Origin of the sequence: Jejuia pallidilutea (assembly GCF_002973595.1) — a bacterium.
Classification (GTDB): Bacteria; Bacteroidota; Bacteroidia; order Flavobacteriales; family Flavobacteriaceae; genus Jejuia; species Jejuia pallidilutea.
The window spans coordinates 1-57671 of sequence record NZ_PVEO01000006.1; the positions used below are offsets into that span (position 1 = coordinate 1).

48 protein-coding genes (1 of these 48 running past the window's edge) are annotated in these 57671 nt (G+C 31.3%); 18 read left to right on the forward strand and 30 right to left on the reverse strand.

Features of this window, described 5'->3' with window-relative positions:
- Positions 1–155: 155 nt before the first annotated feature.
- The 17 genes from CLV33_RS10735 to CLV33_RS10810 all read right to left on the reverse strand — a co-directional run bounded on the left by CLV33_RS10735 (position 156) and on the right by CLV33_RS10810 (position 20061).
- Complete coding sequence (locus CLV33_RS10735) at positions 156–2306, reverse strand: GNAT family N-acetyltransferase (protein WP_105473913.1); 2151 nt, start codon at positions 2304–2306, stop codon at positions 156–158.
- Between the two features lie 8 nt (positions 2307–2314).
- On the reverse strand, positions 2315–2503 hold the full coding sequence (locus tag CLV33_RS17535; protein ID WP_170064006.1) for a hypothetical protein: 189 nt from the start codon (positions 2501–2503) through the stop codon (positions 2315–2317).
- Positions 2504–2662: 159 nt separating this feature from the next.
- The gene (locus tag CLV33_RS10740) at positions 2663–3271 is read right to left on the reverse strand and encodes a formyltransferase family protein (RefSeq protein WP_042243408.1); all 609 of its coding nucleotides are present in this window, start codon (positions 3269–3271) and stop codon (positions 2663–2665) included.
- Entirely contained in the window at positions 3249–3863 is a 615-nt protein-coding gene (locus CLV33_RS10745; protein WP_105473914.1) for a sugar transferase, read from the reverse strand. Before CLV33_RS10745 ends, CLV33_RS10740 begins: the two co-directional genes overlap by 23 nt.
- 24 nt (positions 3864–3887) lie before the next feature.
- Positions 3888–4142 carry an acyl carrier protein gene (locus CLV33_RS10750; RefSeq protein WP_105473915.1) on the reverse strand — a complete coding sequence of 85 codons (255 nt, stop codon included), beginning with the start codon at positions 4140–4142 and terminating at the stop codon, positions 3888–3890.
- Positions 4139–5629: an AMP-binding protein gene (locus CLV33_RS10755; RefSeq protein WP_105473916.1), complete on the reverse strand. Its 1491-nt coding sequence runs from the start codon at positions 5627–5629 to the stop codon at positions 4139–4141. Before CLV33_RS10755 ends, CLV33_RS10750 begins: the two co-directional genes overlap by 4 nt.
- 65 nt (positions 5630–5694) lie before the next feature.
- Positions 5695–6792: a hypothetical protein gene (locus tag CLV33_RS10760; protein ID WP_105473917.1), complete on the reverse strand. Its 1098-nt coding sequence runs from the start codon at positions 6790–6792 to the stop codon at positions 5695–5697.
- Positions 6793–6868: 76 nt separating this feature from the next.
- Positions 6869–8023: a glycosyltransferase family 4 protein gene (locus CLV33_RS10765; RefSeq protein ID WP_105473918.1), complete on the reverse strand. Its 1155-nt coding sequence runs from the start codon at positions 8021–8023 to the stop codon at positions 6869–6871.
- Positions 8024–8025: 2 nt separating this feature from the next.
- The gene (gene asnB / locus CLV33_RS10770; RefSeq protein ID WP_105473919.1) at positions 8026–9936 is read right to left on the reverse strand and encodes an asparagine synthase (glutamine-hydrolyzing); all 1911 of its coding nucleotides are present in this window, start codon (positions 9934–9936) and stop codon (positions 8026–8028) included.
- Positions 9923–11086: a glycosyltransferase family 1 protein gene (locus tag CLV33_RS10775; protein WP_244906422.1), complete on the reverse strand. Its 1164-nt coding sequence runs from the start codon at positions 11084–11086 to the stop codon at positions 9923–9925. The genes asnB (CLV33_RS10770) and CLV33_RS10775 overlap by 14 nt, the downstream gene beginning before the upstream one ends.
- A 2-nt stretch (positions 11087–11088) precedes the next feature.
- Complete coding sequence (locus CLV33_RS10780) at positions 11089–12147, reverse strand: glycosyltransferase (protein WP_170064007.1); 1059 nt, start codon at positions 12145–12147, stop codon at positions 11089–11091.
- Positions 12134–13972, reverse strand: a complete 1839-nt coding sequence (gene asnB / locus CLV33_RS10785) for an asparagine synthase (glutamine-hydrolyzing) (protein WP_105473922.1) — start codon at positions 13970–13972, stop codon at positions 12134–12136. Before asnB (CLV33_RS10785) ends, CLV33_RS10780 begins: the two co-directional genes overlap by 14 nt.
- Before the next feature lie 8 nt (positions 13973–13980).
- Entirely contained in the window at positions 13981–15111 is a 1131-nt protein-coding gene (locus CLV33_RS10790; protein WP_105473923.1) for an O-antigen ligase family protein, read from the reverse strand.
- A gap of 4 nt (positions 15112–15115) precedes the next feature.
- Complete coding sequence (locus CLV33_RS10795) at positions 15116–16204, reverse strand: glycosyltransferase family 4 protein (protein ID WP_105473924.1); 1089 nt, start codon at positions 16202–16204, stop codon at positions 15116–15118.
- A 4-nt stretch (positions 16205–16208) separates the two neighbouring features.
- Positions 16209–17147: a glycosyltransferase gene (locus CLV33_RS10800; protein WP_105473925.1), complete on the reverse strand. Its 939-nt coding sequence runs from the start codon at positions 17145–17147 to the stop codon at positions 16209–16211.
- Between the two features lie 4 nt (positions 17148–17151).
- Positions 17152–18693, reverse strand: a complete 1542-nt coding sequence (locus CLV33_RS10805) for a lipopolysaccharide biosynthesis protein (protein WP_105473926.1) — start codon at positions 18691–18693, stop codon at positions 17152–17154.
- A 387-nt stretch (positions 18694–19080) separates the two neighbouring features.
- Positions 19081–20061: an acyltransferase family protein gene (locus tag CLV33_RS10810; protein ID WP_105473927.1), complete on the reverse strand. Its 981-nt coding sequence runs from the start codon at positions 20059–20061 to the stop codon at positions 19081–19083.
- A gap of 603 nt (positions 20062–20664) precedes the next feature.
- Here CLV33_RS10810 and CLV33_RS10815 point away from each other — a divergent pair.
- Positions 20665–22281 (forward strand): hypothetical protein, encoded by a 1617-nt coding sequence (locus CLV33_RS10815; RefSeq protein ID WP_146109734.1) that lies wholly within the window; start codon positions 20665–20667, stop codon positions 22279–22281.
- A gap of 179 nt (positions 22282–22460) precedes the next feature.
- Here CLV33_RS10815 and CLV33_RS10820 read toward each other — a convergent pair whose 3' ends face one another.
- The 4 genes from CLV33_RS10820 to CLV33_RS10835 all read right to left on the reverse strand — a co-directional run bounded on the left by CLV33_RS10820 (position 22461) and on the right by CLV33_RS10835 (position 27276).
- Positions 22461–23519 carry a hypothetical protein gene (locus tag CLV33_RS10820; RefSeq protein ID WP_105473929.1) on the reverse strand — a complete coding sequence of 353 codons (1059 nt, stop codon included), beginning with the start codon at positions 23517–23519 and terminating at the stop codon, positions 22461–22463.
- A gap of 92 nt (positions 23520–23611) precedes the next feature.
- Complete coding sequence (locus CLV33_RS10825) at positions 23612–24892, reverse strand: nucleotide sugar dehydrogenase (RefSeq protein ID WP_105473930.1); 1281 nt, start codon at positions 24890–24892, stop codon at positions 23612–23614.
- Between the two features lie 10 nt (positions 24893–24902).
- Entirely contained in the window at positions 24903–26282 is a 1380-nt protein-coding gene (locus CLV33_RS10830) for a nucleotide sugar dehydrogenase (protein ID WP_105474087.1), read from the reverse strand.
- A 10-nt stretch (positions 26283–26292) separates the two neighbouring features.
- On the reverse strand, positions 26293–27276 hold the full coding sequence (locus tag CLV33_RS10835; RefSeq protein ID WP_105473931.1) for an SDR family oxidoreductase: 984 nt from the start codon (positions 27274–27276) through the stop codon (positions 26293–26295).
- 227 nt (positions 27277–27503) lie between these two features.
- Here CLV33_RS10835 and CLV33_RS10840 point away from each other — a divergent pair, with 227 nt between their 5' ends.
- The 6 genes from CLV33_RS10840 to CLV33_RS10865 all read left to right on the forward strand — a co-directional run bounded on the left by CLV33_RS10840 (position 27504) and on the right by CLV33_RS10865 (position 36610).
- Complete coding sequence (locus CLV33_RS10840) at positions 27504–28904, forward strand: MBOAT family O-acyltransferase (RefSeq protein WP_105473932.1); 1401 nt, start codon at positions 27504–27506, stop codon at positions 28902–28904.
- Positions 28905–29828 (forward strand): hypothetical protein, encoded by a 924-nt coding sequence (locus tag CLV33_RS10845; RefSeq protein WP_105473933.1) that lies wholly within the window; start codon positions 28905–28907, stop codon positions 29826–29828.
- A 438-nt stretch (positions 29829–30266) separates the two neighbouring features.
- Positions 30267–31400, forward strand: coding sequence for an aminotransferase class I/II-fold pyridoxal phosphate-dependent enzyme (locus CLV33_RS10850; RefSeq protein ID WP_105473934.1), 1134 nt, complete (start codon positions 30267–30269; stop codon positions 31398–31400).
- A gap of 24 nt (positions 31401–31424) precedes the next feature.
- Positions 31425–33386 (forward strand): polysaccharide biosynthesis protein, encoded by a 1962-nt coding sequence (locus tag CLV33_RS10855; RefSeq protein WP_105473935.1) that lies wholly within the window; start codon positions 31425–31427, stop codon positions 33384–33386.
- A gap of 54 nt (positions 33387–33440) precedes the next feature.
- A complete protein-coding gene (locus CLV33_RS10860) occupies positions 33441–34223 on the forward strand; it encodes a polysaccharide biosynthesis/export family protein (RefSeq protein WP_105473936.1) in 783 nt (260 codons plus the stop codon).
- An 8-nt stretch (positions 34224–34231) separates the two neighbouring features.
- Complete coding sequence (locus tag CLV33_RS10865) at positions 34232–36610, forward strand: GumC family protein (RefSeq protein ID WP_105473937.1); 2379 nt, start codon at positions 34232–34234, stop codon at positions 36608–36610.
- Between the two features lie 58 nt (positions 36611–36668).
- Here CLV33_RS10865 and aroB read toward each other — a convergent pair whose 3' ends face one another.
- The gene (gene aroB / locus CLV33_RS10870; RefSeq protein WP_105473938.1) at positions 36669–37736 is read right to left on the reverse strand and encodes a 3-dehydroquinate synthase; all 1068 of its coding nucleotides are present in this window, start codon (positions 37734–37736) and stop codon (positions 36669–36671) included.
- A gap of 90 nt (positions 37737–37826) precedes the next feature.
- On the opposite strand from aroB, the gene CLV33_RS10875 reads away from it, so the two are divergent.
- Positions 37827–39002, forward strand: a complete 1176-nt coding sequence (locus tag CLV33_RS10875; RefSeq protein ID WP_105473939.1) for a proline dehydrogenase family protein — start codon at positions 37827–37829, stop codon at positions 39000–39002.
- Here the strand turns inward: CLV33_RS10875 and CLV33_RS10880 are convergent.
- From CLV33_RS10880 to CLV33_RS10895, 4 genes are all read right to left on the reverse strand, one after another.
- A complete protein-coding gene (locus CLV33_RS10880) occupies positions 38999–40066 on the reverse strand; it encodes a polysaccharide biosynthesis protein (protein WP_105473940.1) in 1068 nt (355 codons plus the stop codon). The genes CLV33_RS10875 and CLV33_RS10880 overlap by 4 nt on opposite strands.
- Positions 40067–40132: 66 nt before the next feature.
- Positions 40133–40726, reverse strand: coding sequence for a sugar transferase (locus tag CLV33_RS10885; protein WP_105473941.1), 594 nt, complete (start codon positions 40724–40726; stop codon positions 40133–40135).
- Positions 40723–41082 carry a hypothetical protein gene (locus tag CLV33_RS10890; protein WP_105473942.1) on the reverse strand — a complete coding sequence of 120 codons (360 nt, stop codon included), beginning with the start codon at positions 41080–41082 and terminating at the stop codon, positions 40723–40725. The genes CLV33_RS10885 and CLV33_RS10890 overlap by 4 nt, the downstream gene beginning before the upstream one ends.
- Before the next feature lie 28 nt (positions 41083–41110).
- Positions 41111–42310, reverse strand: a complete 1200-nt coding sequence (locus CLV33_RS10895; RefSeq protein ID WP_042243469.1) for an alanine dehydrogenase — start codon at positions 42308–42310, stop codon at positions 41111–41113.
- Positions 42311–42496: 186 nt separating this feature from the next.
- Between CLV33_RS10895 and CLV33_RS10900 the strand changes: the two genes are divergently transcribed.
- Positions 42497–44923: an outer membrane beta-barrel family protein gene (locus CLV33_RS10900; RefSeq protein ID WP_105473943.1), complete on the forward strand. Its 2427-nt coding sequence runs from the start codon at positions 42497–42499 to the stop codon at positions 44921–44923.
- Between the two features lie 28 nt (positions 44924–44951).
- Here CLV33_RS10900 and CLV33_RS10905 read toward each other — a convergent pair whose 3' ends face one another.
- The 4 genes from CLV33_RS10905 to porX all read right to left on the reverse strand — a co-directional run bounded on the left by CLV33_RS10905 (position 44952) and on the right by porX (position 47828).
- Complete coding sequence (locus CLV33_RS10905; protein ID WP_244906423.1) at positions 44952–45476, reverse strand: hypothetical protein; 525 nt, start codon at positions 45474–45476, stop codon at positions 44952–44954.
- On the reverse strand, positions 45439–45582 hold the full coding sequence (locus tag CLV33_RS17540; protein WP_170064008.1) for a hypothetical protein: 144 nt from the start codon (positions 45580–45582) through the stop codon (positions 45439–45441). The genes CLV33_RS10905 and CLV33_RS17540 overlap by 38 nt, the downstream gene beginning before the upstream one ends.
- A 197-nt stretch (positions 45583–45779) precedes the next feature.
- The gene (gene tsaE / locus CLV33_RS10910; protein WP_105473944.1) at positions 45780–46196 is read right to left on the reverse strand and encodes a tRNA (adenosine(37)-N6)-threonylcarbamoyltransferase complex ATPase subunit type 1 TsaE; all 417 of its coding nucleotides are present in this window, start codon (positions 46194–46196) and stop codon (positions 45780–45782) included.
- 84 nt (positions 46197–46280) lie between these two features.
- Positions 46281–47828, reverse strand: a complete 1548-nt coding sequence (gene porX, locus CLV33_RS10915; protein WP_105473945.1) for a T9SS response regulator signal transducer PorX — start codon at positions 47826–47828, stop codon at positions 46281–46283.
- 83 nt (positions 47829–47911) lie between these two features.
- On the opposite strand from porX, the gene CLV33_RS10920 reads away from it, so the two are divergent.
- From CLV33_RS10920 to CLV33_RS10960, 9 genes are all read left to right on the forward strand, one after another.
- Positions 47912–49123 carry an HD domain-containing protein gene (locus CLV33_RS10920; protein ID WP_170064009.1) on the forward strand — a complete coding sequence of 404 codons (1212 nt, stop codon included), beginning with the start codon at positions 47912–47914 and terminating at the stop codon, positions 49121–49123.
- A gap of 132 nt (positions 49124–49255) precedes the next feature.
- Positions 49256–50281 carry a UDP-3-O-(3-hydroxymyristoyl)glucosamine N-acyltransferase gene (gene lpxD / locus CLV33_RS10925; RefSeq protein WP_042243486.1) on the forward strand — a complete coding sequence of 342 codons (1026 nt, stop codon included), beginning with the start codon at positions 49256–49258 and terminating at the stop codon, positions 50279–50281.
- Positions 50268–51674 (forward strand): bifunctional UDP-3-O-[3-hydroxymyristoyl] N-acetylglucosamine deacetylase/3-hydroxyacyl-ACP dehydratase, encoded by a 1407-nt coding sequence (locus CLV33_RS10930; RefSeq protein ID WP_045372544.1) that lies wholly within the window; start codon positions 50268–50270, stop codon positions 51672–51674. The genes lpxD and CLV33_RS10930 overlap by 14 nt, the downstream gene beginning before the upstream one ends.
- Positions 51675–51688: 14 nt before the next feature.
- Positions 51689–52474 (forward strand): acyl-ACP--UDP-N-acetylglucosamine O-acyltransferase, encoded by a 786-nt coding sequence (gene lpxA, locus CLV33_RS10935; RefSeq protein WP_042248240.1) that lies wholly within the window; start codon positions 51689–51691, stop codon positions 52472–52474.
- Between the two features lie 4 nt (positions 52475–52478).
- The gene (gene efp / locus CLV33_RS10940; protein ID WP_045372547.1) at positions 52479–53045 is read left to right on the forward strand and encodes an elongation factor P; all 567 of its coding nucleotides are present in this window, start codon (positions 52479–52481) and stop codon (positions 53043–53045) included.
- A gap of 65 nt (positions 53046–53110) precedes the next feature.
- Positions 53111–54064, forward strand: a complete 954-nt coding sequence (locus CLV33_RS10945) for a UDP-3-O-(3-hydroxymyristoyl)glucosamine N-acyltransferase (RefSeq protein WP_105473946.1) — start codon at positions 53111–53113, stop codon at positions 54062–54064.
- 82 nt (positions 54065–54146) lie between these two features.
- Complete coding sequence (gene sucD, locus CLV33_RS10950) at positions 54147–55019, forward strand: succinate--CoA ligase subunit alpha (protein WP_105473947.1); 873 nt, start codon at positions 54147–54149, stop codon at positions 55017–55019.
- Positions 55020–55170: 151 nt separating this feature from the next.
- Complete coding sequence (gene fabG, locus CLV33_RS10955; protein ID WP_042243492.1) at positions 55171–55917, forward strand: 3-oxoacyl-[acyl-carrier-protein] reductase; 747 nt, start codon at positions 55171–55173, stop codon at positions 55915–55917.
- Positions 55918–55975: 58 nt separating this feature from the next.
- Positions 55976–57671: the 5' portion of a hypothetical protein gene (locus CLV33_RS10960; protein ID WP_105473948.1), read on the forward strand. The gene runs 335 nt beyond the window's last position; 1696 of the gene's 2031 nt are visible here — the first part of the coding sequence; the start codon lies at positions 55976–55978; the stop codon falls past the right edge of the window.

The window sequence follows — 57671 nt, forward strand, 5'->3', positions numbered from 1 at the left end:
AGCTCTAAAACTAAAAAAAACAAGACTTGGAAGTAACCAAATCTTGCTTTTTATATTTTGATGCTCGTAATCAAGCTATTTTCTGAATGTGCCTTAAGAGCCTTTAAATACAAAATTTTAAGCCTAAGGTGGTTTTGCAATTTTTTATTTGGTAGCTATTTCTGGGATATATTTAACAATCTATCGCATTTACTAAAGCTAATACCACTCTTATAGTTTATGTTTTTCAGAACTTCTTTTTCGTCAACCTTATTTAGCCAATCTATATAAACTTTTGCTATGTTAGCTCCTGCTTCATGAGAGAACGGATATCCGCCACCAAACCTAAGGTTTAATTCTAAAATATACAATGTATCGTTTACCAAAAAAGCATCTACATCCATATTGCCAATATGTTTTAGATGGCTTCCTAATATTTGTCCAACCTCATCAAAAGCAGGTTTAATAACAGATTCTGCTTTATCTGTCTCTCCAGATCTCATAGCTAGTTTTTCCCTAGCAAAGGTGCCAAAATAGTTACCTTCAAAATCATTCACTACATCTAAGCCAAATTCTACACCTTCAATTTTTTCTTGAATTAATATAGCATTATTAATATCTTTTTCACTGGCATTTTTAAGTATGGATCTTTTTAGTTTTAATTTTTGTAGTTTATAGCTTAGAAGCAGTTCATCTAAAGTTTCAGGTATTTCAATGCCTATGGATCCACTTCCCCAACGTGGTTTTAATACTAGAGGGAATTTTAAAATACCAGCTTCTATAGCTGCCATAGCTTTATCTAAATCTATGTAAGTTTTGGGGGAATTTAGTCCTATTTCTTCTAAGAATTTGAAGGTCTTCCACTTATCAAAACCAATAGAAATAACCTCTTCACTGGATACAATAACTTTAGTATTTTTATTTTCAAGTAAATTTTTGTGCTTTGCCAATATTGGTAGTTCTAAATCATTTAAAGAGATGATTGCAGTAACTTTGTAGGTATCAACTATTTCTTTAATTTTAGAGATGTAACCATCATCGTAAATACTGGGTACTTCTATAGCAATATCGGCATCTATTAGAGCAGGAGCATTTAATTCTTTATCTACAGCTATAATATGGCCATCACCATGTAATGCTTCTTTAAAATAATTAATTAAATAGTTGCGCCTTCCAGCACACGTAAATAGTATATTTTGTTTCATAGTATTTTTTTCGTCAATTGTTTTTTTTCTTTCTCCATAAAGAGGAAAAAATGTTTTAGAATCTTTAATATCATCCAAAGCATTAGTATATTCAACATTAATTTCGTTGATTAAACGGTTGTATATAGGTTGGTTAATTATTTTTCTCCCTGTGTAAAAAACGTCATCCTTATCTAAAGGGAAAAACGATTTTTTGTAATGATATAAACCGTCTCCATTTACTCTACCACCACCCAAAACATAATATTTTTTTTTGTGTTCTATGGCCCATTTCATAACTTCAATCTTTAAGAAGTCGTTAGGTCTCATGTTAAAGTATTCAGCATGAGTGCCTCCTAAATGCGAATACAACGTATCATTATCAATTAAAATAAGTTCAGCAGAAATAGCCACGTCATCTTTAAATATTAATACCAGTATTGTATCGTCTGGATTGTTATTTATTAAATTTTCAAAATAAAATTTCGTGTAATAATAATTGGTTGCGGCGTTATTTCTATTTAGCGATTTTATATAAATATCGTGAAACTTTTCAATGCTATCTGAATCAATATTTTCAGTATATATTTTGGCTTTTAAATTGTATTTTAGGGATTTACGATAGTTGTTTCTAACTTTTTGTTTAAAGTTTGTCCATAATGTTTCAAAATCTACTAATTCTCCTTTTACGTTATCTAACGTAGGTATTAAATGCCCAGTGTAGTGTTTGTAGTTTTCGCACAAGTTAAAACGAATGAATTCTGTGACCACATTATTACTTTTGTACCATTGATCTACCTTATTCCAAAAAAATAAGTTTTCTTCTTTGGAATTTAATGCACAGAAAAGCGGACCGCCATATCCGTAAGGCGATGAAGCATCAAAATAATCAGAATCGCTAGTGTTGCATGTGCCGTAATCATTTATTTTTTTTAAATAAATAGGCATAAAGGCAATTAAAGTATCTTCTCTTAAAAGTATAAAATAGATAAAGTTTTTTTGTGCAAGGGAACTTATATACTCATGAGAATAAAATATATTGGCATTTTTAATTTTGCTTAGATTCTGTTTGTAAATAGATATATCGGCTTCATTTTTAACCTTAATACACCCAAATTTATATTTGTCTTCTATTAATTGCATTGCTCTATTTATGTAGATTTTATTGTTCTTGTAAACACAGGCATATTAGTGCCTAAGCTGTTGTTTAGCCCAGTTGGGGTTATAGTTCGATTAATAGTTGGAAAAATAATTTCAAACAATTTTTCGTTTTTTTCAGGACGTTGCTGAAAGAAAAATGGCTTCTCATTATTAGTTGTCATTCCGCAAATAATTATCATAATAAAAATAGGTATAATAATAGGAAAACTATTATTGCCGACAGAAAATTAAATATTCGTTTAATGCTTTGATGCTTCATTAAAGTAAAGGTAAAGTAGGCTTTAATAATTGCCTATATTTTACGTTTAAACGTTATTATTTTTGATGAGCCACATTTTTTATTTATCTAATTTTTCAAGGTGTAGTTTTTCAATTTCTGAAATAGTTTTTAAAACTATTTTTTTTCCTTTTTTAGCAAATTTGGGGTAAAGTGTTTCAAAGTTATCATTTTTGCTCACTTTAATGGCACGTTGGCAAAGAATAATACCTTCATCTACCTTATCGTCAATTATATGGGTTGTAATTCCTGTTATTTTTACACCATAATCCAGGGCATCTTGTATAGCAGTTTTGGTGGCTAAAAAACTTGGGAATAACGACGGGTGAATGTTAATGATTTTATTGGGAAATGCTTTCAACATCGGTTCTTTTATGATGTATTTAAAATTTAGCATAAAAATATAATCGATGTTTCTTTTTTTTATTTCTAGGGTTAACTGTTCCTGATAGCTCAACAAGTTTGGGAAATTTCGCTTAATTAGCTGCAAAGTTTCTATACCATGTTTTTCGGCATAATCTTTAGCGCCACAAGGTTCTTCCTCATAAATAACCAAATTTATAGTGGAGTTGGCCAATTTTCCTTTGGTGTAAGCTTTAATAGTGTCTTTTGCGTTTCTTCCCCAACCGGTTACTAAAATAGCCCATTTAATGTTTTGATCTAATTGCATCTAAATCTTGAATAACTGAATTTGGATTTACCACTACATCTTTTGAAGTGATTACTTTTTGAATGGTTTTTATAAAAATTTTAAAATCTAAACTAAAACTTAAATGTTCAACATATTCAATATCTTTACTTAGTCTATCGTTCCAGTTTAATATATTTCTTCCAGAGATTTGAGCTAAACCTGTAATACCAGGCCTAATTGAATGTCTTTTTTTCTCTGTTTTAGAGTAGTAGGGTAGGTACCTAATTAAAAGTGGCCTAGGCCCTATAAAACTCATATCGCCTTTTATAATATTTATAAGTTGTGGCAGCTCATCTAATGATGTTTTTCTTACCAGTTTGCCAATAGCGGTTAAACGTTCACCATCCGGTAACAAATTTCCATTTTTGTCTGTCTTATCAGTCATCGTTTTAAATTTTACGATACTGAATATTTTTTCGTCCTTTCCTGGGCGTTTTTGTACAAAAAAGGGCGTGCCTTTATTTGCTACAGCTAATATGAATAGCAAAATTATAAAAATAGGCGACACCATAAACAACGCAAATATAGCTGCCAAAAGGTCTAGTAATCGCTTAAAAAAGGATTGATACATTATACAATATAAGGTTATTTATGTTTAGCTATGTATTGCATTTAGTTCTTTATCAATAGCTTTTATTAAATCTCCTACGGTATCCATATTCATTAAATCCATAAGTTTGAATTTGATATTAAAGGATTTTTCAATATCGCTAATAATCATCATGTGCGTTATAGATTCCCATCCATCTACATCATTAGCCGTAGTCGATTCAGTTAAAGTAAAATTATTGTGCTCTAAAACTCTGCTAAAAGATGTGGTAACCTTGTTTAAAATGTCTTGGTTTTTCATGAGTAAAATGTGTTTCGTAATTGTTTTCTATCTATTTTGCCATTAATGCTGTGAGGGATATTGTCAATAAATCGTATTTGTGTAGGCACCATATAATTGGGCAATTTTTCTTTTAAATAATTTATGATGTGTTCATACTTAAAAGTATCAGATTCTATGATTAAATATAATTCATTATTACCAGAACTATTATCAATATCCAATACTACAAAATTATGATTTGTAATTACCTTTTTAACATGGTATTCAACTTCACCTAGCTCAACCCTATACCCTCTAATTTTCACCTGGAAATCAGCTCTTCCCACATACAGATAGTCGCCATCTTCATCTTTTATACATAAATCGCCTGTTTTATAAAACCGTTCATTACTACCGTTTATGTCATAATAGAAGAAACTAGACTTATTTTTTTCTTCATTATTCCAATAACCGGGAGTTATTTGAGGACCTGCCAAACAAAGTTCTCCTGGTATGCCAATGGGTACTTCTTTGTTTTGTTTATCAACAACAAGATATAAGGTGTCTTTTTGTGGTGTACCAATAGATATAACACCATTGTATGCTTTAGTATGATTTTCTTTGTGGTAAGGATAAAAACCACTATACACAGTGAATTCTGTTGGGCCGTAGTAATTAAATATTTTACAATTAGGAAGACAATCGCTCCATGCTTTAGCAATATCTTCATGTAGGGCACCACCTCCAAAACTACAATATCTAACCGATGTAGCATTAATTTCTGGGAAGTATGGGCGTAAATAGTTAATAATGGAGGGCACCATTGTAAGTACTGTAAGGTGTTGTTCTTGAAGCAGTTTAAAAATATAAAAGTATTTTATCTTTCCTTTGGGAATAGTATAGATACAAGATCCTGCTAAAAAAGGAAATAGATATGTGACTACAGAAAAATCAAAAGTTAACTCAAACATCTGTAGGCATTTGTCTGTATTATTCAGATTAAATGTTGGTTCTGCATCAATAGCATTTACTAAAGCTTGCACATTATTAAAGGTAATGGGAACGCCTTTGGGTACACCCGTAGTTCCTGAGGTAAATAGTATATATGCTAATGCTTCACCATCTACACTTTTAGGGGTTAAATTTATGTTTGCATTTTGTTTTTCTCTCGTATTAATAACATTGAAGTTATCGTATACATTGGTAGTTGAAGAATTTAAAATATATTTGGTTTCGGTAAGTCTAAATATTTCTAAATTTCTTTCTAGAGGAAATTCTGGGTTAACAGGAACGTAAGCTTTACCTTCTAACCATAACGCTATAATTGATGCATAGGTTTCAATATCATCATTTGTAACTAAACCTATAAGCTTTTCTTCAAATGGAATTGTGTTTTCAATAGCGTGCCTTATGTTGCTTATACATAGGGCAAATGTTTTGTAAGAGTAGTACCGATTATTAATAAATAACGCATTGCAATCTTGGTTATGCAATATAGATTCAGTTATTTTTTTTATGTAATCCATTTGAAATTTAAATTTTAAATATCGACGCTTTTTTTAAAAATTCATTGCTTCTAAAGCAGCCAATACTAGGCAAAATTTCCATCCCTATCATTAATAACAGCATTTTCAAAATCAATATTCATAGCGTTATGTGCTAGGGCATAAAGTTTACGCTTATCTGTATACAGGTTAACAAATTTCTTTTTAATATACTTTCCAAGAGTTTCATTTTCAGTTTGCAGGTTTGTTGCTTTTGTTTGTATAACATTTTCCATTAAAGCATCTGCACATGCTTCTAAATACTCGTCTTTAACTATAAAGTAACGCACCATGGCTTCTTTTCCTCTTACTAAGAATGAAGTGAAACCAATTATATGCCCTTCTTTTTTTATAATGTAGCTTATGTTGTAAACCCTTTTGTAAATAGTACTTAGCAAACAATTATGAGGGTATTTATCTCGAATAGGTGCATTTGTATATTGGTTATTATCTATTTGCCAACTAATATATGCTTTAGATTTAGGTATGAGGTCTTTCTCGCAAAACGGACTTAAAAATTGCCAAAGATTTTCGTCTATACATGATACGTACTCGTAAGTAAGAGGTTTTGTGTTTTTCTTTGTTTTAAAAGCATTAAAAACCGATACAAAACTTAGCGAAACACTATCTATAGCTTTTACTACTCCTTTTATATGTTTAAGACTACTAATTTTACTTAAAAGAATATTAGCATCTAAATTAAAAATAATATAATAACGTGTTCTATGGGCAAACTCTGTAAAAGGTTGTTTTCTATAGTACGCTTCAATGTCTTTTCCAAGAAATTTCACCACTGCTTTGTTATTTACAGCATTCATAGCAATACTCATGGTATAGGTGGGTAGAATAGAATCTTTGTACTTATCTGAAATCCACCAACGTCTACTCCAAAATATTTTTTCGGTTCCAGATTTAGTTTTAATAAAATCTGGGACTAAAAAAATAAAAGAAATAACAGTTTGGTTTTCGGTACCTATAATAGCACAAACATCATTATTGTCTATCCTATCATTTCTAAGCACCCAACTCGCTTTACTTTTAGAAAAGGGGATGTTCTTGGTATCGGTACTCCAATATGTATTATTCGCAATAGCATCGCGCAATTCTTCTTTGGTTAAAGAAGTAATTTTAATATCCTCTCCCATTATTATTGTTATAGCAAACGCATTTTATAAATGCTTTGTAAAATTAAAATAATCTACGTTTCAAAAGCTATTTTTCCTACGAAAGGCTATTATATTCTTTAAGAAGGGCGTTCCAAACTTCTTTACGCTCATAGTTGGCAACAATTAGTTTTCTGGATGCCTTTCCCATGGCTATTGCTGTATCTTTATTCGAATAAATTTCTACCATTGCATCATACAATGCTTGTTGGTTTTTTACAGGGATAACAATACCGTTTTCCTTGTTTTGAATAATTTCATTGCAACCGTTAATATTAGAAACAATACTTACCAATTCCATAGCAGCAGCCTGCATTACAACATTAGGAAAGCCTTCTCGATAGCTGGGAAAGGTTAGTGCGTTTGCTATAGAGAAGTAGGGTCTAACATCATCAACCCAACCCGTAGTTATTATATTTTTATTAGAATTTATTGTAGCTTCAGTTTCAGGCAATAACGGGTCTAGTTCTTTTTCATATCCGCCTACTAATAAAAGTTTAATATCGTTATGGGTTTTATTAAGTTTAGAAAAAGCACTTATTAGCTCGTTAAGTCCTTTGTCTGTAACGAGTCTTCCTACAAAAATGAATACAAAATTATTGTTAGGGATATTTAATTTATTTCTTAGATCTTTTTTAAAATCATCAGTAAAAAGCGTAGGGTTGAAATGATTGGTATCTATTCCGTTAGAACTACCTTTACCTATAACCTTAAGTTTGTTTTTTGAAGTGAATTTTTGCTCTAAAATAATATCTACTAATCCATAGGAATTTGGATAAATTTTAGTTGCGCAACTATAAGTTATTTTTTCTACAGTGTTAAGTATAAGGCGTTTAAATCCTGTTGCTTCAACTAAAGGTAAACCTGCAATAGTATGTAATCTATGAGGTACCCTTGCTAATAAGGCTGCTAACATGCTTAATGTGCCTGCTTTGGGTGTATGGGAATGTACAATAAATGGTTGTTCTTTTTTAAAAATTTTATAGAGTTTCCAAACCGCTTTAAGATCTTTTATTGGTGTTATTTTTCTTGTCATTTCAACAGGAATAACCCTTACACCTTCGTCGTCATTAATTTTTTGTAAACTGCCTTTAATTCCTTTGGATGATATGCCAACAACCTCAAAATATTGAGACATGAATTTCAGTTGCCCTGTAAGTAGTCCACCTAAGGATTTAGGAACAGTTGTAACTCTAATTATTTTCTTTTTCATTTTTAGAGGCGCTTGTAAATATTGTGGTACCACTTTTGAAAACAATAGAATGTCCACACTTTAAACGTATTATCTTCTTTTCCTGAAATATGATTTTTAACTAAATTGATAATATTATCTACATGGAAAATGTTTTGATCTATTAATTCGTTTTCAGTAATGTAGCTTTCTAATTCAGCCCTAAGGCTAGATTTTAACCAATCGCCAACAGGAGCACCAAAACCACTTTTGCTTTTGTCTAGAAAATCTTTAGGAAACTGATCTCTAAATGCTTCCTTGAGAATATATTTCTTGTTCCAGCCCTTCATTAAAAAATCTTCTGGTAACGTATTGGTATAATTCCAAACCTTTTTATTTAGAAAAGGTGCCCTACATTCCAAGGAATTTAGCATACTGGTTCTATCTACTTTAACAAGCATGTCGCCTTCAAGACTGGTAACTTTATCAATTAACCTAAAATCGGTTAAGGTTTTAGGGTGGGTTATACCTGTATCCTTTTTGTAAACATCGAATAAATCATCATTCAAATATTTAGGCAAAAGAAATGCGCCAAGGGTATTTTTTTGAAAGCCCAAGGACAAAATATCCCAATAATAATCACCACCGTTATAATCAATAGAATTTAGTAATCTTTTAATTTTAAATCTTTTACCTCTTTTATCGCTAGATGTTTTTAATAGAGGAGAAGTAACATTTTTTACAAAACCGTGAAACCCTTTGGGCACTACATTAGTATATTTTGTATTTAATTTGCCAATATAGTATTTGTTGTACCCTCCAAAAACTTCGTCACCACCATCACCTGTTAATGCAACTTTAACATGATTCTTGGTTCTGTTTGAAACTAAATAGGTTGGGAGTGAAGAGGAATCAGAAAAGGGCTCATCAAAATTTAATAATATCTTATTTACATCCTCTGCAAGATCTTTTTCGTTAATGATAAATTCGTGGTGATTACTGTTGATGAGTTTTGCTACAACTCTAGATTTATCACTTTCATCATAAGATTTTTTTTCAAAACCTATTGAAAACGTATCTATAGGCGTGGAAGAAAATTGCGATAAACATAGGGAAACTACCGAGGAATCTACACCTCCAGAAAGAAAGGTGCCAATAGGGACATCAGACACAGCTCTACTGGTAACACTTTCATACATTAAATCTCTTACGTTTTTTTTAGCTTCATCAAACGAAACATCAATTTTTGGTGTGGCATTATTGGTTTCTTTTTCTATTTGATGGATTGAAAAGGTGTTGTTCTCTACATCATATGCTATGTAGTGATTTTGTTTAAGCTTGTGTATGTTTTCATAGATAGTATATGGTGCGGGAATGTAAGTAAGCCTAAAGTATAAATTTAAGCCCTTACTATTTAGTTGTGGTTTTTTATCTATTACATTAATTACGGACTTAAGCTCTGAAGCCCAAATAAATTGAGTGTCGCTCTTGTAATAATACAATGGTTTTTCACCAAAAAAGTCTCTAGCTATGTATACTTTGTTTTTGTTTTTATCGTAGATGCTAAAACCAAACATACCATCAAGCTCTTTAAATGCGTCTACCCCAAATTTTTCGTAGAGTTTTAAAATAACTTCGGTATCACTGGTGGTGTTAAACGTTACCCCTAGTTTTTTTAGTTTTTCTTTTAGCTCACGATAATTATATATTTCACCATTAAAAACAATAACGATGCTTTTATCATCAGAAAAAATGGGTTGTTTACCAGAACTTAAATCGATAATAGAGAGTCTTCTCATAGCCATACCCAAGGTTGAGGATGCTGTATTCTCGCAAAAAAAGCCATCTTCATCTGGCCCTCGGTGAAAGATTAAATCATTCATTTTTGAGAGAAGCCCTTTTACCTTTTGTTCGTTTTGGTTATGTAATGCTATATAGCCGTTAATTCCGCACATTGTTGTTTTCGTTTAAATAGAAGTTTTGTAGGTTTTTTGCATTTTCATGAATATCATATCCGCCTTCTTTTATATTATTAAGCGTATTTTTTCTATCGTAGTCCAGATTGCTAATTACGATATTTGCCCACTCCGTTTCTGGTGTGTCAAGATTTACATAGGTAACAAGGCCGGTTATGTTTACTTCTTTGGTAACCGTACTTGAGGTAACTATTTTTAAACCAGATGCTTGGGCTTCTACAACTGTTACAGGAAGACCTTCGTAAAGCGATGGAAATAAAAACAAGTCGAAACCTTGTAATAATTCGGGTATATTGTCTCTAAGCCCTAAAAAATGCACCTGTTTTTCTATTCCTAAATTGGCAACTTCCTTTTCTATTTTTGGTTTTAGGTTACCATCGCCAATTAAAACTAGTACACAGTTATTATCTTGTTTATAAACCTCATAAAAAATCTTAAGTAAGAAAAAATGATTTTTTTGTTCGTTAAAACGACCAACATGCCCAATAACTTTTTTACCATTTAAATTAAGCTCTTGCTTAATCTTTTTTGCTTTTTCTGGGTTGTAAGTAAACACAGAAGCATTTATGGCATTATTAATAACAGTAACGCTTTGTTTGTTTTTTTCTCCATAAAGCCAATCTCCAGCTTTTTGACCACATGCAAAGTAATGGGTGGCAACTTTTTTAACCCTTTGTCTTATAAGCGACTGTATGGTGTCTTTTAATGTTGCTTTTATATCGGTATTCTTCTTAAATATCTTTTGTAATACTGTAGCCTCAACGGCAAGATGGCTGTGGGCAATTCTAATTGGTATATTTTTGTTTTTAGCAATTCCTAATATAATGCTACTTAAAGCATTTAAATGAGAATGAACAATAGTATATTCTGGGTGTTCATTAAAAAAAACGTTTAGCCGCTTCTTATACTTAACATAGTTTTGTGGTGCTATTGCAGGCATTCTATAAATTTTACCACCAAGAGACTCTATTTCATCATCAAAAAAACCACGTTCTTCCCTATGTAATAAAAAATCAAATTGAATTTTAGTTCTGTCTACATGCCTATAATAATTCATTATCATAGTTTCTGCACCGCCAAGATTCATAATTGTTAAAACCTGTAAAATTCTAGTAGGTTGTTGCTCCATAATTAAGTAAATAGTGCTTCGTATTGTTTAATAATGGTTTCTTCGTTAAATTTTGTGGCAACAGATGCTCTTATATCTTTAGGTTTCAAAGATAATCTATTGTTTAAATAGTGAAGATATTCTTCTTCGTTTTCCACTAAATATCCGTTAACTTGATGCTGTAGTATTTCTTTAGTCCCTCCGGGTACGTTAAATGCTAAAACAGGTGTGCCTACAAAGCAACTTTCTAAAACTGTATTTGGAAAACCTTCAACATAGGACCCTTGAAGGAAGAGGTCGCTTTCAGAAATATACTTTGAGACGTCTTTAGTAAATGGTATTTGTGTTATACTATCCCTTAAGTTATAGCGTTCTATAGCGTCATTAATTTTTTCTTTATAAGGGCCATCACCAATTATAGTGTAATGAAAATTAAAATTTAGCTTAGCAAGTAGTTTTAAAACTCTTAGTTGCCCTTTTTCTTTGCTCAACCTGCCCACAGTAATAAACTTAACAACACCATCATTATTTTTAGTGCTGTTTTTTAAAGCAATAGACTGTGTTATGGGGTTGTTTATTATTGTAATTTTATGTTCTGGAATGTTAAACATATCTATAAAATCTTTTGCCATATCTTTGGATTGACACACTACCATATCAATCTGTTTGTAGGCTTTAAGGGCTAAAGTTGAATACATACTTTTATGTTCAGATTGATTGTGTATTTTACTCATTTGCGATACCACACTTGCTTCTCTTATAATAAATGTTGTTTTCTTAAAAACCGGTGCCATTAGCCCCATTACGGTATTTAAATGCCCTATGGAACTTAGCACATAATCTGGCTTATTTTTTAGTAAAAAAAAGAAAATACTGGGAACTGCTGTAAACACTCTGCTTTTTTCTAGGAATTTTACACGTATGCCTTTAATTGCATAGGCAGCATCTTTTTTGTAACCAGTAACTAGTAGGGTACTCTCAAATTTAGCATTGTTTATGTTTTGAGCAACAAAAGACATAACACGTTCTGCGCCACCAGCCGTTAGCGTAGGTAATACAAAGAGTACTTTAGTTTTTTTCATATTCATTTTTTGGGTAAAAACCAAACTCTTCATACCATTTTCGCAAAACATATAATTTCCAAACGTTAGTTTTAAAATCAGCTTTACCTGTCATATGATCACTTAAGCGCTGCTTAAATTTTTTAATATCTAAATTTGGTACAAAATTTAAAAAGTCATCATCTAAATTTAACATTATTTCTTCTTTTAGTTCATTTCTCATCCATTTGCCTAGTGGAATACTAAACCCTTTTTTGGGTTGATCAAAAACTTCTTCTGGTATGTACTCACTCAAAATATCTCTTAGTATTTTTTTTCTAACACCATTCCTAAACCTATAATTAACGGGTAAAGTTCTTGCTTTTTCTACTACTCTGTAGTCTAAAAATGGACTTCTAACCTCAACAGAATAAGCCATACTTGCTCTATCAACTTTAACATTACTATCATTTTCAAGCCATAATTTTATATTTAAATCTGCTGCCCGTTGTAAAAAATGCGTAGCAGTTTTCTTAAAATTAGTATAATGTTTAAGCCATTCAGTAAATCTATTTTTTTGGAAGCTATCGTATCCTGTAAAATGGCCTATGATGTATTGATTAATATCTTTTGTAACAAATAATTTTTCAGGTATAGCTTTTTGGGTCAATATTCTAATCAATGACAGGCCTTTAATCTTTATTATGAGTTTTCTTAAAGATATAGGCAATAGAAAAATTATTTTATTTTTTTTCAAAAAGGAGAAGTAGTTATAACCCAAGAAACTTTCGTCACCCCCATCACCAGAAAGCGCTACAGTTACATGTTGTTTGGTTACAGAGTTTAACAATAACGATGGTAAACCTGAACTGTCTGCAAAGGGTTCGTCATAAACTTCAATGTATTTAGGTATCATATTTAATACATCTTCAATTTTACACATAATTGTGGTGTGGTTTGTTTTTAAAAACCCTGCATATTGCTCTGCTACTTTGCTTTCGTCATACTTAGGATCTTCAAAGCCAATTGAGAAAGTATTTATTTTGTTTTTGGATATTTCTGCAGCAATTCCAGATACTAACGCCGAATCAATACCTCCTGACAAAAAGGATCCAATAGGTACATCTGATCTTAATCTTATTTTTACCGCATCTCTTAATAGGTCGTGGACTTGCTGTTTAGCTTCTTCATAAGAGGCTTTAGTTAATTTAACTTCTTTTAGGTCCCAAAATGCATGTGTAGTTAATTGATTTTTATTCAAATCAATCACCATGTAATTTCCTGGTGGAAGTTTGTAAACATGTTCTATGGCAGAGTATGGGCTAGGGATATAACCTGTGTCTAGATATATACTTATTGCTTTGTTATTTACAGTGCTTTTTTCATTAATTAACGGTCTTAATTGGCTGCAAATTTCAAATTTACCATCATTCCAATAATAATAAAATGGTTTTACACCCAATCTATCTCTTGAAGAAAAAATGGTGTTTTTTTCTTTGTCGTATATAGAGAAGGCAAACATACCATTCGTTTTGTCTAAAACATATTTGCCCCATTCATAATATCCTTTTAGTAATACTTCAGTGTCGCTTTCGGTCTCAAATTCATAACCCAGATTTACCAGTTCATCTTTTATATCTTCATAGTTATATATTTCTCCATTGTACGTAAGGGATAAGTTTTTATAGATCATAGGTTGATTCGATCTAATATTTAAATCAAGAATGGAAAGTCTTAAATGCCCTAAAGTAATATTATTAATTTTAGTTACTCCAATATTATCAGGACCTCTAAAATTAATTTCTCTTAATTTCTTTTTAATTCTATCTTCTTTATAATCTATATTGGTTATATATATGCCACACATAAGTTTTTTTAGGTTAATTGAGTTGTTAAGGTTACTTCTTCAGTTTTGAAATTATCTTTTAGTGCTTTAATTTGATATTGTATCCACATGGCTGTTATAGGAAAAACATGATGATAAAAGAAGCCATGATCTGCCATTAGGACAGCTACCAATCCAATGGTCATCATAAATAAATGCGGAGCTTTATCAAAATACCTATAAGAATAAATTAATAAATAAATAAAATAAAATGTGAAAATTAAAAATGCTATTATCCCTGCTTCACCCATTACCATTAAAAAAGAATTATGAACGCCAACACCAGCACTAGCAATATGACCACCTTGAAAGAAATGATACCCATTTCCAAAAAAAGGTTTGTCATAAATTTTATCATAATATAGGCTCCAAGTATCTGCCCTAGAATCTTGAGTTAATCCTTTTGCCGCAGTTTTGTCATTGTTTATTAGTGCTTCAAATTCATTTATTCTTTTTGTGTTTAGCTGTAACACTTCCTTCGTAGAAAAAATGAATATAACCACGGCTATCCCGTAAATAAATATCTTCACATTTTTTATACTAATCTTAACTGATAGTAAATTTAAAAGTACCCATAATACTACAAATGTCCTAGAAAAGGTCATTAAGCCACCAACACTAGAAACTAGTGTTTTACTAGTCTTTATCAAACCTTTCTGATAATAAAAAGTTAGAGCAAAAGATATTATTGCTATAAAACCAGCAGAGTTTGGGTTAAAATAAAAGCCGCTATACCTGCCATAGTCATTAGCAAAAAGTATAGGATGTAAAATGACGGTAAGAGATCCGATGGCAAAAAAATATGAAAACTCCCTTACTGAAGTGTTCTTCACTAGTTCATATCCCGTGATTACTATAATAAAAAATTTAATCGCTAAAAATGCAAACTCTTTAAGTGGCCACTGACTTTGAAAACTAGAAATCAAGTAATAGGAAACTGCAATTAATAGCATTGGTTTATTTAGTGCTCCTCTTTCTCTTAAAAATAAATAATAAATTATGAGCAATAAGAAGACAGCATAACTTGATATTGTACCCATGGCAGAACCTAAATTTCTAACGATTACTTCAGGAATGTTCAATACGATTAGTGCTAATATGATATATTTTAAAATTTTCATATCATCAAATTAAATCTTTTATTAAGAATTCCCATTTTTTGCTCACCTCGTCTACATGGTACTGTTTAGATTTTTCTTTAGCATATTTTGAAAAGTTATACCTTAATTTTTCATCGTTAATTAATAAATTTAATTTTTTGTGTAATAGGTCGAAGTCATCAACAGGTACTAAGTATCCATTTCTACCTTCATCAATCAATTCAGAAGGGCCTGATGGACAATTTGTTGAAACACATGGTAAACCAAAATATAAAGCTTCAATTAACGCATTGGGAAAACCTTCTGATTTAGACGTAAAAGCAAATATTTTAGCTCTATTATAATAATAATCAGGATTGTTTATTCTACCAGTAAATATTACTCTATCATATATATTTAGCTTTTTAGCTAAGGCTTCATATTCGGTTCGTTTATTACCATCCCCAACTAAAACAAGTTTCCAATCGGTTAAGTTCAATTTAGAAAAAGCCTTGAGTAGGGTGTCTTGAGATTTATTTTCGTCTAATCTAGCAACGTATAAAATGATGTTTTCTTTTTTCACGTAAGAGTCTCTTTTTTCCGTTAAATCCTTGGAGAGAGGATTTGGTAAAACCTTTAATTTGTCTTTTTTTATAAATGCGTAAAACTGTTTACTTAGTTGAGTTTGTACTACTAAGTAATTACATAACGGATATGTTAAATACCTAATTGTTTTCCAAAACCAATTTAATTGGTTTACATATGGATTAGATCTATCACTTATAATACAAGGTATTTTGTTAGACTTAGCGCTTAGTACAGTTAGTATATTGCTAGTGGTTGTAAATCCAATTAAACAATCAATTTTGTTGTTTTTTGTATAGGATGAAATTACGTTATAGGTTTTGTAATTATTTTTAAATGCTTGATAAAGGTTTGTACTTTTTAGTAAGTACTCTGAACAATTATGAATAATTATTCTTTCATCCACATTGTATAATATATTACTTTCTTTATATAAAAGTATTAAATGTATATTGTATTTACATATTAGTTTGTTAGCTAAAGAAACCACAACGCGTTCTGCTCCCCCCGGACCCAAACTAGGAATTACAAAACCTATTTTTTTTTTCATCTCTTTAGTTTTGATAAATTTTTAATATTAATTGAAATAATTTAACAGGTAAAATCTTTGCAAGTCTTAATTGTAAATATTTATTTGCTAAATGATAATTCTTTTCTATAATAGATTTTAATTTTTTTCTATGTCTGTAATCATCGTCTAAATTATTGTTGATATTTAATAACTTATAGTTATACAATACGATTTCTAATAAAAAATCTAAGGCTATTTGTTTTAGTTCTTCATCTTTTTCTTGATTTCTTACCATATCTTCAAGATGCAGTGCAGCATCTACAGTATCTAAAGTTTTTAGTCTATAACCACCACGTGTTATACTTACTCCACCTATAAAATAGTTATACAAAGGAGCACTTGTATAGGCTATTTTATTTATGTTTTTAAAAACGTCTAGAGTAAAATAAACATCTTCAGAATTTTTCCCTTCAACAAAAGTTATATCTTCAATAATTTTCTTTTTATAAAGCCTTCTCCAAACGGAGAATTGTTGATTAGTAATAATTCGTTTTAAGGCACTTAACCGGTCTTCAATATTTAATTTGCCATGGCGATTTATATTGTCTTCAACGTCTAAGGATTTTAAAATACCACATTCCACAACATCAATATTTTCGTTTTGGATTAAATTCATCATTCTTTCAAACATATCGTATTCAATCCAGTCGTCACTATCAACAAAACCTACAAATTCTCCAGTTGCTCTTTTTAATCCAGAGTTTCTCGCTCCACTTAAGCCTTTATTCTTTTGGTGAATTACTAAAATCCTATCATCCTTTGAAGCATAATCATCACATATCTCGCCTGAATTATCAGTTGCACCATCGTTTATTAGTATAATTTCTAAATTAGTATAGGTTTGATTAAGAATAGAATGCATACACCTGTGCAAATATTGTTCGACGTTGTAAACGGGTATAATGATGCTGATTTTTTGCATTTTATTATTTTTTTAATTGTTTTACCATATTCAAAGCTCTTCTACTAAGGTCCCTAAAGCCTTTATTGAGAATATATAGTATAGGTACATATGTAATTACAGTTAAAAAGCTAATTTTTAAGGCATAAATTATTAACTGGAAGAATGTATTGAGGTTCTCATTTGAAATAAAATGTTTGATAAATAAATCTATAATATAATAGCTCAAAATTAAACTAGTCATTAATTTTAAATTTCCCTTCCAATACACCCCAAAATTAGTTTTAAATCCTGCTTTGTATAAAAAGTACGGTTTCCAAATTACTACAATTAGAATTAAGCTACACAATGTACCTAACATTATTCCTGATATACCCCATAATTTTCCAAATATTATTGAAACTCCCAAGTTCAATAGCATTTCAACGATTGGCGCCCAAGTATCAGAAAACAATCCATATGCGTTTTTGAAATTTTCGACAGGTACTCTAACTTGTGAAATTAAAAAATTAACTATCATTAAAACAAGTACAAGTTGGTTGAGTATGTACTTTTCGCCTAGCCATAATTTAATAAAAGGTTCAAATAAATAAAAAATGCATATTGAAACTACACCTCCAATTAAATACCTTATAGACATTAATTCCCAGAATATTTTATTAATATTTTCTTTATTATTCTCGGCAACTAAATTCCCGATACTTGCTCCACTACCTTTAAAAAAACTATTTAATAGGTTGTTGATTTGACCGAAAATTAATTGATAATTTCCAAAGTATGCAACACTTTTTGCATTAATAATAGAGAAAATAAGTAGTTGATCTGTACTTCCTAAAACAAAAGCACTTATTTTATGTACAAATGTTTGTTTTATTTTTTTTGTTAAAGATTTAAACTCTCCAAGTAATTCTTTTGATCCTTTTGAACTAATTAAAAGCCATGGATATTCTTTACTAACCTTTCTTCTTAGTATGAATGCATAAATAGTTGAAAAGAATAATTCTAGAAAAATCCAAACAAAAAAGCTTTGTGTATAATATGCTAAAAATGTTTGAAGAATGAGTCTGATTATATTTATGGACTGGAAGTAAGAGGTTACTACATATGCCTTTTGATCCGCTTCAAGCAAAATTAAGTGGTAGTTGTAGAAATAACTTATTAGAGAAGATGCTAAGAATGAGTAAAAAGCAAAATAAATTATGGGCAACGATATATTCGTTTCAGTAAATATTATTGGAAAGAAAAAAGAAACAATAACACCACCGATCAGAATTAAATACCCAATTTTTTTATAAATAAAACCAACTAAAGCGATAATTTTATTTATTTCATTATTATTTTTATCGAAAAGCGGTTTATAAAGAGCAAAACCTACAGCGGTTCCTATACCTAATTCAGCTAAATTAAGAAATCCAAGAATACTCCTTAATGTAGCGGTGATGCCCATAAACTCATCTCCTAAATATTGTAAAAAATATTTTCTGGAGAAAAAATGTACAAATACGACAATTGAATAAAAAAATAATCCAACTCTAGCATTTTTTAAGGTTTTAGCAACTCTAGACATTTTTTGAGGATTAGTTTTTAATTTCTATCTACTAGGTTCAAAATATTTATTAATCCAAGGAATGCTGTCTATTATAATTAATGGAAGGTATTTGATCATTGGGACGTAGGTATATTAATAGCTAGGCAAATATGAAAAAAATAAATTTAAAAGTTCAAATTAATATATTAAGGTTTTATTTTTTCCGATAAACTTCAATTTGATCATTAATATTATTAGAACAATACAATTTACTAGTTTAAATATTTATTAATTTACAGCAACTGATTTATAGGATTAATAAAACTTTCGTTTGATTTATTAACAAATATTCTGGTGGTAATTGGTTCCAAATATTCATGAAAACACTCGAAAGTCAGTAAACGAAATGATAAATCATCGAAAGAATCAAAACTCTCCATTAGTTAGTTTGTAAAACTTTTCAAGATATTTATTTAAAAGAACAGCAAAAGTTAACGTAAGAATAAAGCAAATAATGGGATTAATGACTTGTATTTTATTAAAAACTTCAATCGATAACAAATATTGATTCACTTTATCTATTAGAACATAAATAAATGGGTGATAAAGATAAATCCATAATGAGTATTTAAGCCCTAGTCTTGAAATGCTATTATCTTTTATTCTTATTTTAATGGCAATTAAAAAAACAGAAATAGCAACTATTATTGTTCCAATAAGTAACTCATGATTAAATAAACTATAACCAAAATTGACGTTAAAAATATAAGCCTCAAAATATTGAATTGTAAATCCTAGAAAAACAGTTAAAACTAATAAGCTTATATTTATTTTTCTTGTTAATTTCTCGTTTTTAGAAAAGAATATCCCTAATTGCATTAATGGTATGCAAAGCAAAAATCGAGGTAATTCATAATTTAAAGAAATTTTGATAAGGTTATCATAAGAGTCAAAAAATAGTGCCCCAAAAATAATAAGTATTGCAATAATAGGAACAAAATTAGCTTTATTAATTTTATGCATATACCAGAAAAAAATATATCCAAATATTAAAGAACCTACAAACCACAAATGAATAAAAGTTCCAGTTAGTATATTGCTAATATCAAAATAAAAATAATGTAAAATAATATTGATAGGCATGTATACTATACTCGCAACTATTAAAATAGATATTAATTTCTTTAAATTGTTTTCAATAGTGAATAACGGAATTCCTTTATTTTTTTGTATTTTCTTTCCTAAGAAGAAACCACTACAGATAAAAAAAAACGGAACTGCCCACCTTGCACTTAATCTCAGATAACTAACATGTTCTGCAGACAAATCTCCATACTTAGTATGTACTAGGAGTATGAAAAATGCAGCCACTAAACGAAAAAAATCTACAAAATTATATCTGATCATTATAACAAAAGATTTATACTAGTCTTAAATGACAAATTAACAATTTATTTTGCTAATCTTAAATTAGGTTAAATTAAATACCTGATTTTAGTTTTTAAAACCGACTTTAAATAGTAGTAATTAAAATAGTGTTGAAGAAAATTTAAAAGTGATAGAGTTTCGAGCTGAAAGACTTTAAATAATATTTTTAGAAGTGTTTGGGCGATAAAACGTAGAGGGACTGTTAATAAGCTTATAAGTTATTAACAATTAGTAGAATATCGAATTCTTTTGTCAACATAAGTATACAAATACAGCTATTTCTTCTAAATTTGCTAACGTCAAAATTTTGGTGTAGTCAAAGTGATTCCAAATGTTTTGTACAAAAAATTTGTTATGGAAGCATATTTAAAAAGTCCATAATTAAATTTCTCACGTATCATTATAGATGGTAATTAAAATATTATTATAAAATTGACGTCTAACCTAAAAAAATGTATTTTATCGATAGGTGTAGGATTTTTTAGTGTTTTTTGTCGAAAAAAAATGTATTATATCGTTATTATCATAGTTAATTATTAATTTCGTAGTAAATACTAATTCCCCCAAATCAATTATAACGTAATGAAGAAAACATTCAAACCTACAAAAAAACAATTTTTTTTCATGTTAACTCTATTCTTATCTTTATCTCTGTTTCTATCATGTAACAATGAAGATTTAATGCTTGAATCTGAACAGGTTATTGAAGAAGAAGATACTCCTGTTCAAGAAGAGCCTGAAGAGCCTGAAGAGCCTGAAGAGCCTGAAGAGCCGGTAGAAGAGCAATCAGATATAGTTCTAGATGAAGTTGTATCCACGACTTTAAAAGCATTCCCAAAAGCTGAGGGTGCAGGGGCTCAAGCTACAGGTGGTAGAGGAGGAGTTGTTTTGCATGTTACGACTCTTACGGATGGAGATCAAAAAGGCACATTGAGATGGGCTCTTTCACAGACTTATCCGAGAATAGTTGTTTTTGATGTTTCAGGAACAATAAAATTAAACAGTTATCTTTTCATTGATGATCGTAACAATAACCTAACTGTTGCAGGTCAAACTGCACCAGAAGGAGGTATTACCATTGAAGGACCAACAGTGGGCTTCTGGTCAATGAATAACGTAATTTTGAGATACATTAGATTTGTTAATACAAGTTATTTTGATTTGGGTCTTAAAGGGGCGGCTTTTACTGGTTCAGGATCAAATAATATTATTTTAGATCATTGCTCTTTTAGATATAGCGTTGGAACTTCTTGCGTTGCCTTTCAAGATGATAATGATCAAAAGGATGGACAAGGTAATGTAACAGTTCAACGTTCAATAATAGGAGATGCCAGTACGGGTATGCTAATAGGTGCAATAGCAACTAATGATAGTAGGTCAAGTCTTGCAGGTGATAACAGTGTTCTTGATAATTTATTCATAAATATATCGCATAGATTTCCCAATGTTTCTGGAAATGGAAGATCTGAAATTATTAACAATGTAGTTTATAATTATTTGCATAGATTAACTAGCGTTTTTAATGAGAGCAAAGTTAATATAATTGGTAATTATTATAAAGGGGGAGCTACATCTTATGCAGAATATGGTGGAAACTTTCAATTAGGTACTTATATTAATGCTAGTAGTTTTAATAGTCCTCAAGCTTATATATCTAATAATATAATTAAAGATAATTTCAATGATTTAAAACCAGGAGCGGATAATTGGAATAATGTAGTTTTATGGTTTGAATGGAATAAGACTACTTCAGATTTCAATAGAGAACAATTTAAAATGGATAAAATGCCAGATTTAGGGCCCATTTCCATTGAAAGCCCTGAAGATGCATATTTATCAGTAATTGAAGATGTTGGTGCAAATAAAACTTTAACAGAGACGGGTTCATATGTTTTTTACTTAGATAGTGTTGATGATATGTATATTAGAGATGTGAAAAACGGAGGGAGAGATTCTATTGACCCGAATAGCACTTATAATTATAGAGATAATACGGATAGATCTCAGTTAATTTATCCAGAACTACCAACCAATAGTCGAAATTCAGACTATGATACAGATGGTGATGGAATGCCTGATATATGGGAATCGGCTATGGGTTTGAACCCAATGATAGATGATAGTAAAGACGATTTAGATGGTGACGGCTATACAAATGTAGAAGAGTTTCTAAATTTGATAGATTTAGAAAAAAAATAGTTCTTTCATTAAAAAAAGTGAAGAGTAAGTAAAAGAATGAACGAGAGTTTGATGGAGATATTTAAGTATATTTTTATTGCGAATAGATAATTTTAATTTTAAAATAGTACTAACCCTAAACTTACACAGATTTTAGGATAGTGTCTTTAAAATAGATATCTTTCAAATAAAAATTAGACTTAATTATTATTTAATCTAAAAATATTATTTATTGTGTTGAATATCATAATATCAGGTCTTAAATTTAGATTATAATATTCAAAGTTGGAAAACATCATTTTTCTTATTGCATTCTTATCTTCTAATAGATCATCAATAATTTTGATTAATTGTGAAGCTGAGTTAAATTCAAGATAGTTTTTATTCAATTTAAAATCACCAGGAACCTCATAATGAAGCTTTTCAGTAATTATAGCTCTAGATGCGGCCACATATTCACCAAATTTCCAACCAATAGAATTATGTAATCCAGTGGTAGCAATACAAATAGTACTTCTTTTCATTAAGGAAATATAATTATCTCGATTAGTAAACTCGAAAGGTAACAAATATTCTCTCTTCAAAACAGTACGGGAATATTCATCTTCGAATATACCTCCTAAAAATCGATCCTTATATATTTCTTTTAACTTCTTAACTATTTCAATTCTAAAACTGTTAATAGTTTCACGTTGTTTTTCACTTTCTTTTGTTTTTGCAAGCCTAGGATTCCATAACCTTGCGGAAAAAAGAATATTAACTTCATTCAACTCTATATCTGGAAAATGAGATAATTGATTAGCATCTAAGCTATTAGTGTTAATTTTAAATAGACTTATAATTAGTTTTTGTTTTTTGAGAAAAGATAGTACACTGTTTTTTAAACTCTTATTTCCTAAATAATTATAACTAACACCAAAATTTAGTCCTAATGGGTGAACCGCAAAATTACTCTCGCCATCTAATAAACTTGAAAAACTTCTTTTGAAGTAATGATGACATTTAAAATGATTTAAGAAATAACTAATGTTATCCGATTCATTACTATCTATCCAATTTAACCCATCTAAAGTGTCATAATAAACTACAATTTGTTTATTAAGTACAACTTTGATAACAGGCTTATTAATGAGTTCTGGTATGTTTTCGGCTTCGGTAAATTCTAAGCATATAATATTTTTTTTGTGTAATTCTTGAAAACCTGCATATAATTGATACAAGTGTGGTATATTTTTATATTCAACTAGGCAATTAATCATATCACAAAAATTAAGTTTATTAAAATACTATCAACAAAAAGTTATACTAGTTACAATATTGAAAAACTTTATTTTTTAATTAATCGTAAATATTATAACCTACCATCAATACTTCCAGTTAAAACACCTTTAACATCATAAATGATACCTTTATCATTTAGTAAACTATTGAGATTAATATCTAGAAATTCTTTGTGAGCTACGGTTAGTACTATAGCATCAAATTTACCATCAGGTAATTTTTGTACTGTGTTAAGACCGTATTCATGCATAACTTCATCTGGGTTTGCCCAAGGATCATAAATTGTAGGATCAGTACCATAAGATTTTAATTCGTTGATAACATCAACAGCTTTAGTATTTCTTACGTCTGGACAATTTTCCTTAAAAGTAATGCCTAAAATCAAGATTTTTGCACCTTTTATTTTAATATCCTTTTTTATCATGAGTTTAACTACCTCAGCAGCAACATAATTCCCCATACCGTCATTAACTCTACGTCCTGCTAAAATAATCTCAGGGTGATACCCAACTTCCTGCGCTTTTTGAGCCAAATAATAAGGGTCTACACCAATACAATGCCCACCTACCAAACCAGGTTTAAATGGCAAAAAGTTCCATTTTGTACCTGCTGCCTCAAGTACAGAATGTGTATCAATATCCATTAGGTTGAATATTTTAGCTAGCTCGTTAACAAAGGCAATATTAATATCGCGTTGTGAATTTTCAATTACTTTTGCTGCTTCGGCGACTTTAATAGTAGGCGCAAGGTGTGTGCCAGCGGTAATAACATTTTTATATAAATTGTTTACTTTTTCACCTATTTCTGGTGTGGAGCCTGCAGTAACTTTTAAAATTTTGTCTACAGTATGCAATTTATCTCCTGGATTAATACGTTCTGGTGAGTATCCTGCAAAAAAGTCCTTATTGTATGCTAAGCCACTAACTTTTTCTAAAACAGGTATGCATTCATCTTCTGTAACCCCAGGGTAAACAGTAGATTCGTAAATAACGATATCGCCTTTTTTTAAAACTTTTCCAACAGTTTCACTAGATTTATAAAGTGGTGTTAAATCTGGTCTATTATTTTTATCGATTGGTGTTGGAACTGTTACAACATAATAATTACAATCTTTTATATCCTCTAGATTTGAAGAACACATCAAGCCATTCCCATCATTATTTTCTGTCTTTAAAACAGCTTTTAAAACATCAGACTCTACTTCTAGGGTCGCATCAATACCTTTTGATAGTTCGTTAACTCTGTTTTGGTTGATGTCAAAACCTACAACATTGTACTTCGTTGCAAAAAGTCTAGCTAATGGAAGGCCAACATAGCCCAACCCAATTACTGCAATTTTATCTGTATTCATAATTTATTAATTATTGACCAATGGCATGATATTCAAATCCAATGGCATTCATTTCGTCTTTGTTTAATAAGTTTCTACCATCAAAAATAAAGGCAGGTTTTTTCATTTTATTGTAAATTGCTTTCCAATCATAGGATTTAAATTCATCCCATTCTGTTAAAACAGCTACAGCATGAGCATCTTTTACAGCTTCGTAAGGATCTTGATGACATTCCGTAGCACTTTTATTCTCTTTTTCAGTTCTGGTATTTAAGTAATTTAAATCTATCAATACCTTTTCGCAAGGTACTTTAGGATCGAAAATAGAAATTTGAGCCTGTTCACTTAGTAAGTGGTCTGCAACATAAATTGCAGCAGACTCTCTAGTATCGTTGGTATCCTTTTTAAAAGCCCAACCAAGTATTGCTATTTTTTTTCCTGAAACAGTATTATATAAGGTTTTAATTAATCGATCAGCAAATCTTCTTTTTTGATGGTCGTTCATAATAATAACTTGTTCCCAGTAATCGGCAACTTCATTGAGGTCATAGCTTCTAGCAATGTAGACTAAATTTAAAATGTCTTTTTGAAAACAGGAACCACCAAAACCAACAGAAGCTTTTAGGAATTTTGGTCCTATTCTAGAATCTAATCCTATTGCTTTGGCTACTTCGTTTACATCTGCACCAGTTTGCTCACACAATTCTGAAATTGAATTTATAGAAGATACGCGTTGCGCCAAAAACGCATTAGCAGTGAGTTTTGATAATTCTGAGGACCACAAGTTAGTACGCAAAATTTTATCATCAGGCACCCAAGAGCCATAAACACTTGCTAAGCTCTCAATAGCATCAATAGATTCACCTCCTATTAAAACACGATCGGGGTACAGTAAATCGTTTACAGCTGTACCTTCAGCCAAAAATTCAGGATTAGAAAGGATATGAAAATTAATTTTGTTACCAGTATGGTGCAAAATACTTTTAATAGCCTCAGCAGTTCGTACTGGTAAAGTAGATTTTTCAACAACTATTTTATCGGTTTTAGCTACATCAGCAATATTTCTGGCGCATAATTCTATATACTTTAAATCCGCAGCCATACCTTTTCCTTTACCGTATGTTTTAGTGGGTGTGTTTACCGAGATGAATATCATCTCAGATTCATCAATGGCTTTATCAATCTCTGTAGAAAAGAATAAATTCTTGTGTCGAGTTTCTTGCACAATCTCCGCTAGTCCAGGTTCGTAAATAGGAAGCTTAGATACATCTTCATCATTCCAAGCGGCAATTCTATCTGCGTTTATATCTACGATTGTTACTTTAATGTTTGGGTTTTTTTTGGCAATTACCGCCATAGTAGGACCACCAACATAACCAGCCCCAATACAACAAATTTTTGTTATATTCATTTTGATTTTATTATAGATTTTTCCAATACCAACCAACAGCCTCTTTTATGCCATCGTTAATATTGTATTTTGGGTTGTAGTTTAATAATCTTTTTGCTTTCTCTACAGAGGCTAAGGAATGGGGAATATCGCCAACTCTATTTTCACGGTGTTTTATTGCAACGTTTTTAATAGCATCATCAAACTCGGAAAGATGTTTTTTTAGTAATTCGGTTAGCTCTAATAATGTAGTTCTATCTCCATAAGCAACATTGTACACCGTGTTAAGAGCGTCTTCATTATTAGTGGTTATCGCAAGCATATTCATTTGAACAACATTATCAATATACGTAAAGTCTCTTGAGTAGCTGCCATCTCCATTAATTACAGGTGATTCGTGGTTGATGAACTGCTTTACAAAAAGGGGGATTACTGCTGCATAAGCGCCATTGGGGTCTTGTCTTTTACCAAAAACGTTAAAATAACGTAAACCTATAGTATCTAGACCATAAGCTTTGTTAAAAATATCTGCATAAAGCTCATTCACATATTTTGTTATGGCATAAGGCGATAATGGTTTGCCTATAACGTCCTCTACTTTTGGTAATGCCTCGTGGTCTCCGTAGGTAGAAGAACTGGCGGCATAAACAAACCGCTTAACTTTAGCATCTCTAGCAGCAACCAACATATTTAAAAAACCAGATACATTTACGTCGTTTGTGGTTATGGGGTCTTTAATTGAGCGTGGGACTGAACCTAATGCAGCTTGATGTAATACAAAATCTACACCCTTACAAGCGTTATGGCAATCGTCTAAATTTCTAATATCACCTTCTACTAGTTTAAAATTTTCATTACTTAAAAAAGGTGTAATATTTTCTCTTCTTCCAGTAGAAAAATTATCTAAACAAACAGTTTTTATGTTATTAGAAAGGAGGGTTTCACATAGATTAGAACCTATAAAGCCAGCACCTCCAGTAACTAATACGGTTTTGTTTCGTATTTTTTCAAACATTATGATTTGGGTTTAATTTAATAGCTCCGGCAAATATGTAAAAAAAAAACTAAACCTTAGGTATTATTATACTAACGATGTGTTTTTTACGATAAACATCACTAATTTGTTTTTTTTTGCAGCTTAATCGATAAAAATGTTCATTTATCTTTTTAGCAAAGGTATCGGTAGTTTATTATGAATTATATTTCTAATTTCGCAACCTTTGAATAACAGGTTTTTAAACTATGATATTTAACTCCCTTGCTTTTTTAATTTTTTTTCCAATAGTGTTTTTACTATACTGGTTAATACCAAAAGAAAAATATAAAATTCAAAATATATTATTACTTGTAGCTAGTTATGTGTTTTACGGCTGGTGGGATTGGAGGTTTTTATCTCTTATAGCTTTTTCTACAATTATAGATTATATTTTAGGCTTGAAGATTTCGACAAGTGTTTCTAGAAAGAGAACATTTTTGGTTTTAAGTTTGGTGTCTAACTTAGGGCTTTTGGCTATTTTTAAATACTTTAACTTTTTTATCGATTCTTGGATAGCTTTCTGGCAGCTATTTGGATACCAAATGTCTCCATCGACTATTAATATCATATTACCTGTAGGCATTTCGTTTTACACATTTCAAACCATGTCGTATTCAATAGATATTTATAGAGGAGATTTAAAGCCAACCAAAAACTTTATCAATTTTGCTACGTTTGTGAGTTTATTTCCTCAATTGGTTGCTGGTCCTATAGAAAGAGCCTCAAATTTGATACCTCAAATAGCTAAGCGTAGAGTATGGGATCATAAAAGGTTTATGGATGGTGCTTTTCAAATCTTGGTTGGTTTTTTTCGCAAGGTGGTAGTTGCAGATGCCATAGGCACCGTTATTGATGGCATATACAATGCACCAGATATTCACAATGCATCTAGTATTGTAATGGCTGTTGTTTTATACTCGTTTCAGATTTATTTTGATTTTAGTGGTTATTCTGATATTGCTATAGGAACAGCTAAACTCCTAGGATTTGATTTTAAAAGAAACTTTAATCTTCCTTATTTTTCTGTCTCTATAACTGAATTTTGGAGACGATGGCATATTTCACTTTCAGGATGGCTTAGAGATTACTTATACATTCCGCTAGGTGGAAATAGAAGAGGCATTAAAATGCAATATAGAAACCTTTTTATAACAATGCTTTTAGGGGGTCTTTGGCATGGGAGTTCTTGGAATTTTGTAATTTGGGGGGGTATTCATGGGGTATTGTTAGGTCTCGAAAAAAGATTTGATTTAGTACCTAAAAACTATAATTTTTTTAAGAACATACTAATATTTTTAATTGTATCTTTAATATGGATTTTTTTTAGAGCCCTAAATTTTAATGATTCCTCAATAATTTTTATAAAACTTTTTACAGGGGAATACTTAATGCCCTATATTGGTGATTTAAACAGTTTAACAAAATTGCTTTATGGCTTGATTCTCGCGTTGATGTTTGATATAGTTTTATTTAGAAGAAATATACCGCTTGAAAATTTTGGATCTACACTGAGTAAAACAAATTTTATTATCATATCAAACTTTATTTTGATAAATATTGTTTTGTTTTTCTCAAGCTCGAATAATTTTATTTATTTTCAATTTTAAATGAAAAAATCTTTAAACATATTCATAATTTTTAGCCTTGTTTTTTTAATTACTGATAGGTTGGTGGGCAGTGGTATTGAATTGATAGAAAAGAAAGTTTATACAGGACAAAGTGTTGGTAAGGTAAATCAATTCATATCTGTAAAAGATTCAGTGGATTTAATAGTTTTTGGGAGTTCTCGTGCGAGCCATCATGTAGATGCTAAGGTTTTAAACGATAAATCTTACAACATGGGCGTTGATGGAACAAGAATTGGCTATTGCGCCGCACTTATCTCTAGCCTAAAAAAGAAAAAGCAAATTATACTTGTACATATAGACCCCATAACCCTTTTTGGGGGTGATTATGCAGGTAATGATGTTCTGTCTTTATTATCTCTTTCTTCAAGAAATGAGGATGTTAAAAACATAATTAAAGAAATTTATCCTGGCGAAATTTTTTTATCAGAAGCTTTTAAATGTTATAGTTACAACGGGAAGTTGTTTGGAATACTTAAGAATTATTTTAAACCAAGTTATAATTATTTAGAGTATGATGGTTTTGATCCATTGTACCCAACTAATGGACAAAAAGAAATTTTTAGAAAAATTATTTTAAATACAGATTTAGCTTTATTTAAAAATAACTCTGCTTCTGATTATCCTAACGCTATAACAGATAAATTTATATCGATAATTAAAAAAAAATGTGAAGACAATAACTCAAAGTTAATATTCTTTACTTCTCCCACTATGAAAAAAAACAGTGATGAATTGTCTTTAAAAACTAAAGTATATTTTGATTCAAGAGATATTGAATATTTTGATTTTTCTAATTTGCAAGAAGTAAAGGAGTATGATAATTGGAAGGACTTTACACATTTATCCTATCAGGGAGCACAAGCATTTACCAAAGCACTAAGTAAACGCATTTATAATAATTAGTGTAATTAGTGTTTTTGGTAAAAATGGAATTAATTTACAGTCTATACCTTTGATATTTACACAAGTTTAATATCAATATATTCGACAACATGCAAAGAATCTCCACAAAAATATAGCAGGCTGTATTTAGCCGATTTTAAATATGCTTTTGGCGAAATAAACGGTTTGTTACCTATTTGAACTAAAACAATTACTAAATTTACACCCACAATACAAGATTAAATTGATTAATAGCAAAGTTTTGATTTAATTAAGTTGTTGTATAGATGCTAGCCGTAATCCCTCTCATTGGCCACGTATTAAAGTGCATCCAACTTTAAATCAAGTTTATAAATTTTGAATGTTAATTATTGATTTTGTTGTCTTCTTCACCGAGGGGGATTTCATAAACAATATTTTATAACGTGTTAATTGCTTTTTAAGAGGATTAATTATACAATGTTGACAAAAACAAAAATTTATTTATCATCACCTCATATGGGAGGCATGGAGCAACGGTTTGTTGAAGAAGCTTTCAACACTAACTGGATAGCGCCATTAGGTCCCAATGTAAATGGTTTTGAGCACGATATAGCCAAATATCTAGGAGGTAATCATCAAGTAGCCGTATTAAGTTCTGGTACTGCTTCCATACACATGGCTTTAGAATTGTTGGGTGTTACAAGGGGAGACGAAGTATTATGCCAAAGCTTTACATTTTCTGCTTCAGCAAACCCAATTATGTACCAAGGTGCAACTCCTGTATTTATTGATAGTGAAAAAGATACTTGGAACATGTCTCCTGAACTTCTTGAAATTGCTATTAAGGACAGAATTGAAAACTATAAAAAGCCAAAGGCCATAATTGCTGTACACTTATATGGCATGCCATATAAAGCCAAGGAAATTTCAGAAATATCAAAAAAATACGATATTCCTGTTATAGAAGATAGTGCAGAGGCATTTGGTAGTACTTATTTTAATACACCTTGTGGTACGCTTGGTAAATTTGGTGTATTGTCATTTAATGGTAACAAGATCATTACCACTTCAGGTGGGGGCGCTCTTGTTACTAAAACAATTGAAGAAAAAAACAGCGCAGTTCATCTATCAACGCAAGCTAGGGATGAGGCACCACATTACGAACACTCTAAAGTTGGTTATAATTACAGAATGAGTAATGTTGTTGCGGGCATTGGTAGAGGCCAAATGTTGGTGCTAGATGATAGAGTAGCGGCTAGAAGGCAGAATTACGATTTTTATAAAACACATCTAGAAGGTTTTAAGGACATAGAATTCTTGGATGAACCTTATGGCTTTTTCTCTAATAGGTGGTTAACATGTATTAAAACGAGTTCTTTTGAACTACGTGAACAAATTAGATTAAATTTATTAGAACAAGATATAGAATCTAGACCACTTTGGAAGCCTATGCACATGCAACCTGTTTTTAAAGACTTTTTGCATTTTACAAATGGAACTTCTGAAGATTTATTTGAAAAAGGACTTTGCTTACCAAGCGGGTCTGATTTAACTAAAAACGACCTGAATAGAATATTACATATTATATCAGCAACCCTCAAGAATATCTAACATACATATTTAAAACTCTCACTTATGATTAAGAATTACTTTACCTATTACTCACAGAAATTTGCCTCTAGGTGGCTTGTTTTTGGTATAGATTTGGCGATTGTTCTGGCTACTTTCTTTATAGCCTATTTCGTGAGATTTAACTTTACATTAAACTTCGATTTAAATCAATTTTTTATTCAAGTACCTATATTATTAGCCATAGCTTCGCTTAGCTTTTTAGTGGTTGGATCTTTTAAAAGTGTTATTCGCCATACTGGTTTTACAGATGTAGTTAATGTTTTTAAAGCGGTAGCGTTAATGGCATTTTTAACTACACTAATAATATTAATAAATACAGCAACTAATTTTATTCCAGGTTTTACAATTCCAAAATCAATTATAGTATTTCATGCACTGTTAAGTTTTGTAGCACTTTGTGGATGTAGGTTAGTTTTTAAAATTGCGTACAATCACTTAAAATGTACGTTAATAGACACTAGAAATGTGATGATTTACGGTGCAGGGGATTCTGGTATCGTTACTTACAATGCATTAATAAACAACACAAAAGTAAATTATAATACGTTGTTTTTTATTGATGATGATGTTAAAAAGCGAGGTAAGTTAATTAATGGTATTAGAATTTTACCATTAAAAGATATTAACGAAACCTTTGTAAAGCATAACAATGTAGACGAAATTATAGTGGCATCTCAAAGTATTGATACTAGCAATATTATTAGTTTAGTTGATAGTTTGATAGATTTTGATGTTAAAATTAAAAAAGTACCACCAATTGAAGACTGGATTAATGGAGAGTTTAGTAGTAATCAAATTAAACAATTTGAAATAGAAGACCTATTAGGACGACCTCCTATAAATATTGATAATCCTAATTTATTGAATGAGTTTAATGGTGAAACTGTTTTAGTAACTGGGGCTGCAGGGTCAATAGGCAGTGAGTTGGTAAAGCAATTATCAAACTTTAATCTAAAAAAATTAATTCTTGTAGATCAAGCAGAGTCTGCTCTGTACGATGTGCAACAAGATTTAAAACGCGATGGTAAATACAACTATACTGCCATAGTAGCCGACATACGGGACGGTCTAAGGATAGACAGCATTTTTCAAAAAGAAAAGCCTACAATGGTGTTTCATGCAGCAGCATATAAGCATGTACCATTAATGGAAAAATCGCCTTATGAAGCTATTAAAATTAATGTAAATGGCACCAAGTTGTTAGCAGATACAGCCTCTAGATATAATGTTAAAAAGTTTGTATTTGTCTCTACTGATAAAGCAGTAAACCCAACCAGCGTAATGGGTGCAACTAAAAGAATGGCCGAAATGTACATTTCATGCCTTCAAAAGGAAAGTAAAACTAAGTTTATTACTACTAGGTTTGGTAATGTTTTAGGGTCTAATGGTTCTGTTATACCATTGTTTAAAAAGCAAATTGAAAAAGGCGGCCCATTAACATTAACACATAAAGAAATTACGCGTTATTTTATGACAATTCCTGAGGCTGCTCAATTAGTTTTAGAGGCAGGTACTATGGGCAAAGGCGGGGAGATTTTTATATTTGATATGGGTGAATCTGTAAAAATTTACGATTTAGCTAAAAATATGATAAAACTTTCTGGTCTAAAATTCCCAGAGGATATTGATATTGAAATAACAGGCTTGAGACCGGGTGAGAAATTATATGAAGAATTGCTAGCTAATGGTGAAAATACGCTTTCAACATATCATAAAAAAATATTAATAAGCAAAACCAGAGAATTAGATTACGAAAATGTTAAAGCCGAAATCGAGGAGCTTTGTATCACAAATCGTTTCCAAAACAATAACATTGTTTTAAAAATGAAAAATTTAATACCTGAATATAAATCCAATAATTCAGATTATGAAAGATTCGATAAACGCGTTCAAATTTATAAAAAAGCTAAAAATTTAATTTCTAAGGAGAGAAGCTTAGATAAAAAATCTTCGGTTAATTTATAAAAGATATATATAATTCTAATTACTTTATTCTATTTTAGCTCCAAATAACATCTAATGTGTATTCTTTTGTATTTTAAAGGTATTAAGAACCCAGTTTTTATTTATGGAATATTAATTTTTTTAATGTTTTCTTGTGGGTCTAGTAAGAAAGTCGTGTATTTTCAAAATGCTAAGGATTTTGAGACTATGGTTGATACTGATACATTTGTACCCAAGTTTAAGGTGAATGACATTGTTAGTATTAATGTTTCGGCATTTGACCCCGAGACCGTAAGGCCTTTCAGTTTATATGCAGGAAATCCCAATGTTGGTCGTGCTGAAGCTATAGATTACTTAGTTGACATTGATGGAAATATTGATTTTCCTGTTTTAGGAAAAATTAAGTTATTAGGTTTAACAGTTGAAGAAGCTAAAGACTTGTTCAAAGATAAGTTAAAAGATTATTTAAAGGATCCCATAATAAATATCAGAATTCTAAATTTTCGAATATCTATATTAGGTGAAGTCAGAAGACCTGGTGTTTATTCTGTTTCTGGTGAAAGAATTACTATCTTAGAGGCGATTGGTATGGCTGGAGATCTAACTATTAAGGGTAAGAGAGAAAATATAATGGTGATCAGAGATTTTAATGGGGCTAAAACATATTCTAGAATAGATTTAACTAGTAAGGAAATTTTTAATTCGCCTGTATACTATTTAACCCAAAATGATGTTGTTTACGTACAGCCAAACAAATCAGCTGTAAGTTCTGCATTTATAGATTCTAGGACTTCTACTGCAATATCTGTAGCTTCCATTTTAATCACATCAACAATTATTTTGTTAACACGAAATTAATTTTAGTTATGTTGGGAAATCAGAATAAAAATCAAGGAGACTTCAATTTAAAAAAACACATAACCACATACACTCGACATTGGATTTGGTTTATTTTAAGTTGTATTATTTGTTTTACGTTAGCTTTTTTCAAGTTAAGATATACAACTCCAGAATACAATGCCTATGCTAAAATAATGATATTAGACGAGGAGAATTCTTCTGCTCCAGCTAATAACGTGTTGAAAGATTTAAAAAAATTCTCTGGTGGCAATAATACAAAGGTAGAAGACGAAATAGAGGTTTTAAAATCTAGGAGTTTAATGGAGAGTGTTGTAAAAAAGTTAGATTTAAATATTCAGTATTCTATCGAGGGAAGGTTTCACAATACACAATTCTTCCCAAATTCAAAATCCCCGATCAAAATCAATTTCATAGAATCAGACTCTATAGTCTATTCATCTAAGCTAAGTATTAATTTAGAAATTATTTCTAACACAGATTTTAATTATAACTTTAAAAAAGATGAACCACTCCAAAAAGGATCTTTTGGTAGAAGTATTGATTCTTCAATTGGAAGTTTAGTAGTTACTCCTAGAGAAAAAGATATTTCTGCTTATATAGGACAAAGAATATTCGTTAACATAAATCCAACTTATAAAATAGCTGAATGGTATTCTGGAAAAGTAGCAGTAGCTCAAGCGGCTGAATTTTCTAAAATAATAAATTTATCTTTAAATGACGCTTCTCCTTTAAAAGCGAAAATGGTAATTGATACTCTTATTGCAGAATATAATAGAATGTCTATTAGGGAGAAAAATAAAAAAGCTAAAAATACTGCTGATTTTATTGATGAAAGGGTAAACCTTATTGCATCAGATTTATCAGAAGCAGATGATAAAATTGAGCAGTTTAAAACTGGTAATAAGCTAACTAATATTGTTTCAGAAGCTGATTTATATATAAAATCTAATGCACAAGCAGAGAGAGATTTAGATGCAAAAAGAACTGAATTAAACAAGTTAAATTATGTAAAGAATATTATTGATGAAGATGATTCTTCATTTTCTCGTATCCCTGAGAATATAGGTTTTGAAAATAACTCAACGAATTTAACAGCCCAAAAATACAACGAGCTTTTAGGAGATAGAGATAGATTATTGAAAAGCTCTAACGAGAAAAATCCTGTAATAGTAAATTTAGATCAACAGCTTGAGAATCTAAAAAATAGTTTAAGGCAAAGTATTGATAATTCTTACAAATCTATTTCTTTTGAAATAAGAAGTCTAGAAAACACTTCTAGTAAACTTAATTCAAAAATATTTGCAGTACCAGGTCAAGTTAGAAAGTCTAGAGATATTGAAAGAGAACAAGCAACAAAAGAATCTTTGTATCTTTATCTTTTAGAAAAACGAGAAGAAGCTGCAATTTCTTTAACATCAACTTCTCCAAATGCTCAAATTATTGATAATGCATATGGAAGTGGTATGCCCGTATCTCCAAAGAAAAGTATAGTATATCTTGCATCAATTATATTGGGTTTGTTAATTCCATTTGGAATAATATACACAAAAGACTTTTTAGATAATAAAGTTCATAATAAAGAGGATTTAGTCAACACTTTACAAGGTATAACCGTTCTTGGTGAAATACCAAGATTAACAAAAAGAGATAAGCTACTTATTGAAAAAAACGATCGTTCAATTTTATCTGAATCTTTTAGAATTATTAGAACAAACGCCGATTATATTCGTAAAGGTAGAAAAGTTGAAAATTACAATAATGTAATTTTTGTTACATCTACTATAAATGGCGAAGGTAAATCGTTTTTTAGTATGAATATGGCTTTAACTATGGCAAATACAGGAAAAAAAGTTTTAGTTATTGGAGCAGATGTAAGAAATCCACAGATTTTCCCAGCTATAAAAAAAGCATTGAACACTAAAGAAATAAAGAATGGACTCACTGAATTTTTGGTTGATGATACCATTAACGTAAAAGACGTGGTAAATACACATTTAATAAACGATATTAAGGTAGATGTTTTATTATCTGGTAAAGTACCACCTAATCCTGCTGAGTTATTAATGGGCGATAGGGTTAAGGAGTTGTTCGATAACGTATCGCAAGAATACGATTACGTAATTGTAGATACAGCCCCTTCAATGCTAGTTACCGATACTATATTAATTAGTCAGTATGCTGGACACACCATATATCTTACAAGAGCAAATTATACTGAGAAAGAGATATTAAATTTTGCTAAAGAATTACACGACGATAAGAAATTGAATGGTATGATGTTAGTGGTAAACGATGTTAAACAATCAAACTTTGGCTATGGTGCCAAATACGGGTACTATGGAACACCACCAAAAAAACGATGGTTTTCATTTGGAAAATCATAAAAACAAAAACGCCCGTTACACTAGTTTAACGGGCGTTTTTGTATCATATACTCATTGCTTATTCTAGGTAAAATTGAAAGGCTTCTATAATAAGAGATTCTTCTACTAAGCAATCAATTTTTGTTTTCCCTATATCTTCTAGTAAAACAAAATTTATATTACCATGTGAGTTCTTTTTATCGTACTTAAGGAGTTCTAGTATTGGTTTGTAATCACTGTCTTCAAACTCAACTTTACCGTAATACTTTCGCAGTAACGTTTTAATGCTTTGTGTTTTTTGTTGAGGAAAACCAACTAATTTTTCAGATATGTAGAGTGCTAGCACCATGCCTATGGCTATAGCTTCACCATGTAATAAATCGGTTTTATGTGTATTGCTTAAAAAATAAGATTCTATGGCGTGTCCTAATGTGTGTCCGAAATTTAAGGTTTTTCTCAATCCATTTTCAAACGGGTCTGCATCTACTACAGCTTTTTTTATAAGTACAGATTCATAAATTAAAGCATCTAGATCCTTTAATGTTAATTCAGAAAAATTGGTAAATTTATTCCAATAAGTTTCATTGCTTATTAATCCATGTTTTAGCATTTCAGCTAATCCAGACCGCATTTGTTCCGGTGGTAACGTATCTAAAAACTTAGTATCTATTAACACCATGTCTGGGGTGCTTATAACGCCTATTTGGTTTTTTAAGGTACCCAAGTCAACTCCTGTTTTTCCACCAACCGATGCATCTACCATGGCTAATAATGAGGTTGGAATGTTAATGTAGGCAATACCTCTTTTAAATGTAGACGCTACAAAACCACCCAAATCTGTAACCACACCGCCTCCAATATTTATTAACAAACTCTTTCTGTCGCCATCTAACTCTGACAAAGAATTCCAAACGCCAACGCATGTATCTATAGTTTTATGTATTTCTCCAGCTTCAATTTCTATAACCTCAATATTGTTCGCATGTTCTAAATTAGAAAGAAAGTAAGGCAAACAACACTCGTGGGTATTACTATCAACAAGAATAAATATTTTAGAAAAATTATGCTGTTTTATGTGCTGGTTTATAGCGGGGTAGCCTGCTTTATTAAAATGAATAATGCCGTTATTTGCTGTTATGGAATCCATAAATATATTTGCTTATTTCGAATGCGAAATTAAGGAGATTTTAACAAAATTGGTAGTCTGAGTATAATTATATTTGTGAAAAATATTGGAATGATTAATAGGAATACCTTTGATGATACTAAGATAGCGTTTAGTCTTAAAAATGATTCTGAACTAGAGCGCGCTTATTTTTTATTTAAAATGATATCTGTTGAACCTTTGGTGAGAATAGGTAAAGTTGCTACTAATTTTGCCATTAAAGCTAATTTGCCAATAGAAGGTTTAATTAGGGCTACTGTTTTCGATCATTTTTGTGGTGGAGTTAACGAGGAAGACTGCCTACCGGTGATTAATAAAATGTATGAAAAAGGAGTAAGTTCTGTTTTAGATTATTCTGTAGAAGGTAAGGAGAGTGAAAAGGAATTTGATAATGCCTTAAAAACCGTACTAAATATTATAGAATTTGCCAAAGCTTTAGATGCTATACCTATTGCGGTTTTTAAACCCTCAGGTTTTGGTCGTTTTAAATTATATGAAAAGAAAAATAATGGTGTAGATTTAAATGCAGATGAATTGAAAGAATGGGAGCGGGTAGAGGCAAGATTCGAAGCGGTTTGCAAAAAAGCTAAAGCTTATGATGTAGCAGTTTTAATTGATGCCGAGGAAAGTTGGATACAAGATGCCGTTGATGCTTTGGTAACCAAGATGATGAAAATTTATAATACTGAAAAACCAATAGTTTTTAATACACTACAAATGTATAGGCACGATAGAATGGCTTTTTTAAAAAAGGAGCATGCTATGGCTAAAAGAGAAGGCTACTATTTAGGTTACAAGTTAGTAAGAGGCGCCTACATGGAAAAAGAAAACGATAGGGCAAAGGAAAAAAAGTACGAGTCGCCAATTTGTAAAAGTAAGCAGGCTACCGACGAAAATTTTAATGACGCCTTACAATATATGATTAATCATTTAGACTGCATGTCTATTTTTGCAGGTACGCATAATGAGAATAGCTCTTACTTGCTAATGGAGCTAATGGAAGAAAAACATATTTTAAATAACGATCCGCGAATTTGGTTTGGACAACTATATGGTATGAGCGATCATATTAGTTTTAATCTATCGCATTTAGGCTATAATGTAGCGAAATATATGCCATTTGGCCCCGTAAAGGATGTTATGCCGTATTTAATAAGGCGTGCTGAAGAAAACACCTCGGTAGCAGGACAAACAGGAAGGGAACTTGCTTTAATTAAAAAAGAAAAAGAAAGACGTAAAAACGCTTAAGTAGTGCACATTTCTAAAAGAATTTCTCTCAAGTCATCAATATGTGTAGAATTATGTACTTTATAAAGTTTTTCTAGATTAGGGCTTAGCGCTTTTTTGTTTTCTATAAATAATATATCGCTTTCATCAGAAGGTATTAACGTTTCATAATCATTTATAATCGTTTCATGAAGTTTCTCTCCTTGGGACAATTCAGAAACTTCAATTTTAGTTGTTGCACTTTTTTTAAAAATAGCAATTAGCGCATTTGCTAGATCTATTATTTTAATGGGTTCTCCCATGTTAAAAGACACTTTACTATAGCCAGACATATTTAATTTTGATAATTTTAAAATTAAGCAGTACGCTTTGTCTTTATCTATAAACAGTCGTGTAGCATCTTTGTTGGTAATTGTTATTTGCTCGCCTTTATTAAGCTGTTTTATAAATAAAGGAACTACGGAACCATTGGATCCAAATATGTTACCAAACCTAGCCGAAATAAATTTAGTTGGTGTTGCATGTTTATCCAAACCCAACAAGTAATTTTCTGCAATACATTTAGTCATACCCATTATACCCACTGGGTTTACGGCTTTATCGGTAGAAATGAAAATAAACCGTTTTGAATTATAACTTAAGGCTAGTTCAGAGAGTGTTTTTGTGGCAAAAATATTAGTTTTAATGGCTTCAAAAGCATTATTTTCTACTATAGAAACGTGTTTACAGGCTGCTGTATGATAAATAAGAGTAGGTCTATATGTTTCAAAAATATGTGTGATACGCGGTTTATCTTTTACATCAGCTATTACAAACGCTATATCTTTTGTAGTTTTGGTATCTACATCTTGCTTTAAAAAAAACAGAGGCGTCTCCGCATTATCAATTAAAATGAGTTTTTTAAATTTACAATGTATTAATTGATGCGTTAAACCGCTGCCAATAGATCCTGCAGCTCCTGTTATTAGAATTGTTTCTTCTGAAAAATCGTATTGGTTATTTTTATGAACTATTGGACTACTAGAATTTAGAAGTCCAGAGTTTTCCAATAATTGTTTTATCCTTTTAAAAATAAGGGCATCCATTAAGATAAATTATTATAGTACATGGAAAAGTATTAATAATACGATATTCCAAGGTCGTTAAAATAATTACTTAGCTACAACCCTATATATTGTTATAAATATTAGTTTTAAATCTAATAGAAAATTTCTTTTTTTAAGGTAAAGCTTGTTAAAACGAAGTTTATCAGGAATAATGGAATTTATAAAATAATCCTCTGGATCTTTAGCTTTTTTCAACAACTCTACTTCATTTCTATATTCTAAGGAGGCAAGCCCAGTTATACCAGGTCTTAGTTTAAAAATCACTAAATCTTCAGGTTTATAAAAGTTTACATAATATCTTAACTCTGGTCTGGGGCCTACAAAACTCATATCTCCCTTAATAATATTTATAAGTTGTGGAAACTCATCAATTTTATATTTTCTTAAAAAAAATCCAACTTTGGTAACTCTAGCGTCGTTATCCCCTATAGTTAATAATCCCTTTTTTTGAGATTTAACAAACATGGTTCTAAACTTATAAATTTTAAATGTTTTTTGATGTTGTCCAACACGTTCCTGGATAAACAAAACAGGACCTTTAGAATCGATTTTAATACTAATTGCAATGAGTAATAGGAGCGGAAAGAGTACAACTAAACCTAGTAATGCAAAAACAAAATCGAATACGCGTTTTATCATTTTTGAAAGGATACATTTAGTATTTTAACAATACTATCACAATTTTCAACAGATATTTCAATGTCTTTTTCGTTCAGTTTATTCTCAATTATGTAAATGCCGCAAGGTTCTTGCCTTGGAGTGCTTTTAGAAAAGTTTATATCTCCAGATTTTAGCAACGCACTAATATTAGCGCTGTCTAAAACGTTTAGGATAGTGTTTGAATATTTAAAAGGTTTGGAGTTGATATTTTTTAAAACCCTTGCTTCAGGGCCGTAGGCACAGGACGTTTTTTTTCCGTTCAAAAAAAAAGCCAAAATAATTAACCCTAGTGAAAATCCGCCTAAGTAGTAGCCTATGCGCTGTATTAGTTTCATTTAAAATAGTTGCGTTGGGTATGGCAGATTAAAAAATTAAAAGGTTTATATCGCTGTGTTTTAAATCAAACCATTCACCAACAGATTTGTTTGTTAGAATACCGTGGTAAAAGTACAACCCATTTTTTAAACCTTTATCAAATCTTAAAGAATTTTCTATACCACCGTCTTCGGCAATTTTCATTAAATAAGGTGTAAAAATATTGCTTATAGAAATTGAGGCACTTCTGGAATACCGGGCAGGTATATTGGGCACACAATAATGTATTACCCCATGTTTAACAAATGTTGGTTCTATATGCGATGTTACCTCACTAGTTTCAAAACAGCCACCCATATCAATACTCACATCAATTACTACAGCACCTTTTTTCATGTTCTGAACCATACTTTCAGTAACCACTATTGGTGCTCTGTTAATGCCTCTTACGGCGCCAATAACGACATCGCATCGCTTTAAGGCTTTCAGCAGATTTTTAGGTTGAATAGTTGAAGTAAATAACGATCTTCCTAAGTTAGTTTGAATACGCCTAAGTTTAGAGATAGAATTATCAAACACCTTAATACCAGCACCAAGCCCAATAGCACTTCTTGCAGCATATTCGCCAACAGTACCTGCACCCAAAATAACAACCTCAATAGGTGGTACGCCACTAATATTGCCTAACATTAAACCAGCACTATCTTTTCCTTTTGATAATAATTCTGATGCTATCAATACAGATGCAGTACCAGCAATTTCACTTAACGAGCGAACCGCAGGATAAGTGCCAGCTTCATCTTTTATAAATTCGAATGCTAAGGCAGTAATGCGTTTGGCAGCTAGCGTTTCAAAATACTTTTTGGTTTGTGTTTTTAGTTGCAAAGCTGAAATTAATATTGCTTGCGGGTTCATAAGTTTTATTTGCTCCAAACTTGGTGGTTCCACTTTAAGCACCATGGGGCAAGCATATACCTTAGATGTATCGCTAGAAATTTCTGCCCCTGCCTCACTATAATCTTTATCACTAAATCTCGCCCCTTTACCCGCGCCAGATTCCATTAATACTTTATGGCCATTACTTACTAAAGCAGAGACAGCATCTGGTGTTAAGCATATACGGTTTTCTTGGTAGGTTGTTTCTTTAGGAACACCTATAAAAAGTTGGCGCTTATGCTTAAAAATTTCTAGTTTTTCTTCTTGGGGAAGTAGTTGTTGCTTTGTAAAGGGCGACAAGGATTGCGACATGGTTAATAGTATTTAATAAAATTGAAATTACAAATATTTTTGGGTTTACAAATGTTTTGAATACTAATTATTTATCAATCTAAAATATGAGTAGTTGGCTTGTAAGAAATTATTTTAAACACAATACGGTATTCGCATATCATTTTTTAATTTAATTATCATAGTTTTGTATTGTACATATTGCTTATGCCTACAAAGTTTATATCTCTTTTTTTATTGCTATTATCTTTTTTAGGATTCTCTCAAACCTATACGGTTGAAGGGATTGTAAAAGACCAAGCGTATACCCCCATAGCCTATGCTAATATTATCTTGGAGGATGCTGAAAATGAGAATTTATTATTAGGCACCACTACAGACGAACAAGGTTTTTTTAAGTTTAATGATCTAAAACCTAAAGTTTATAATTTGACAATAAGTTTTTTGGGGTTCGAAAAATTTTCAACCAAAATAAACTTACTCGGTAATGTAAATTTAAAAACGGTAATTCTAGAAGAGCAAAAAGAAACGCTTGATGCTGTTGTAGTATCAGCAAAACGCCCTACAGTAAAGCGTTTAGTAGACCGTCTTGTTTTTAATGTTGAAAATTCTACACTTTCTAATAGTAATGTGTTAGATGTGCTTAAGCATACACCGGGTGTTATTGTAAGAGATGGCTCTATTTCTGTAAAAAACACACCTCCTGTGGTTTATATTAACGACAGAAGGGTGCATCTGTCGGCTGATGAAGTACAGCAATTATTAGAAGGAACTCCCGCTAATAATATAAAATCTATAGAGGTTATTACAAATCCGCCTGCTAAGTACGATGCCGAAGGTGGTGCGGTTCTTAATATAAAAACTAGTAAAAACATTATTGCAGGCTACCATGGGAGTGTTTTTGGTAGTTATAACCAAGGATTTCAATTTCCTAAGTACGCCTTAGGTACCAGTCATTTTTTTAAATCACAAAAATTGACTGCCTATATAAACTATAACATAAGTCCACGAAAGGATTTTAGAAATAATTTAGAGGACATTAATTTTATTGAAAATAACAACACAGTATCTAGTTGGGAGACAGATTATAATAGGGATAGAGAGTCTGCCAACCAAAATATAACGGGTACCATAAACTACGATTTTAACGATAAAAACAGCTTAAACTTTTCTGCAAACACTTTAATAGCACCAAGAGCGAATTCTATAACCAGTGTGAATAGTTTAACCGAAGTTTTTGGAGCTAGTAAAGTATTAGATTCTTCGTTTAGAACATTGAATAATTTGGTTTCAGAAAAATTTAACCTTGCGTTTTCGCTAGGATATATTCATAAATTTGAAAGAGAAGATGAGCAAATTTCAATAGATTTACATCATACTAGTTATGATTTTTCTGAATTTCAGAATGTAGATACAGACTATTTTTTACCACAAGCATCTTCGTCTTTTAGAGAAAATAGGTTTCAAACATTTTCCAATCAGAATATTCAACTAACCACAGGGCAAATAGATTATGTCCTACCATCTGATAATGGTTCTGTGTTTGAAGCTGGTATAAAGGCCGTTAGTATAAATTCAGATAACGTTTTAGACCAATTTTTATTTAATAATGGTAATAGGGAAGAAGATATAAACAATTCTGATATTTTTATTTACGATGAAAAAAATTATGCAGGATATGTAAGTTATGAAAAAGACTGGGAACAATGGAGTTTAAAGGCAGGCTTAAGAGTAGAGCGGACTGAAACCAAAGGGGAGTCGTTATTATCTAATTCAATAAATACCAATAATTACACGAATTTATTTCCTTCGTTTTATGTGTTGAATAGACTAAAAAATGATGACGAAATATATCTTAGTTACAATAAACGTATCTATAGACCAAGGTATAGAGAGTTAAATCCTTTTAAATATTACTTAAATGATAATGCCTATATAACAGGAGACCCAGGTTTACTGCCCGAAATAGATGATAGTTTTATTTTAGGATACACTATAAATAGTACCTATACTTTTGAACTCTATTATCGTTATGAAAAAAATCCAACCTTAGAGCTACCTATTCAAGATAACGAAAACAGATTGCTTAAAAATATATTTACCAATATAGACCATAACGAATCTTATGGCTTAGATTTTACAACATATACAGGTATTACCAAGAGCTGGAATCTTTATGTGTTATCGTCTTTGTTTTATTATGAAAACAACTTTTTTGCAGTTGGTACAAATAATGAACTTGTAAGTAATGAAAGATGGTCTGTATATGCAAACGTTATAAATTATTTTAGTTTCCTAGAGGATAATAGTTTAACCGCCGATATTGGTGTAGACTATATTAGTTCTTTATTTTTAGGCCCAAGTGAAATAAGCGGAAGGTTAGGGGTAGATATTAATGTAAACAAAACATTTTGGAATAATAGAGCCTCGTTAAACATAGGTGTAAGAGACCTATTTAACACAAGAAATTTTACACAAACCACAAAATACTTAAACCAAGATTGGTTTGTTGATAGCAATATGGAAAACAGGCTATTAGTAGTTGGGTTTAATTATAAATTTGGCAACTACAGGCTTAATGTTAAGAAAGACGATATAGACCTAATTGAGCGCGATAGATTAGAAAAAGAATAATGATTTGTACATTATAATTTAGTATGCTCTAAAAATATTGCTTAATTTTTTCCCAGAAGTTTTTTGGGGATATTTTAAATTCCGCTTCAAGTTCCTCAAGCGATTTAGAAGCTTCATTTATTTTATTAAAAATTCTAGCTCTTATCAAATATATAGAAGGTACAATAATAGCCATGATTGGAATCATATAATAAAAATGCATTTCATCAAATACTCCAGCTCCATCATTATATATAGATATTATTTGATAAATATACATAAAAATTGGAACTATTAATGCATGGTACCACCAATGTCTATTGGTGAAAAACCAAATTAGTAATAACATCAGAGGTACAGCTTTACCAGTAAAAATCCACATAGCATAATTAGCTGATTCCCAATCCCCACTATCATAAGAAAATAAAAAAGTGTTCCAAACTCTTTCGTTTGGAACACTCTGGTATAAATTGAATAGGAAAGGAGTAACAGCTAACAATGTAGCTATAATACTACCTAATACTAAACTTTTTTTACTAACCTTTGGTTGGGATTTTACCAAGTTTTCTTTCAATTTTTGCTGTCTGTTCTTCATTTTGATCAAATGAGTTAGCTGTATTAGCTAAAAACAACATACCTCCGAAAATTGCTGCTGCAATTACATACTTTTTAATTTTCATTTCTTTAAGGGATTTAATTAATTAATTATCCCAAATGTATATAATGACTACGATAGCGAATGTGCTAAAATGTTAAAATTATGTTAAAAACGCTGTTTTTTAAAATTCTTGCTGTGGCTTTCCCGTAATCTTAATTAAAAAGTGGAAGTTATGTTGGTTTATGCATATAATTTTTGCTTTTCGCTTAAATTTATATTTTAATTTTTTACTTTAATTGTTCTTAGATGCTTCGTTTTTTCTTCTAAAAAAACTTCAGAAAAATCATTTTCTAAAATAGGCTTAATTACATCTGGCCATTCTATTATAATCCAATTTCCTGAGTACAAATACTCTTCAATACCAAAACTATAGGCTTCTTCAATATCTTGTATTCTATACAAATCAAAATGATATAGCAAACCATCTTTAATTTTGTACTCATTTACAATTGAAAAGGTTGGACTACTAACATCATCTTCACCGCCTAAAGCTTTAGTTATGCTTTTTACAAGTGTAGTTTTTCCAACTCCCATTGCACCTTGCAATAAAACAATTTTAGAATCTAAAATGTTAATTAGCTTTTCTGCGACTTCATTCGCTTCATGTAAAGCATAGGTTGTGTTCAATTCCTCCATTCAATTATAAGCAATATTACATATAAAATTTTAAAAAAACTAATAAAAAGTGTATTTCGTCGATGTTTTTTGTATTACAAAGATTTATTTAGGGTTAAAGACTACAAAAGGGATTATCATTTCTTCTAAAGATACACCACCGTGTTGGTAAGTATTTCTGTAATAGCTTACATAGTGATTGTAATTATTTGGGTAAGCAAAAAACAAATCTCCTTTGGCAAAAATAAAAGAACTACTCATATTTATACTAGGCAAATGTATATCTTTTGGGCTATCTGCTAGTAGCACGTCTTTTTTATCAAAAGTTAAGCTTCTACCAGTTTTATAACGCAGATTTAAACTGGTATCTCTATCTCCAATAACCTTAGATGGGTTTTTTACGTTTATGGTACCATGATCTGTCGTTAAAATAAGTTTAAAGCCTAAGTGTTGCGCTTGTTGTATCATTTCTAAAAGCGGTGAGTTTTTAAACCAACTTAAGGTAAGCGATCTGTACGCTTTATCGTTAGAGGCTAATTCTTTTACAACTTCCATTTCGGTTTTAGAATGCGATAGCATATCTACAAAATTGTATACCACAACAGTTAAGTCGTTGTTTTTTAAAGATTTAAAATTATCTACTAATTTCTTGCCATTTTTTAAATTAGTTATTTTATGGTATTCGTAGTTTAAGTGCGTTAATCCTAACCGTTGCATTTGTGTATCTAAAAAATCTGCTTCATGTAAATTTTTCCCACCTTCATCAGTATCGTTTTTCCAATATTGCGGATATAATTTTTCCATTTCACTAGGCATCAACCCAGAAAAAATAGCGTTTCTGGCATACTGGGTTGCTGTTGGTAAAATACTAAAGAAAGCACTTTCTTGTTCCTTTTTGTAGTAATTGTTAATAATGGGCTCAAAAACTTTCCATTGGTCGTACCTTAAATTATCTACTACAACCAAAAGCGTAGGTTGTTCGTTACTTAATTGGGGCACTATTTTTTCCTTAAATAAGGTATGCGACATTATTGGAGCACGAGCGTCTCTACTAAACCAATTGGGATAATTTTTATCTATAAATTTCCCAAATTGGATGTTAGCCTCTGTTTTTTGTGATTCTAAAATTTCGAACATACCAGCATCTTCAATATCCTCTAACTGAATTTCCCAATAGATTAATTTCTGATAAAGATTAACCCAATCTTCATAGGAGTTTACCATGGCCAAATCCATAGCTATTTTTCTAAATTCTTGTTGATAATTGGATGTTGTTTTTTCAGAAACTAATCTAGAATGGTCTAAATTCTTTTTTAAACTCAGTAAAATTTGGTTAGGATTTACAGGTTTTATTAAATAATCGGCAATTTTATTGCCAATAGCTTCTTCCATAATATACTCTTCCTCGCTCTTAGTAATCATTACTACAGGAATACTATCTTTTTTTTCCTTTATTTCGTTTAGTGTTTCTAGACCAGTAAGCCCTGGCATATTCTCGTCAAGAAAAACAATATCAAAATTATTATCTTCAATAATATCTATAGCTTCGGTACCGCTATTGCATGTTGTTACCTTATAATTTTTCTTTTCAAGAAATAAAATATGGGGTTTTAGTAAATCTATTTCGTCATCAACCCAAAGTATATTAATCATGTTGTTTCTATTTTATGTTGCGATGTCCAAATTTTGGACTTCATATATTTATATTTGTAAAAAATAATGTAAACATTTAAAGCTTGAATAAACTTAAAATATTAAACGACCCAATTTACGGATTTATTACCATTCCAAATTCGTTAATTTTCGATCTTATTCAGCATAAATATTTTCAACGCTTAAGGCGAATTACGCAAATGGGTATGTCTTATTTGGTGTACCCTGGTGCACACCATACAAGATTTCACCATGCTATTGGCTGTGTATATTTAATGCAAAAGGCGGTGAATGTGCTTCGTTATAAAGGGGTTACAATATCTAAAGAAGAAGAGGAAGCACTTTATATTGCCATTTTGTTACACGATATTGGCCATGGGCCATTTTCGCATGCTATGGAACACAGTATTGTAAATGGTGTGTCTCACGAGCAAATTTCGTTGCTATTTATGGAACGTTTAAATGAAGAATTTAACGGAAGTTTAACGCTAGCCATTAACATATTTAAGGGAAAATACGAACGTTCTTTTATGTGTCAACTTATTTCCAGTCAACTGGATATTGACAGGGCAGACTATTTAAAACGCGATAGTTTTTACACAGGAGTTGCCGAGGGCAATGTAAATAGCGAGCGTTTAATTACCATGCTTAATGTAGTAGATGATAATTTAGTTGTAGAGGAAAAGGGCATTTACAGTGTTGAAAAATTTATAATTGCCCGCCGTTTTATGTATTGGCAGGTGTATTTGCATAAAACCGGTTTGGTTGCCGAACAACTATTAATGCGTGTGTTATCTAGAGCCAAGGAATTAACCAAAAAAGGTGTAAGCTTAGATGCTAGTAACGCTTTGAAGTATTTTTTGAATAATGATATTTCTATTGAAAATTTTACAAACACTACGCTCGATATTTTTTACGAGTTAGATGATTACGACATTATTTCTGCCATGAAACTTTGGAAGAATAATGACGATTTTGTGTTAAGTAATCTATGCGAAATGATTATAAATAGGGAATTGTTGAAAATTAAAATAAAAAATAAGCCAGTTAAGACAAACAATTTAGAAAAACATATAGATAAGTTAGTATCGACTCATAATATTTCTAAAGCAGAAGCAAAATATTTTGTGTTCTCTGGCGACATATACAATCAAGCCTACCAAACTAAAAAGCAAAACATTAACATATTGCACAAATCTGGAAAAATACAGGATATTGTAAAAGCTACAGATCATTTAAACCTAAAAGCCTTATCAAAACCTGTTACTAAGTACTACATATGTCACCCCAAATAAATGGTATAGGTTATAATTTGTGTTTTAAAATTGTTTACAATCGTAGAATATCTTAAATAACAGCACGTTATAACTTTGGTACATTTTTCCTATTTTTGCTCAAATTAATAAAATACAACTAACTCAACACGTGTGAAATTCACAGCACAACAAATAGCAGATATTTTAGAAGGAGATATTGTTGGAGATGCAAATATTAAAGTATCAAAACTTGCAAAAATTGAAGAAGGTGTAGAAGGGTCTTTAACCTTTTTGGCAAATCCCAAATACACCTCTTATATTTATTCCACTAAAGCTTCAATTACTATAGTTAACAAAACTTTTGAACCTGAAGAAAATATTAAAACTACCTTAATTAAGGTAGAGGATGCTTACAAATCGTTTTCTAAACTTTTAGAATATTACAATCAAGTTAAACTTAATAAGTTTGGAGTAGAACAACCATCGTTTATAGCAGAGTCTTCCTCTCATGGAGCTCATATTTACATTGGCGCGTTTTCCTATATTGGAGAAAATGTAAAAATAGGCGATAATGTAAAAATATTTCCTAATTCATACATTGGCGATAATGTAAAAATCGGGGACAATACTATAGTTTTTGCGGGCTCAAAAATATATTCAGAATGTATAATAGGCAATAATTGCGTTATTAATTCTGGTGCAATTATAGGAGCCGATGGTTTTGGTTTTGCACCAAACGAAAAGGGCGAATACCAAAAGGTACCACAAACAGGCAATGTTATTTTAGAGGATTTTGTTGATGTAGGCGCAGCTACAACCATAGATAGGGCCACTTTGGGTTCTACCATTATACGAAGAGGCGTTAAACTAGATAACCAAATTCAAATAGCACATAATGTTGAAATTGGCAAAAACACCGTAATTGCAGCACAAACAGGTATAGCAGGTTCAACAAAAATTGGCGAAAATTGTCAAATAGGTGGGCAAGTAGGTATCGTTGGTCACATTGTTATAGGAAACAATGTTAAAATACAAGCACAATCTGGAATTGGTAGAAATGTAAAAGATAACGAGGTATTACAAGGTTCGCCAGCATTTGCTTACGCAGATTATAATAAGTCTTATGTACATTTTAAAAACCTGCCTAAAATGGTCAAAAAATTTAACGATATAGAAAAAAGCTATGGCAATAGTTAATACAGAGAACAAGCAAAAAACTATAAAGAATGAAGTGTCGCTAACAGGGGTTGGCTTACACACTGGTAAAAATGTAACTTTAACTTTTAAACCTGCTACTGCTAATTTTGGATTAGCTTTTAAGCGCGTAGACTTAGAAGGCGCTCCAGTAATTGAAGCCGATGCCAATTATGTAACCAATACACAACGAGGTACCTGTTTAGAAAAAAATGGTGTTGTTATTCAAACCTCAGAGCATGTACTCGCAGCTCTAGTAGGTTTAGATATTGATAATGCAATAATAGAACTAAACGCTTCTGAACCTCCAATTATGGACGGTTCTTCTAAATTTTTTATTGAAGCTCTTGAAAAGGCCGGTATTGTAGAATTAGATGCCACAAGAGAAGAGTTTGTAGTTTCTGATGTTATTTCGTACACCGATGAAGAAAGTGGCAGTGAAATTTTAGTAATGCCAGCTAAAGAGTATCAAATAACTACGATGGTAGATTTTGGAACTAAAGTTTTAGGAACTCAAAATGCTACGTTAAACCAGATTTCAGACTTTAAGGATGAAATTGCAAACTCAAGAACTTTTAGTTTTTTACATGAAATTGAAATGCTTTTAGAGCATGGATTAATAAAAGGGGGAGACTTAAATAATGCTATTGTTTATGTAGATAAACCATTGTCTCCCGAAACCATGGACAAACTGCGTGCTGCTTTTAAGAAAGACAATATTGCGGTTAAACCCAATGGTATTTTAGATAATTTAACGTTGCACCACCCAAACGAAGCTGCAAGACACAAATTATTGGATGTTCTTGGAGATTTAGCTTTGGTTGGCACAAGAATTCGTGGAAAAGTAATTGCTAACAAACCAGGGCATTTTGTAAATACCCAATTTGCAAAAAAGCTTTCCAAGCTCATAAAAAACGAGCGTCGCAATAATGTTCCCAAGATAGATTTGAATCAAGAGCCTTTAATGGATGTTACTCAAATAATGGACATGCTACCTCACAGACAACCTTTCTTGTTATTAGATAAGGTTTTTGAACTTACCGACCACCATGTTGTTGGCATGAAGAACGTAACTATGAATGAGGAGTTCTTTAAAGGGCATTTTCCTGGAGCACCTGTAATGCCTGGGGTTTTAATAGTTGAAGCCATGGCACAAACAGGCGGTATTTTGGTTTTAAGTACGGTACCAGACCCTGAGAATTATTTAACGTTTTTCATGAAAATGGATAAAGTTAAGTTTAAAAGAAAGGTAAGCCCTGGCGATACATTAATTTTTAAATGTTCATTAATTACACCAATACGTAGAGGAATTTGTCATATGCAAGGTTATGCCTATGCCAATGGTAAATTATGTGCAGAGGCAGAACTAATGGCGCAAATTTCTAAAGTAAAATAATTAAAAGGTAAAACATGAATCAACCGTTAGCATACGTACACCCAGGTGCAAAAATTGCAAAAAACGTAGTAATTGAGCCATTTACAACAATTCACAACAATGTAGTAATTGGTGAGGGCACATGGATAGGCAGTAACGTAACCATAATGGAAGGTGCGCGTATTGGTAAAAACTGTAATATTTTCCCCGGCTCTGTAATTTCTGCTGTCCCCCAAGATTTAAAATATAATGATGAGGACACCATTGTTCAAATAGGAGATAATGTAACCATTAGGGAATGTGTAACTATAAACCGCGGTACTGCAGATAGAATGAAAACTGTGGTAGGTAACAATTGTTTAATAATGGCATATTGCCACATAGCACACGATTGTATTGTGGGTAATAACTGTATTTTTTCTAATAACAGTACACTTGCTGGCCATATTACAATTGGAGATTATGTGGTTTTAGCAGGTATGACGGCTGTTCATCAGTTTGTGTCTATTGGTAACCACGCGTTTGTTACAGGTGGTTCTTTGGTAAGAAAAGATGTGCCTCCGTATGTTAAAGCTGCAAGAGAACCTTTGTCTTACGTAGGTATTAACTCAGTAGGCTTAAGACGAAGAGGGTTTACAACCGATAAAATAAGAGAAATTCAGGATATCTTCAGGATATTATATCAAAAAAATTATAACAATACCCAAGCTTCAGAAATTATTGAAGCAGAAATGGAGGCCACTCCAGAACGTGATGAAATTCTTCAGTTCATTAAGAACTCTCATCGTGGTATTATGAAAGGATATTTTAAATCAAATTAAATAAATGGCAACAACATCAGATATACGAAACGGATTATGTATTAGGTACAACAATGATATTTACAAAATCATTGAGTTTTTACATGTGAAACCGGGAAAAGGACCAGCATTTGTAAGAACAAAATTAAAAAGTGTAACCAACGGAAAAGTTATAGATAATACCTTTTCTGCAGGACATAAATTGGATGATGTACGTGTAGAAACTCATAAATTTCAGTATCTATATAACGATGGCGAGTTCTACCACTTTATGAATGAAGCAGATTACACACAAATTCGTTTGTTAGAAGCAGCTTTAGACAGACCAGACCTAATGAAAGAAGGTGAAATAGTTACGGTAATTATTAATTCTGAAGATAACATGCCACTTTCTGTTGAAATGCCAGCAAGTGTTATTTTAGAAGTAACCCATACAGAACCTGGTGTTAAAGGAAATACAGCAACTAACGCCACAAAACCTGCAACAGTAGAAACTGGCGCTACCGTTAATGTGCCCTTGTTTATTAACGAAGGCGACAAGATTAAAATAGAAACCGATAAGGGCACTTATAAAGAGCGCGTTAAGGAATAGTTAAGTGGGGCAGTTCCTATACGTTTTTTACTATAAACTCAAGATAGTCAACTGAATACTAATATATGAAGTTTCCAAAACCACAAACCTTAAAAGAAATTGCGCGATTAATTGATTGCGATTTTGTTGGCGATAAAGATTTTCCCGTATTGGGAATGAACGAGATACACGTGGTTCAACCCGGGGATATTGTTTTTGTGGATCATCCAAAGTATTACGATAAGGCGTTACAATCGGCGGCAACAATTGTTTTAATTAATAAAAAAGTAGATTGCCCAGAAGGAAAGGCGCTCTTGGTAAGTGACGATCCGTTTAGAGAATTTAATAAGCTCACAGAGTATTTTAAACCTTTTAGACCTTCTGATAAAACCATATCGGATACCGCTAAAATTGGTGCAAATACGGTTATTCAGCCAAATTGTTTTATTGGTAATAATGTAACTATTGGTAATAATTGTATAATTCATTCTAATGTTAGTATTTATGATGATACAATAATTGGAGATAATGTTACAATTCACGCAGGTACTGTTTTAGGTGCAAATGCCTTTTATTACAAGAAGCGGCCGGAAGGTTACGATAGATTAAAATCTGGCGGACGTGTTGTAATAGAAAACAATGTAGACATTGGAGCAGCCTGTACTATAGATAGAGGTGTTACTGCCGATACGCGAATAGGCGAAGGCTCAAAACTCGATAACCAAATACAAATAGGGCACGATACTGTTTTAGGCAAACAGTGCCTTATAGCATCGCAAACAGGAATTGCAGGTTGTGTTGTTGTTGAAGATAATGTAACCATGTGGGGGCAGGTAGGTGTTAAAAGTGGGGTTACCATTGCAAAAGGCACAGAGTTGTTCGCACAATCTGGAGTTAATCAATCTACTCAAGAAAACAAAACGTATTTTGGTACGCCTGCTTACGAAGCTAGGTTAAAGTTTAAGGAAATGGCCTATGTTAGAAAAATTCCCGAAATAATAACACAATTAAAAACCCAAGATAAAAATAATGAAAGATAAAATAAGTTTGGTTTTGCTTTAAAATTCACACTTAAAAAATTACTTTTGTTACACTTAAAATAAAAACGAAAAATTATCACTTATGAGTGTTTTAGTAAATAAAGATTCCAAAATTATAGTACAAGGTTTTACAGGAAGTGAAGGTACATTTCACGCAGAACAAATGATTGAATATGGCACCAATCTGGTTGGTGGTGTAACTCCAGGAAAAGGCGGTCAGTCCCACTTAGATAAACCTGTATTTAACACTGTTAAGGAAGCCGTAGAGCAAGTAGGAGCAGATACTACTATAATTTTTGTACCACCAGCTTTTGCAGCCGATGCTATTATGGAAGCAGCCGATGCTGGAATTAAGGTTATTATTACTATAACAGAAGGGATTCCTGTTGCAGACATGATTACCGCTTCAAATTACTTAAAAGATAAAGGTTCTAGATTAATAGGTCCTAATTGCCCGGGTGTTATTACTCCAGGTGAAGCCAAAGTGGGTATTATGCCAGGGTTTGTATTTAAAAAAGGTAAAGTAGGCATTGTTTCAAAATCTGGAACCTTAACCTACGAAGCTGCCGACCAAGTTGTAAAACAAGGTTTGGGAATTACAACAGCTATTGGTATTGGAGGCGATCCTATTATAGGAACTACAACAAAAGAAGCTGTAGAATTATTAATAAACGACCCAGAAACAGAAGCTGTAGTAATGATTGGTGAAATTGGCGGACAACTAGAAGCCGATGCTGCCAACTGGTACAAATCAAGTGGTAGTAAAAAGCCAATTGTTGGTTTTATCGCTGGTGAAACAGCACCTGCTGGAAGAACTATGGGGCACGCTGGAGCTATTGTAGGCGGAAGCGACGATACAGCGCAAGCCAAAAAGAAAATTATGAGAGCATGTGGGATTCATGTAGTAGATTCTCCTGCCGAAATTGGTAAAAAAGTTGCAGAAGTTTTAAATTAAAAATAGATACAATTACAAAGGCTATTTACATTTAATAGGCTTGTTAAACCTCACGATATTTTGTGAGGTTTTTTTATATCAAGCAATCAGTATTTATTATATTTGAATAAATCAATATTTTAAGAAATACACATCAAACTAACTATAACCAATGAAATTATTAGAAGGAAAAACCGCAATTATTACTGGAGCAAGTAGAGGCATAGGAAGAGGTATTGCTAAAGTGTTCGCTGAACATGGCGCAAATGTTGCATTTACCTATAGTGCTTCGGTTGAAGCAGCTAATGCATTAGAAAAAGAATTAAAAGACGCAGGTGTTAATGCTAAAGGCTATCAAAGTAATGCTGCAAGTTATGAAGAAGCCCAAAAACTGGCCGAGGACGTACTTAAAGATTTTGGAAGTATAGATGTTTTGGTAAATAATGCAGGTATTACAAAGGATAATTTGTTAATGCGCATGGGAGAAGAAGATTTCGATAAAGTAATAGAAGTAAATTTAAAGTCTGTTTTTAATATGACGAAAGCTGTACAGCGCACTATGTTAAAGCAGCGTAAGGGTTCTATTATTAATATGAGTTCTGTGGTTGGCGTAAAAGGTAATGCAGGACAAACCAATTATGCTGCATCCAAAGCAGGAATTATAGGCTTCTCTAAATCCGTAGCTCTAGAACTAGGCTCTAGAAATATACGTAGTAACGTTATTGCACCTGGTTTTATAGAAACTGAAATGACAGCTAAATTAGATGAAGATGTTGTAAAAGGATGGAGAGCTGGTATCCCTTTAAAAAGAGGAGGTTCCCCAGAGGACGTTGCCAATGCATGTGTGTTTTTAGCTAGCGATATGAGTGCCTATATTACAGGACAAACGCTTAATGTAGATGGCGGAATGCTAACTTAAACATTTTAACTTTTTTGTTTCCTTAAAGTAGGAGCCATATCTAAATATAAAAAAATTAATGGGTACAGAAACTCTTTTACTTATTATATTATCTGGAATAATAGCGCTACTTGTAGCGCTATTTCAGTATAAATATAAAGCTAAGTATAAGGGCAAATGGGTGTTGGTATTTACGTTTTTGCGATTTCTTTCCGTCTTTGCGATTTTATTATTACTTATAAATCCAAAGTTTACACAGGTTAGCATTTATACCGAAAAGCCTAATCTTGTAGTTGCTGTTGATAATTCTAATTCTATAGCATATTTAAAACAAGATAAAAATGCATTATCTATTTTAAATACACTAACGGAACATCCTGAACTAAAAAAAGAATTTGATATAGATGTGTTTACTTTTGATGATGTAATAAAAACATCAGATACTATTATTTTTAAATCTAAAGCAAGTAATATAGATAAAGCGCTGCGTGAGCTGTCAAGCATTTATAAAAACAAGGTTGCTCCTGTAGTATTAATTTCAGATGGAAATCAAACTTTTGGTAATGATTATTCGGTATCTAACAAGTACACACAACCAATCTACCCCATTATTTTAGGAGATACAACTACTTACACAGATTTAAAAATACAGCAAATAAATATTAATAAATACGCATTTTTAAAAAACAAATTTCCTATTGAGGCTATTTTGGTGTATCAAGGTAATGCCCCAATAAGTACAAAATTCACAATAAACCAAGGTAATTCTGTATTGTATTCAAAAGTTGTTACGTTTTCTAAACAAGAAAATTCAACAGTAATAAGTTTAACATTACCGGCAAATAGCGTTGGGGTTAAAAGCTTTACAGCTAAATTACAAGCGCTAAAAAGCGAAAAAAACACCACTAATAATTCCAAAAACTTTGCTGTAGAAGTTATAGATCAAAAAACAAAAATAGCGCTGGTAAGCGATTTTTCACACCCAGATTTGGGCGCTTTAAAAAAGAGCATAGAAAGTAACGAACAACGCGCTGTAGAAATTTTAAACCCAATAGATTTTTTAAATAAAAAAAATGATTTTCAATTGGTTATATTGTATCAGCCAAATAATAAATTTAAAGAAGTTTATGAGGTTTTAAACGCTGAAAACAAAAACAGATTCACAATAGTTGGAGCCAAAACGCAACTAAGTTTTGTTAATAACAACTCAAAAGTATTTAACGTTGCACAAACAGGACAAGAAGAAGATTTTCAAGCTATCTTTAATTTAAACTTTTCACCTTTTTTGATAGAAGACATAAATTTTGAAGATTTTCCACCATTAAAAGGGCCTTTTGGAGATATTTCGTTTACAGTACCCTTTCAAACTTTATTAGGAAAATCTGTTTTGGGAATTTCTAAAAACGAACCTTTGCTTGCTACGTTAGAAACCAATAGCAGGAGGGAAGCCGTATTGTTTGGTGAAAATATATGGCAATGGCGAGCACAAAGTTTTTTAAATGAAACATCATTTAATCCTTTTGATGATTTTATAGGAAAACTAACCCAGTATTTAGCATCAAATCAACAAAAAAGTAGGCTAACCGTAGATTACGAATCGTTTTACACAGGAAGTAATAACATTATTATTAAGGCACAAACTTTCGATAAAAATTATCAATTCGATACAAGGCAATCATTAGAATTAATACTTGAAAACATCAGTTCAAAAGAAAAAAGTACTACTCCTTTTATTTTAAAAAGTAATAATTATCAAGTAGACTTAAGTGGTTTAG

Excerpts from the sequence above, each read along its gene's own strand:
- CLV33_RS10735 (WP_105473913.1), bottom strand. The coding sequence starts at position 2,306 with ATGCAATTAATAGAAGACAAATATAAATTTGGGTGTATTAAGGTTAAA.
- CLV33_RS17535 (WP_170064006.1), bottom strand. The coding sequence starts at position 2,503 with ATGATAATTATTTGCGGAATGACAACTAATAATGAGAAGCCATTTTTC.
- CLV33_RS10740 (WP_042243408.1), bottom strand. The coding sequence starts at position 3,271 with ATGCAATTAGATCAAAACATTAAATGGGCTATTTTAGTAACCGGTTGG.
- CLV33_RS10745 (WP_105473914.1), bottom strand. The coding sequence starts at position 3,863 with ATGTATCAATCCTTTTTTAAGCGATTACTAGACCTTTTGGCAGCTATA.
- CLV33_RS10750 (WP_105473915.1), bottom strand. The coding sequence starts at position 4,142 with ATGAAAAACCAAGACATTTTAAACAAGGTTACCACATCTTTTAGCAGA.
- CLV33_RS10755 (WP_105473916.1), bottom strand. The coding sequence starts at position 5,629 with ATGGATTACATAAAAAAAATAACTGAATCTATATTGCATAACCAAGAT.
- CLV33_RS10760 (WP_105473917.1), bottom strand. The coding sequence starts at position 6,792 with ATGGGAGAGGATATTAAAATTACTTCTTTAACCAAAGAAGAATTGCGC.
- CLV33_RS10765 (WP_105473918.1), bottom strand. The coding sequence starts at position 8,023 with ATGAAAAAGAAAATAATTAGAGTTACAACTGTTCCTAAATCCTTAGGT.
- asnB (WP_105473919.1), bottom strand. The coding sequence starts at position 9,936 with ATGTGCGGAATTAACGGCTATATAGCATTACATAACCAAAACGAACAA.
- CLV33_RS10775 (WP_244906422.1), bottom strand. The coding sequence starts at position 11,086 with ATGGAGCAACAACCTACTAGAATTTTACAGGTTTTAACAATTATGAAT.
- CLV33_RS10780 (WP_170064007.1), bottom strand. The coding sequence starts at position 12,147 with ATGAAAAAAACTAAAGTACTCTTTGTATTACCTACGCTAACGGCTGGT.
- asnB (WP_105473922.1), bottom strand. The coding sequence starts at position 13,972 with ATGTGTGGCATATATATAACCAATATAGATTATAAAGAAGATAGAATT.
- CLV33_RS10790 (WP_105473923.1), bottom strand. The coding sequence starts at position 15,111 with ATGAAAATTTTAAAATATATCATATTAGCACTAATCGTATTGAACATT.
- CLV33_RS10795 (WP_105473924.1), bottom strand. The coding sequence starts at position 16,204 with ATGAAAAAAAAAATAGGTTTTGTAATTCCTAGTTTGGGTCCGGGGGGA.
- CLV33_RS10800 (WP_105473925.1), bottom strand. The coding sequence starts at position 17,147 with ATGCAAAAAATCAGCATCATTATACCCGTTTACAACGTCGAACAATAT.
- CLV33_RS10805 (WP_105473926.1), bottom strand. The coding sequence starts at position 18,693 with ATGTCTAGAGTTGCTAAAACCTTAAAAAATGCTAGAGTTGGATTATTT.
- CLV33_RS10810 (WP_105473927.1), bottom strand. The coding sequence starts at position 20,061 with ATGATCAGATATAATTTTGTAGATTTTTTTCGTTTAGTGGCTGCATTT.
- CLV33_RS10815 (WP_146109734.1), top strand. The coding sequence starts at position 20,665 with ATGAAGAAAACATTCAAACCTACAAAAAAACAATTTTTTTTCATGTTA.
- CLV33_RS10820 (WP_105473929.1), bottom strand. The coding sequence starts at position 23,519 with ATGATTAATTGCCTAGTTGAATATAAAAATATACCACACTTGTATCAA.
- CLV33_RS10825 (WP_105473930.1), bottom strand. The coding sequence starts at position 24,892 with ATGAATACAGATAAAATTGCAGTAATTGGGTTGGGCTATGTTGGCCTT.
- CLV33_RS10830 (WP_105474087.1), bottom strand. The coding sequence starts at position 26,282 with ATGAATATAACAAAAATTTGTTGTATTGGGGCTGGTTATGTTGGTGGT.
- CLV33_RS10835 (WP_105473931.1), bottom strand. The coding sequence starts at position 27,276 with ATGTTTGAAAAAATACGAAACAAAACCGTATTAGTTACTGGAGGTGCT.
- CLV33_RS10840 (WP_105473932.1), top strand. The coding sequence starts at position 27,504 with ATGATATTTAACTCCCTTGCTTTTTTAATTTTTTTTCCAATAGTGTTT.
- CLV33_RS10845 (WP_105473933.1), top strand. The coding sequence starts at position 28,905 with ATGAAAAAATCTTTAAACATATTCATAATTTTTAGCCTTGTTTTTTTA.
- CLV33_RS10850 (WP_105473934.1), top strand. The coding sequence starts at position 30,267 with ATGTTGACAAAAACAAAAATTTATTTATCATCACCTCATATGGGAGGC.
- CLV33_RS10855 (WP_105473935.1), top strand. The coding sequence starts at position 31,425 with ATGATTAAGAATTACTTTACCTATTACTCACAGAAATTTGCCTCTAGG.
- CLV33_RS10860 (WP_105473936.1), top strand. The coding sequence starts at position 33,441 with ATGTGTATTCTTTTGTATTTTAAAGGTATTAAGAACCCAGTTTTTATT.
- CLV33_RS10865 (WP_105473937.1), top strand. The coding sequence starts at position 34,232 with ATGTTGGGAAATCAGAATAAAAATCAAGGAGACTTCAATTTAAAAAAA.
- aroB (WP_105473938.1), bottom strand. The coding sequence starts at position 37,736 with ATGGATTCCATAACAGCAAATAACGGCATTATTCATTTTAATAAAGCA.
- CLV33_RS10875 (WP_105473939.1), top strand. The coding sequence starts at position 37,827 with ATGATTAATAGGAATACCTTTGATGATACTAAGATAGCGTTTAGTCTT.
- CLV33_RS10880 (WP_105473940.1), bottom strand. The coding sequence starts at position 40,066 with ATGGATGCCCTTATTTTTAAAAGGATAAAACAATTATTGGAAAACTCT.
- CLV33_RS10885 (WP_105473941.1), bottom strand. The coding sequence starts at position 40,726 with ATGATAAAACGCGTATTCGATTTTGTTTTTGCATTACTAGGTTTAGTT.
- CLV33_RS10890 (WP_105473942.1), bottom strand. The coding sequence starts at position 41,082 with ATGAAACTAATACAGCGCATAGGCTACTACTTAGGCGGATTTTCACTA.
- CLV33_RS10895 (WP_042243469.1), bottom strand. The coding sequence starts at position 42,310 with ATGTCGCAATCCTTGTCGCCCTTTACAAAGCAACAACTACTTCCCCAA.
- CLV33_RS10900 (WP_105473943.1), top strand. The coding sequence starts at position 42,497 with ATGCCTACAAAGTTTATATCTCTTTTTTTATTGCTATTATCTTTTTTA.
- CLV33_RS17540 (WP_170064008.1), bottom strand. The coding sequence starts at position 45,582 with ATGAAAATTAAAAAGTATGTAATTGCAGCAGCAATTTTCGGAGGTATG.
- tsaE (WP_105473944.1), bottom strand. The coding sequence starts at position 46,196 with ATGGAGGAATTGAACACAACCTATGCTTTACATGAAGCGAATGAAGTC.
- porX (WP_105473945.1), bottom strand. The coding sequence starts at position 47,828 with ATGATTAATATACTTTGGGTTGATGACGAAATAGATTTACTAAAACCC.
- CLV33_RS10930 (WP_045372544.1), top strand. The coding sequence starts at position 50,268 with ATGGCAATAGTTAATACAGAGAACAAGCAAAAAACTATAAAGAATGAA.
- lpxA (WP_042248240.1), top strand. The coding sequence starts at position 51,689 with ATGAATCAACCGTTAGCATACGTACACCCAGGTGCAAAAATTGCAAAA.
- efp (WP_045372547.1), top strand. The coding sequence starts at position 52,479 with ATGGCAACAACATCAGATATACGAAACGGATTATGTATTAGGTACAAC.
- CLV33_RS10945 (WP_105473946.1), top strand. The coding sequence starts at position 53,111 with ATGAAGTTTCCAAAACCACAAACCTTAAAAGAAATTGCGCGATTAATT.
- sucD (WP_105473947.1), top strand. The coding sequence starts at position 54,147 with ATGAGTGTTTTAGTAAATAAAGATTCCAAAATTATAGTACAAGGTTTT.
- fabG (WP_042243492.1), top strand. The coding sequence starts at position 55,171 with ATGAAATTATTAGAAGGAAAAACCGCAATTATTACTGGAGCAAGTAGA.